At 71.6% G+C, this 47004-nt stretch carries 44 protein-coding genes and 1 pseudogene (1 of these 45 cut by a window edge); 17 read left to right on the top strand and 28 right to left on the bottom strand.

Annotated elements, in window-relative coordinates:
• From CITRI_RS0109230 to CITRI_RS20215, 4 genes are all read right to left on the bottom strand, one after another.
• A partial coding sequence (locus tag CITRI_RS0109230; protein ID WP_010144474.1) for a general stress protein occupies nucleotides 1-561 on the bottom strand: 561 nt, incomplete at its 3' end.
• Between the two features lie 96 nt (nucleotides 562-657).
• A complete protein-coding gene (locus CITRI_RS0109225; RefSeq protein WP_010144472.1) occupies nucleotides 658-1458 on the bottom strand; it encodes an ABC transporter permease in 801 nt (266 codons plus the stop codon).
• Between the two features lie 22 nt (nucleotides 1459-1480).
• A complete protein-coding gene (locus CITRI_RS0109220) occupies nucleotides 1481-2434 on the bottom strand; it encodes an ABC transporter ATP-binding protein (protein WP_010144471.1) in 954 nt (317 codons plus the stop codon).
• Nucleotides 2431-3579 (bottom strand): hypothetical protein, encoded by a 1149-nt coding sequence (locus tag CITRI_RS20215; protein WP_040386204.1) that lies wholly within the window; start codon nucleotides 3577-3579, stop codon nucleotides 2431-2433. Before CITRI_RS20215 ends, CITRI_RS0109220 begins: the two co-directional genes overlap by 4 nt.
• Before the next feature lie 147 nt (nucleotides 3580-3726).
• Here CITRI_RS20215 and CITRI_RS0109210 point away from each other — a divergent pair, with 147 nt between their 5' ends.
• The 3 genes from CITRI_RS0109210 to CITRI_RS0109200 are packed head-to-tail and all read left to right on the top strand — an operon-like array spanning nucleotide 3727 to nucleotide 6949.
• A complete protein-coding gene (locus CITRI_RS0109210; protein WP_010144469.1) occupies nucleotides 3727-5007 on the top strand; it encodes a magnesium transporter MgtE N-terminal domain-containing protein in 1281 nt (426 codons plus the stop codon).
• Nucleotides 5007-5765, top strand: a complete 759-nt coding sequence (locus CITRI_RS17115; protein ID WP_010144468.1) for a DUF1003 domain-containing protein — start codon at nucleotides 5007-5009, stop codon at nucleotides 5763-5765. Before CITRI_RS0109210 ends, CITRI_RS17115 begins: the two co-directional genes overlap by 1 nt.
• Complete coding sequence (locus CITRI_RS0109200; protein WP_010144467.1) at nucleotides 5762-6949, top strand: Mrp/NBP35 family ATP-binding protein; 1188 nt, start codon at nucleotides 5762-5764, stop codon at nucleotides 6947-6949. Before CITRI_RS17115 ends, CITRI_RS0109200 begins: the two co-directional genes overlap by 4 nt.
• 51 nt (nucleotides 6950-7000) lie before the next feature.
• Here CITRI_RS0109200 and CITRI_RS19795 read toward each other — a convergent pair whose 3' ends face one another.
• Nucleotides 7001-7624: a twin-arginine translocase TatA/TatE family subunit gene (locus CITRI_RS19795; protein ID WP_010144466.1), complete on the bottom strand. Its 624-nt coding sequence runs from the start codon at nucleotides 7622-7624 to the stop codon at nucleotides 7001-7003.
• A 55-nt stretch (nucleotides 7625-7679) separates the two neighbouring features.
• The gene (locus CITRI_RS0109190) at nucleotides 7680-8798 is read right to left on the bottom strand and encodes a zf-HC2 domain-containing protein (protein WP_010144465.1); all 1119 of its coding nucleotides are present in this window, start codon (nucleotides 8796-8798) and stop codon (nucleotides 7680-7682) included.
• Nucleotides 8799-9064: 266 nt separating this feature from the next.
• On the opposite strand from CITRI_RS0109190, the gene CITRI_RS0109185 reads away from it, so the two are divergent.
• The gene (locus CITRI_RS0109185) at nucleotides 9065-9715 is read left to right on the top strand and encodes an O-methyltransferase (protein ID WP_010144464.1); all 651 of its coding nucleotides are present in this window, start codon (nucleotides 9065-9067) and stop codon (nucleotides 9713-9715) included.
• 164 nt (nucleotides 9716-9879) lie between these two features.
• On the opposite strand, the gene CITRI_RS18960 is transcribed toward CITRI_RS0109185, so the two are convergent.
• From CITRI_RS18960 to CITRI_RS0109170, 3 genes are all read right to left on the bottom strand, one after another.
• Entirely contained in the window at nucleotides 9880-10050 is a 171-nt protein-coding gene (locus CITRI_RS18960) for a DUF3117 domain-containing protein (RefSeq protein WP_083843390.1), read from the bottom strand.
• A 107-nt stretch (nucleotides 10051-10157) separates the two neighbouring features.
• Nucleotides 10158-10511 carry a DivIVA domain-containing protein gene (locus CITRI_RS0109175; RefSeq protein ID WP_010144462.1) on the bottom strand — a complete coding sequence of 118 codons (354 nt, stop codon included), beginning with the start codon at nucleotides 10509-10511 and terminating at the stop codon, nucleotides 10158-10160.
• Nucleotides 10508-11401: a TIGR00730 family Rossman fold protein gene (locus CITRI_RS0109170; protein ID WP_010144461.1), complete on the bottom strand. Its 894-nt coding sequence runs from the start codon at nucleotides 11399-11401 to the stop codon at nucleotides 10508-10510. Before CITRI_RS0109170 ends, CITRI_RS0109175 begins: the two co-directional genes overlap by 4 nt.
• Before the next feature lie 149 nt (nucleotides 11402-11550).
• Here CITRI_RS0109170 and CITRI_RS0109165 point away from each other — a divergent pair, with 149 nt between their 5' ends.
• The 4 genes from CITRI_RS0109165 to CITRI_RS0109150 all read left to right on the top strand — a co-directional run bounded on the left by CITRI_RS0109165 (nucleotide 11551) and on the right by CITRI_RS0109150 (nucleotide 14972).
• Nucleotides 11551-12345 (top strand): amino acid ABC transporter ATP-binding protein, encoded by a 795-nt coding sequence (locus CITRI_RS0109165; protein WP_010144459.1) that lies wholly within the window; start codon nucleotides 11551-11553, stop codon nucleotides 12343-12345.
• Nucleotides 12346-12419: 74 nt separating this feature from the next.
• Nucleotides 12420-13298, top strand: a complete 879-nt coding sequence (locus tag CITRI_RS0109160) for a glutamate ABC transporter substrate-binding protein (protein ID WP_010144458.1) — start codon at nucleotides 12420-12422, stop codon at nucleotides 13296-13298.
• Nucleotides 13299-13413: 115 nt separating this feature from the next.
• Complete coding sequence (locus tag CITRI_RS0109155; RefSeq protein ID WP_010144457.1) at nucleotides 13414-14088, top strand: amino acid ABC transporter permease; 675 nt, start codon at nucleotides 13414-13416, stop codon at nucleotides 14086-14088.
• The gene (locus tag CITRI_RS0109150) at nucleotides 14085-14972 is read left to right on the top strand and encodes an amino acid ABC transporter permease (RefSeq protein ID WP_010144456.1); all 888 of its coding nucleotides are present in this window, start codon (nucleotides 14085-14087) and stop codon (nucleotides 14970-14972) included. The genes CITRI_RS0109155 and CITRI_RS0109150 overlap by 4 nt, the downstream gene beginning before the upstream one ends.
• A gap of 25 nt (nucleotides 14973-14997) precedes the next feature.
• Here the strand turns inward: CITRI_RS0109150 and dapE are convergent.
• A pseudogene (dapE, locus tag CITRI_RS17105) lies at nucleotides 14998-16193 on the bottom strand (succinyl-diaminopimelate desuccinylase).
• A 17-nt stretch (nucleotides 16194-16210) separates the two neighbouring features.
• Between dapE and dapD the strand changes: the two are divergent.
• Together dapD and CITRI_RS0109135 are read left to right on the top strand one after the other, a co-directional pair.
• Complete coding sequence (gene dapD / locus CITRI_RS0109140; protein WP_010144453.1) at nucleotides 16211-17188, top strand: 2,3,4,5-tetrahydropyridine-2,6-dicarboxylate N-succinyltransferase; 978 nt, start codon at nucleotides 16211-16213, stop codon at nucleotides 17186-17188.
• Between the two features lie 15 nt (nucleotides 17189-17203).
• Complete coding sequence (locus CITRI_RS0109135; protein ID WP_010144452.1) at nucleotides 17204-18058, top strand: hypothetical protein; 855 nt, start codon at nucleotides 17204-17206, stop codon at nucleotides 18056-18058.
• A 100-nt stretch (nucleotides 18059-18158) separates the two neighbouring features.
• Here the strand turns inward: CITRI_RS0109135 and CITRI_RS0109130 are convergent, their stop codons facing one another.
• From CITRI_RS0109130 to CITRI_RS0109070, 13 genes are all read right to left on the bottom strand, one after another.
• Nucleotides 18159-19442 (bottom strand): citrate synthase, encoded by a 1284-nt coding sequence (locus tag CITRI_RS0109130; protein ID WP_010144451.1) that lies wholly within the window; start codon nucleotides 19440-19442, stop codon nucleotides 18159-18161.
• A gap of 121 nt (nucleotides 19443-19563) precedes the next feature.
• Nucleotides 19564-20706: a succinyldiaminopimelate transaminase gene (gene dapC, locus CITRI_RS0109125; protein WP_010144449.1), complete on the bottom strand. Its 1143-nt coding sequence runs from the start codon at nucleotides 20704-20706 to the stop codon at nucleotides 19564-19566.
• Nucleotides 20706-21038, bottom strand: coding sequence for a ferredoxin (fdxA, locus tag CITRI_RS0109120; RefSeq protein ID WP_010144448.1), 333 nt, complete (start codon nucleotides 21036-21038; stop codon nucleotides 20706-20708). Before fdxA ends, dapC begins: the two co-directional genes overlap by 1 nt.
• An 84-nt stretch (nucleotides 21039-21122) precedes the next feature.
• Nucleotides 21123-21530: a hypothetical protein gene (locus CITRI_RS0109115; RefSeq protein WP_141566035.1), complete on the bottom strand. Its 408-nt coding sequence runs from the start codon at nucleotides 21528-21530 to the stop codon at nucleotides 21123-21125.
• Between the two features lie 67 nt (nucleotides 21531-21597).
• Nucleotides 21598-23505, bottom strand: coding sequence for a translational GTPase TypA (gene typA, locus CITRI_RS0109110; protein ID WP_010144446.1), 1908 nt, complete (start codon nucleotides 23503-23505; stop codon nucleotides 21598-21600).
• Nucleotides 23506-23615: 110 nt separating this feature from the next.
• On the bottom strand, nucleotides 23616-25436 hold the full coding sequence (locus tag CITRI_RS0109105; protein ID WP_010144445.1) for an ABC transporter ATP-binding protein: 1821 nt from the start codon (nucleotides 25434-25436) through the stop codon (nucleotides 23616-23618).
• A 14-nt stretch (nucleotides 25437-25450) separates the two neighbouring features.
• Nucleotides 25451-26833 (bottom strand): ABC transporter permease subunit, encoded by a 1383-nt coding sequence (locus tag CITRI_RS0109100; RefSeq protein WP_010144444.1) that lies wholly within the window; start codon nucleotides 26831-26833, stop codon nucleotides 25451-25453.
• Entirely contained in the window at nucleotides 26830-28347 is a 1518-nt protein-coding gene (locus tag CITRI_RS0109095; RefSeq protein ID WP_010144442.1) for an ABC transporter permease, read from the bottom strand. Before CITRI_RS0109095 ends, CITRI_RS0109100 begins: the two co-directional genes overlap by 4 nt.
• A gap of 188 nt (nucleotides 28348-28535) precedes the next feature.
• Complete coding sequence (locus CITRI_RS0109090; RefSeq protein ID WP_010144441.1) at nucleotides 28536-30374, bottom strand: ABC transporter family substrate-binding protein; 1839 nt, start codon at nucleotides 30372-30374, stop codon at nucleotides 28536-28538.
• Nucleotides 30375-30646: 272 nt separating this feature from the next.
• Nucleotides 30647-31531, bottom strand: coding sequence for a hypothetical protein (locus tag CITRI_RS0109085; protein ID WP_010144440.1), 885 nt, complete (start codon nucleotides 31529-31531; stop codon nucleotides 30647-30649).
• A complete protein-coding gene (locus CITRI_RS0109080) occupies nucleotides 31528-32295 on the bottom strand; it encodes a hypothetical protein (RefSeq protein ID WP_010144439.1) in 768 nt (255 codons plus the stop codon). Before CITRI_RS0109080 ends, CITRI_RS0109085 begins: the two co-directional genes overlap by 4 nt.
• Nucleotides 32292-33845, bottom strand: coding sequence for an NAD(P)/FAD-dependent oxidoreductase (locus tag CITRI_RS0109075; protein WP_010144438.1), 1554 nt, complete (start codon nucleotides 33843-33845; stop codon nucleotides 32292-32294). The genes CITRI_RS0109080 and CITRI_RS0109075 overlap by 4 nt, the downstream gene beginning before the upstream one ends.
• A 274-nt stretch (nucleotides 33846-34119) precedes the next feature.
• Nucleotides 34120-35220, bottom strand: coding sequence for a serine hydrolase (locus CITRI_RS0109070; protein WP_010144437.1), 1101 nt, complete (start codon nucleotides 35218-35220; stop codon nucleotides 34120-34122).
• A gap of 132 nt (nucleotides 35221-35352) precedes the next feature.
• Here CITRI_RS0109070 and zupT point away from each other — a divergent pair, with 132 nt between their 5' ends.
• Both zupT and CITRI_RS0109060 read left to right on the top strand, forming a co-directional pair.
• Complete coding sequence (gene zupT, locus CITRI_RS0109065) at nucleotides 35353-36156, top strand: zinc transporter ZupT (RefSeq protein WP_010144436.1); 804 nt, start codon at nucleotides 35353-35355, stop codon at nucleotides 36154-36156.
• A 45-nt stretch (nucleotides 36157-36201) separates the two neighbouring features.
• Nucleotides 36202-37518 carry an MFS transporter gene (locus tag CITRI_RS0109060; protein WP_010144435.1) on the top strand — a complete coding sequence of 439 codons (1317 nt, stop codon included), beginning with the start codon at nucleotides 36202-36204 and terminating at the stop codon, nucleotides 37516-37518.
• A 4-nt stretch (nucleotides 37519-37522) separates the two neighbouring features.
• On the opposite strand, the gene CITRI_RS17100 is transcribed toward CITRI_RS0109060, so the two are convergent.
• On the bottom strand, nucleotides 37523-38884 hold the full coding sequence (locus tag CITRI_RS17100) for a S1C family serine protease (protein WP_010144433.1): 1362 nt from the start codon (nucleotides 38882-38884) through the stop codon (nucleotides 37523-37525).
• Nucleotides 38885-38894: 10 nt separating this feature from the next.
• Nucleotides 38895-39395 carry a thiol peroxidase gene (gene tpx, locus CITRI_RS0109050; protein WP_010144431.1) on the bottom strand — a complete coding sequence of 167 codons (501 nt, stop codon included), beginning with the start codon at nucleotides 39393-39395 and terminating at the stop codon, nucleotides 38895-38897.
• 31 nt (nucleotides 39396-39426) lie between these two features.
• Between tpx and CITRI_RS0109045 the strand changes: the two genes are divergently transcribed.
• On the top strand, nucleotides 39427-40326 hold the full coding sequence (locus CITRI_RS0109045) for a patatin family protein (protein WP_010144430.1): 900 nt from the start codon (nucleotides 39427-39429) through the stop codon (nucleotides 40324-40326).
• 33 nt (nucleotides 40327-40359) lie between these two features.
• Here the strand turns inward: CITRI_RS0109045 and CITRI_RS0109040 are convergent, their stop codons facing one another.
• The gene (locus tag CITRI_RS0109040; protein WP_237709030.1) at nucleotides 40360-40944 is read right to left on the bottom strand and encodes a PACE efflux transporter; all 585 of its coding nucleotides are present in this window, start codon (nucleotides 40942-40944) and stop codon (nucleotides 40360-40362) included.
• 308 nt (nucleotides 40945-41252) lie between these two features.
• On the opposite strand from CITRI_RS0109040, the gene CITRI_RS0109035 reads away from it, so the two are divergent.
• Together CITRI_RS0109035 and CITRI_RS0109030 are read left to right on the top strand one after the other, a co-directional pair.
• On the top strand, nucleotides 41253-42212 hold the full coding sequence (locus tag CITRI_RS0109035) for a diaminopimelate dehydrogenase (protein WP_010144428.1): 960 nt from the start codon (nucleotides 41253-41255) through the stop codon (nucleotides 42210-42212).
• A 177-nt stretch (nucleotides 42213-42389) separates the two neighbouring features.
• Complete coding sequence (locus CITRI_RS0109030; RefSeq protein WP_010144427.1) at nucleotides 42390-43454, top strand: DUF808 domain-containing protein; 1065 nt, start codon at nucleotides 42390-42392, stop codon at nucleotides 43452-43454.
• Nucleotides 43455-43509: 55 nt separating this feature from the next.
• Here the strand turns inward: CITRI_RS0109030 and CITRI_RS0109025 are convergent, their stop codons facing one another.
• Nucleotides 43510-43944, bottom strand: coding sequence for a VOC family protein (locus tag CITRI_RS0109025; protein ID WP_040386218.1), 435 nt, complete (start codon nucleotides 43942-43944; stop codon nucleotides 43510-43512).
• A 167-nt stretch (nucleotides 43945-44111) separates the two neighbouring features.
• Between CITRI_RS0109025 and CITRI_RS0109020 the strand changes: the two genes are divergently transcribed.
• Together CITRI_RS0109020 and CITRI_RS0109015 are read left to right on the top strand one after the other, a co-directional pair.
• Nucleotides 44112-45020 carry a macrolide 2'-phosphotransferase gene (locus CITRI_RS0109020; protein WP_010144425.1) on the top strand — a complete coding sequence of 303 codons (909 nt, stop codon included), beginning with the start codon at nucleotides 44112-44114 and terminating at the stop codon, nucleotides 45018-45020.
• A 122-nt stretch (nucleotides 45021-45142) separates the two neighbouring features.
• Entirely contained in the window at nucleotides 45143-45982 is an 840-nt protein-coding gene (locus tag CITRI_RS0109015) for a patatin-like phospholipase family protein (RefSeq protein ID WP_237709029.1), read from the top strand.
• On the opposite strand, the gene CITRI_RS0109010 is transcribed toward CITRI_RS0109015, so the two are convergent.
• A protein-coding gene (locus CITRI_RS0109010; protein ID WP_010144422.1) for an SDR family oxidoreductase crosses the window boundary here: on the bottom strand, nucleotides 45937-47004 show its 3' portion. The gene runs 546 nt beyond the window's last position; 1068 of the gene's 1614 nt are visible here — the last part of the coding sequence; its start codon lies off the right edge, out of view; it ends in the stop codon at nucleotides 45937-45939. The two genes, CITRI_RS0109015 and CITRI_RS0109010, sit on opposite strands and share 46 nt — an antisense overlap.

Here is a 47004-nt window from a genome sequence, read left to right as displayed (position 1 = left end):
CGGCGCCGTCGGGCCGGACGGAGCGGGGCCCGGCGGCTGCTGGGCCGGCGCCGGTACGGCGGTGGGCGCCGGTGACGGCGCCGGGGCGCCCCCGAGGATCTGGCGGGCCGTGGCCGCCGAGGCGAACTCGCAGACCACGTCGAAGCGGGCGGGCACCAGCTGCTGGACGGAGTCGAAGCCCTTGCCCTTGCGGATCGAGTGGCCGATGACCCCGAACAGCACCCAGATCCCGACGCCGAGGCCCACGGTGTAGAGCATCTGCGGACCCGTGCCGGCAGGGTCGATCAGGCTCATCAGGATGCCGAGCATCAGCCCGAAGAACGCGCCCTGCAGGGCTGAGCGCAGGGCCACGGTGGCATAGGTCTGCCGGTGGCGGATCCGCTCGACCGTGCGCAGGTCGACGCCGACGATCGAGACGGTCCGGACGTCGAAGTCCTGCTCGGCCAGCCGGTCCACGACCTTCCGGGCGTCCGCGTAGGAGTCGTAGGTGCCCAGCACCTCGCCACGGGGCAGGCCGCTGGCTGCCGGGTCGGAGGACGCGGGACCGAAGAGCATCGACATGGGTCCATTCTGCCGCTGACGACCTGGGCGGTCACCACGGGGCGCCGGTTCTCAGCCACCGGCGTAAGCACCACGATGCCGGCCCCCGGCCCCCGGTCAGCTCAGCACGTCCTTCGTGGCGAACCTGCCGTAGGCCAGCGCCCCGAACACCAGCACGTAACCGGCCTGCAGCACCGCGTTGTCGACGAAGGAGTCCCAGAGCACCGGTTGGCGCAGCAGGTCCACGAAACCGGTCCAGTGCTCGGTGAACAGCCAGGGGTGCAGCCAGTCCAGCTGCGGCAGGGAACCGGCGATCTGGGCCGCCACCGCGAGCACGGCGATGGCCGCCATCACGCCCACCGGTACGTCCGAGAGCGTCGAGAGGAACAGCCCGATCGCCCCCAGCCCCAGCAGGGACACGGCCACGTGGGCGGCGATGAGGGCGATCCGCGCGTACGACGCCCCGAGGCCGAGGGTATCCCCGGAGAGCAGCACGGCCGGCTGCACCCCGAACAGGACCAGGCCGACCAGCACCCCGGTCCCCGCGAGCACCAGCACCGCAGCGGCGCAGAACACCACGATGACCGCGTACTTGACGAGCAGCAGGCCGGCCCGCGACACGGGTGCCGTCAGGAGGTAGCGCAGGGTGCCCTGGGAGGCCTCGCCGGCGATCGAGTCCCCGGCGACCACCGCGACGGTCAGCGGCAGGAACAGCGGCACGCTGACGAGCAGTCCGACCACCGCCAGGAAGACCCCGTTGCCGGCCACCTGGTCCAGGAACGCCGGCCCGCGGCCCCGCGGCGGGCCGGTGGAGACCCGCACGGCCAGCCCGATCAGGACCGGGACCGCGGCCAGCGCGGCGAACAGGGCCCAGGTGCGCCGGCGCCGGAACAGCAGGTGCAGCTCCGAGGCGAGCATCCCGCCGGCCCGCGCGGTCCGCTCAGGCAATGTCGAACCCCTCTCCCGTCAGCTGCACGAACCGCTCCTCCAGGCTCGTTCCCTCCACGCTGAACCCGCGCACGCCCACCCCGGAGGTGACCAGCGCGGAGACGATGTCCTCGGGTGGCGGCGTGTGCGGGCCCGTGGTTGCACGCACGGTCCCGGTCCCGTCGGGCATCGGGGACAGCCCCAGGCGGGCGAGCACCCGTCCGGCGGCCTCGGTGTCCCGGGTGTGCACCACCACCCGCCCGGCCGCGGTCCCGCGCAGTTCGTCCAGCGTCCCCTGCGCCACGAGCCTGCCGTTGCTCATGACCGCCGCGTGCGTGCACACCTGCTCGACCTCGCTGAGCAGGTGGCTGGAGACGAACACCGTCAGCCCGGCCCCGGCCAGGGAGGCCACCAGGTGCCGCACCTCCCGCGTCCCCTGCGGGTCCAGTCCGTTGGTGGGCTCGTCCAGCACCAGCAGTTCGCGCTCGGCGGCCAGGGCGCCGGCGATGCCGAGGCGCTGCTTCATGCCCAGGGAGTAGGCGTGCACGGCCAACCGGGCGGCGCGCGCGAGCCCCACCCGCTCCAGCGCCTCCTCCACCCGCCGCGCCCGCGTGCGCGGATCGGAGGTGCGGTCCGCGGCGTCGAGGCGGACCAGGTTGGCCCGCCCGGAGAGGTAGGGGTAGAAGGCCGGTCCCTCCACGAGCGCCCCGACGCGGGGCAGGACCCGCAGGGCTGCCTGCGGCATCGGCTCCCCGAGCAGGCTGATGGTGCCGGAGGTCGGCGTGGCCAGGCCCAGCAGCATCCGGATCGTCGTGGTCTTGCCGGAGCCGTTGGGCCCCAGGAACCCGAACACCGCGCCGCGCGGGACGGTCAGGTCCACCTCGCGGACGGCCTGACGCCTCCCGAACCGCTTGCTCAACCGGCGCGTGCGGATGACCGGGTCCGCGTCCGGGAATGCGCCGTTCACTCCTCGCCGGTTCCGGCGCCGGCGACCTCCAGCAGCCGGTGCTGCGGCACCGGTCCCGCGAGCACCCGTCCGTCGTCCGTCAGCAGGACGTTCAGCAACGGCGTGCCCAGCACGCGGCCACCCTCGACCTCCACGGCCAGTTCGTTCAGCAGCTCCGAGCCGGCCAGTTCCCCGGGGCCGGACCCAGCGGGCATCACCACGACGGTCTCCCAGCCGTCGCCGACGACCTCGCCCCGCGCTCGGTCGCCGGAGACCGGTCCCCGGTTCCCGTCCTCCCGGGCACCGGCGGCACCGGACCATGGCCCGCAGTCAGGGAGGGTCTGCTCCTCCACCGTGGCCCCGGCGGGCGGCTCGAAGTCGAACAGGCCGGCGTCGGGCGCACCCGGGGTGAACTCCGTGAAGGCGACGCTGACGGCCGGCTCGTCCTGTCCCACCGCGCGCACCTCGACGCCGAGCGGCATGCCGGTCTGGGCATCGACGTCGACCAGGACACTGTCCACGAGTGTCTCATCGGTGCGCGGGTCCAGGCGCACGGTGTAGGCGTCCCGGCCGGAGTCAGCGGTGCCCTCCTCGACCGTGACCGTGCTGTGCGCCTCGGCCCGGTCCAGCACGCGCTCGGCGATCCGCTCCGGGGTGGGCAGGGCCCCGTCACCCCGCCACGGGTCCGTGCTCTCACCGTGCCCCGCACCGCCCGCAGGCAGGGTGGCGTGGACGGCCCGGTCCTCGACGGAGTCGTAGAACCAGAGCTCGTCGTCGTTGCGGATGAGGTTCTTCTCCTCGGCCCCGTCCAGGAGCTGCAGGCGCGACCGGTCGTGTCCGTCGGCGAAGACCCGGGCCTCGTGCGTGCCCGGCACCAGCGCGAGCAGTTCGGCCAGTCGTGCGTCCACGGCGCCGGTGTCCTGGGCCTCGGCATCCCGGACGGCCTCCCCGGGCAACTGCGGCAGGCCCAGCTCGACGCTGGCCGCCAGGCGGCCGGAGAACCCCTCGACCTCGTGCGCGGCGACCATCTCGAGCACGTCCTGGGGTGTCCTGTCCGGCAGGTCCGTCCGCGCGCTGGCCGCGATGGAGCCACCCGCCGCGAGCGCCGCGATCGTCACGCTCACCGCCACGGCGGGAGTCCACTTCTTCCATGGGCCACGGTTCATAGCCACTCGTTCCCTGGGGCGGATATCCGTGCTCCTACGGTACGCCGCCCCGGCCGCCCTGACCATGGCCCCGGTGGGCGTGTCCCTGCCCTCACCGGGCCCGGCGGCCCCCCGGGCCGACCGGTCCGGGCCGACTAGGCTGGAGGGGTGAGTGCCCCCAAGATCTTCGTCGCCCGGATGCTGGGCCTTGACGTGTTCGACCCGCTGGGCGACCGGCTGGGACGGATGCGCGACGCCGTCGTGACCGATCGCGGGCCCGGCCTGCCGCCGGTCGCGGTCGGCCTGGTCATCGAGGTGCCGGGCAAGAAGCGGGTCTTCGTGCCGATGACCCGGGTGACCTCCATGGGCTCCGGCCAGATCATCACCACGGGGCTGATCAACCTGCGCCGCTTCGAACGCCGCGGGGCCGAGCTGATGGTCGCCGGGGACCTCTTCGACCGCAAGGTCACCCTGGCGGACGGGTCCGGGAACGCCATCCTGGAGGACCTGGGCCTGGAGCGGCAGCGCAACGGCGACTGGGTGGTCAGCGACCTCTACGTCCGCCGCGACGCCGGCCGCACCGCCTTCGGCCGGGCCCGCGGTGAGCACCTGCTCGTGGAATGGGGACAGGCCCGGTGGGCCGACCAGGCCGAGCCCCAGGGCGCCACCAGCTTCGTGGCCGCCCACGAGGACCTCAAGGCCGCCGACCTGGCGGACGTCCTGCACGAGATGACGGCCAAGCGCCGCGTGGAGGTCGCCACCGAGCTGCAGGACGAACGATTGGCGGACGTGCTCCAGGAGCTGCCGGACGACGACCAGGTCGAGATCATCTCCCACCTGGACATCGAGCGCGCGGCCGACGTGCTGGAGGAGATGGACCCGGACGATGCCGCCGACCTGCTGCACGAGCTCTCCGACTCCCAACAGGAGCTGCTGCTGGAGCTGATGGAACCCGAGGAGGCCGATGACGTCCGCCGCCTCATGGAGTACGAGGAGAACACGGCCGGCTCGGTGATGACGCCGGTGCCGGTGATCATGCCCCCGGAGGCGACCGTCGCCGATGCGCTGGCCAACATCCGCCAGCAGGAGTTCACCCCCGCGATGGCCTCCCTGGTGATCGTGGCCCGGCCCCCGCTGGAGACCCCCACCGGCCGCTACCTCGGCGTGGTGCACTTCCAGCGCCTGCTGCGCTACCCGCCGCCGGAACCCCTGGGCAACCTGCTGGACAAGGACCTGGAACCGGTCTCCGACCTGCTGCCGCTGCCGGCCGTGACGCGCGAGCTGGCCACCTACAACCTGACCTGCATCCCGGTGGTCAACGAGCACCACCGCGTGGTGGGGGCCGTGACCGTGGACGACGTGCTGGACCACATCCTGCCCGAGGACTGGCGCAGCATGGACGACTCCGAGACCGAGGACGCACCGGCGCCGAGAGAGGAGGCCAGCTGATGGCAGAGAAGTCGACCGACCAGGCCCAGCGCCGGACCGGCCTGGAGACCCCGATGGGCGCCCGGGAGCGGCGTTGGCCGCGGCTGAGCCCGAACCCGGACGCGTTCGGCGAGGCCACCGAGGGGTTCGCCCGGTTCATGGGCACCCCGCAGTTCCTCCTGGCCATGACGATCTTCTGTGCCATCTGGCTGGTCTGGAACACGTTCTCCCCGGAGGCGTGGCGGTTCGACTCCGCCGCCCTGGGCTTCACCGCGCTGACGCTGGTGCTGTCCCTGCAGGCCTCCTACGCCGCCCCGCTGCTGCTGCTGGCCCAGAACCGGCAGGACGACCGGGACAAGGTGTCCCTGCGCGAGGACCGTGCGCGGGCCGAGCGCAACCTCGCGGACACCGAGTACCTGACCCGTGAGCTCGCCGGCCTGCGGATCGCCCTGCAGGACGTGGCCACGCGCGACTTCGTGCGCTCCGAGATGCGCGATGCCGTCGCCGAGATCACCGAGGAGCTCAAGGACCAGATGCGCGAGCAGGTGCGCGCCGAACTGCTCGAGGAGTTGCGCCAGGGTCCCGACGACGGCGCCCCGTACCGGGGGTCCGGCACCGTGGCGCGGAAGAAGAAAAAGAAGAAGAACCGGCCGAGCCGGGAGGCCCGCGAGCGGATCGAGGGCGACGAGGACGGCGCGCAGACCACGACGCTGGCGATCATCGCCGCGGAGGAGGCCGCCGTGGACACCGAGACCAGCAAGGACGACACCACGGAATGACAGACACCCCCGAACTCACCACGCCACTGGAACGGGCCGCCTGGGAGCGCCTGGGCTCCGTCCTGGATCCCGAGCTGCGGCGCCCGGTCACCGAGCTGGGCATGGTCGCCTCCGTCACCGAGGGTGGTACCGGGCGTCCGGTCGAGGCACTCGCCACCAGCCCGCAGGCCGACTCCCCCGGGCACCTGACGATCGGCATCCGCCTGACCATCGCGGGTTGTCCGCTGCGGGACACCATCACCGGGGACGTCGAGCGGGCCCTGGACGGACTGCCGGGATGCTCGGGCTCCGAGGTCGTCATGACGGTGATGACGCCCGAGCAACGAGCCGCCCTCAAGGACCGGCTCACCGCCGGGCGACCGGCCAACCCCTTCGGCCAGTCCACCCTGACCCGCGTCTACGCGGTGGCCTCCGGCAAGGGCGGGGTGGGCAAGTCCACCGTCACCGCCAACCTGGCCACCGCGCTGGCCGCCCGCGGCCTGGCGGTGGGACTCGTGGACGCGGACATCCACGGCTTCTCCATCCCCGGGCTGCTGGGGACCGCGGAGCGCCCCACCCGCGTGGACGAGATGATCCTGCCCCCCGTCGCGCACGGCGTGAAGGTCATCTCCATCGGGATGTTCCTGGACACCGACCGCCCGGTCGCCTGGCGCGGACCCATGCTGCACCGGGCCCTGGAGCAGTTCGTGACGGACGTGTACTGGGGTGACCTCGACGTCCTGCTCGTGGACCTGCCCCCGGGCACCGGTGACATCGCCATCTCCGCCGCGCAGCTGATGCCCACCTCCGAGCTGCTCGTGGTGACCACCCCGCAGCAGGCGGCGGCCCAGGTGGCGGCGCGCTCGGGGGAACTGTCCGAGCAGACCGGCCAGCAGGTGGCCGGCGTGGTGGAGAACATGGCCGCGATGACCCTGCCGGACGGTACGGTGCTCGACCTGTTCGGCAGCGGTGGCGGGCGGCTCGTGGCCGACCGGCTCTCGGCCGCGCTGGGCCAGCCGGTCCCGTTGCTGGGTTCGGTCCCGCTGGACCCCGTCCTGCGCCAGGACGGCGACGGCGGCACCCCCGTGGTCCTGGCCCATCCCGGCTCGGCGGCCGGCACCGAGCTGCGGCGCATCGCCGACGCCCTGGCCGTCCGCCCGCGTGGACTCTCGGGAGTGCGGCTGCCGGTCAGCCCGCGGGACTGATCCGGGACCGCCCCCGGTGACCGCGCTCGATCCCGGTGCCCGGACGTGCGCTCAGGTCGCCTCGGTGTCGAAGGGTGCCGGGCGGGCCGCGGCGGGCGGGCCGGCCGGCTCGGCGTCGGCCTCGTCCGGCACGGTCTCATCCGCCCCGGTTCCGGCCGGCGTCGGGGCCTCGATCTCCGCCGCGTCCGGGGCCGATGACCCGGCGCCGCTCGGCGACGAGGTGGTGCGACGCGCGGTGGAGGAGCCGAAGAACAGTGCCCGGGGGTCCATCTCCTTCAGGTCCTCACGGAGGGCATCTCGTTCGGATCGGACGGCGCCGAGGTCGTTCCGCAGGGTCTCGCGGGTGTCGGACGGGGTCCTCGCCACGGTCGATCCGGTGCCCGGCCCGGAGCCCCGGCGGTCCGCCCCGGGATCGTCGACCGGGTCGGCCAGGGCCTCGCGGATGATGCGGCGGGGGTCGTACTGGCGGGGGTCGTAGCGGCGCCAGTCGATCTCGTCGAAGTCGGTCCCGGTCTCGTCCCTGAACTGGACCTTGGCCCCTTCGGCCATGCGCCGCAGAGTGCGGATCCACTCGGTGAGCTTGCGCGTGTACTCGGGCAGTTTCTCCGGGCCGAGCACCAGGACGGCCAGGATGATCAGGATGATCAGTTCTGCACCGTTGATTCCGAAGGTCACGGGACCCCAGACTACCCGAGCACCGGAGGCCGCCCGCGACTGCTTCGGCACGGCGTCACCGGCGTTGGGGCTCCGTCCCGTCCGTCCCGTCCGTCCACGGGAGGATGCGCTCGAAGCCCCGCGCCAGCCGGTCGCCCGGCGATTCCGGTGCGGCGCCGCCCTGCACGCGCGAGCGCTCCGAGATGACCACCATGGACATCACCCGCGGGGCACTCTCGACGGGCAGGTCCGAGTCCACGGTGTACCCCGCCTGGGAGGTGGCCAGGGCGGCGGTCCAGGAACCGTCGGCGTGCTCGCGCAATTGCATGTCCAGGCCGACCGGCAGCCGGACGACGTCGGCGCCCGTCCAGGACAGCGGACCGGTGACCGGCGTCGCGGCCCGTTCCACCGCGGGACCGCTGCGCAGGTCCCAGCCGACCGGGCAGGACGGTACCGGTTCTGCGTCCGGCAGCGTCCGGCACTCGTGGAACTCCAGGGTGTGACCGGCACCGGTCAGGGTCATCACCACCTCGGTGAATCCCTCCCCGCGCTGCCAGCCGGTCGACATGGCGGGCATCCCGAGCCCGTGGAACGTCGGCACGTTCCAGCCCGCCTGGCGCAGGTCGGTCACCATCGAGGGCGTCAGCGTGCCCGCCGTGTCCGGGGTGATCCCGGCCGCCGAGGACAGGATCGAGCCGGCAGGCGCGTGGTCCGGCACCGATGACACGGACGCGGCACCCGAGGATGCACCGGACATCGACGCGGCGGCCGGGCGGCCGGAGTCGGTCTCGGGGACCGCAGAGGAGTCCCCGGCGAAGGACAGGAACTGGAACTGGCCGGCCTGCGGGTCCCGGGCCTCCGGGTCACCGGCGACCCACGCCGACATCAGGACACCGGAGGTGAGCAGTCCCAGGGCTCCGAGACCGAGCACGACCTTCCAGCCGGCCACTCCGTCGCGGCGCTCCAGCACGGGAACGGACCGCTGCCCGGCACCCTCCGGACCGGACGGGTCAGACGACGGCCCGCGAACCGGTCCGAGGGATGACACGGCGCGGAGGATGCGTTCGCGCTGACCGACCTCGCGGCGGCAGTCGGCGCAGTCCGCCAGATGGGCGGAGACGCGTGCGCGGGAATAGGGGGTCAGGGCGCCCTCGATGAAGGAGTCCAGACGGCTCCGGGGATGCAGGGCGGCCATCAGCCCTCGTCCGTCCCTCCGGCGGGCATTCCCGGGGAGGAGATGGAGGCACTGGGGCCGGAAACGCGGGGGCCGGAACGGCTGTCAAGAGTGCTGGGAGGGGTGGTGCAGTCGGTGGGGATCACGGCCGACGACTCCTTTCCGTACCCGACCAGTGTGCCCCGGCTTTCTGGGAGGAGCCTGAGCACACGCCCAGGTCGCCGTAGACTGGGGTGCCGCGACTGACGACAGGACGCCGCAACCGACGACAGAATCGAGCCCGCCCCATGAAGGCCCTGAGCCCCCACCAGACGGACAAGCATGCCAGCTGGGCCTTCGCCGAGTCGCGTCCGGATGAGGACGAGGTCATGCTGCGGGCCCGCGAGCGCTCGGCAGACCTGGGCATCGTCCCGGTGAGCGAGGGCACCGCCGCCCTGCTGACCGTGCTGGCGGCCACCCGGTCCCCCGCCACCCTGGTGGAGATCGGCACCGGGGCCGGGGTGTCCGGTCTCGCCCTGATGCGCGGGCTCGCCCGCACCTCCATGCTGACCACGATCGACCCGGACGCCGAGGCGCTGCGGGCCGCCCGCGAGGCCTTCGCCGACGGCGGGTTCCCGGCCAACCGGACCCGGATGATCACCGGCCGGGCGCGCACCGTGGTGCCGCGGCTGACCAGCCGGTCCTACGACATGGTGTTCCTCGACGCGGACAAGGCGTCCCTCGTCTTCCACGTGGAGCAATCCGCGCGGCTGCTGCGCCCGGGCGGGCTGTTGGTGGTCAACGACGCACTGGACCAGGACCGCGTCCCCAAGCCCGCGGTGCGGGAGGCCTCCACCGTGGCCGCCCGGGAGGCCGGCAAGCTCCTGCGTGACGAGGAGCAGTGGTTCTCCGCCCTCGTCCCGACCGGTACCGGCGTGCTGGCGGCCGTCCGGCGCTGACCGCCGGATCGGCACTGACCGTCGGAGCAGCACCGCCCCGGTGCACCGGCACTCCCCGCGCGACCAACGCTCCCGGCGCTCGCCCTCATGCACGAGACCCCCGGACCCGCCGTGCGGCAGGGATCCGGGGGTCTCGTGCGATACCCGTGTCACGAGGCGGGACGTCAGCCCTCGGTGACCCCGACGAGGCACTCCTTGAGCGAGTTGGCCTCCTCGTTGTTGAGCTCGAGGACCAGTCGTCCGCCGCCGTCAATCGGCACGCGCATGATCAGGCTTCGTCCCTCCTTGGTCACTTCCATGGGACCATCCCCGGTACGAGGCTTCATGGCTGCCATCTGTGTTCCCTTCTCAACTGCGGGTCCCGTGTCACGCTGGGGCCGCACGGTAGTTCGTGCGACCGGCACCCGAGGGGAGCCGGTCGCAGAGCGCTTGACATCCCCTATTATTCCGGATTCGGCGCGGTGCCGCTAATCACACCCGCAGGACCGCCGATGTCAGGACCGTCCTGCGCCTGCCGCCGCAGCGCGGTGATCTGGGCGTCCCGGTCCGCCAGCGCCGACGCGAGCCGCTGCAGGGTCTCGTCCACCTGGTCCATCCGGTATCCCCGCAGGGCCGGTGAGAAGCGCAGGCGGTCGACGTCGGCCGCCTCCGGGTCCGCCGGCAGCAGCACCGGGGGCAGGGTCCGGACCGGCTCGGCCAGCGGCCGGGCGAAACCGGTGCGCCCGGCCAGGGCGAGGGCGATCAGGCCCACCACGACCACGGCCGCCACCAGGACCAGCACCACGGACACGGTCACTGCGGGTCTCCCCCGCCCGGGCCACCCTCGACCGGGTCACCACCGACCGGGCCGCCCTCGCCCAGGCCGTCGTCGGTCACGTCGCGCCCGGCCAGGCGGTCCGGCCAGCGGGACACGGGCACCGTGGTCAGCACCAGCTCCACGGCCTCCTCCGGGGTGTCCGCCACGCGCAGCAGGTCCACGTCGTCCTCCGCGATCATCCCGCGGGCGACCAGGGTGTCCCGGATCCACGCCACGAGCGGCGTCCAGTACTCCCGGTCCAGCAGGACCACGGGGAACGCGGTGACCTTGCCGGTCTGGACCAGGGTGAGCGCCTCGAAGAGCTCGTCCAGGGTGCCCATGCCGCCGGGTGCCACCACGAAGCCCTGGGAGAACTTCACGAACATGACCTTGCGGACGAAGAAGTAGCGGAAGTCGATGCCCAGGTCCACCCAGTCGTTCAGCCCCTGCTCGTGGGGCAGCTCGATGCCCAGCCCCACGGAGTGCCCGCCGCCCTCCTTGGCCCCACGGTTGGCGGCCTCCATCACTCCGGGCCCGCCACCGGTGATGACCGTGAAACCGGCCTCGGCCAGCCGTCGGCCGACCTCCCGGGACTGCTCGTAGTCCGCCTCGCCGGGCCGGGACCTGGCCGAGCCGAACACGGAGATGGCCGGGCCCAGGGTCGCCAGCGAGCCGAAGCCCTCCACGAGCTCGCCCTGCATGCGCATCACCCGCCAGGTGTCCCGGGCGATCGACTCGGTGCTCCGCCGTCCGGAGGAACCGGCCTGGCGCTGGCGGGAGTCCAGCAGCATCTGGTCGAACGTCGGTCCCGAGGCGTCGGCGCCACGCAGCGTCTGGGGGCCGCGCCGGACCTCCGGTCGGGGCCGCCGGTCGTCGGAGTTCTGTGACATGGGACCACCCTAGTGGGCAGGGCCTCCGGACCCGGCCGCCGCCCCCGGACGGGAAACAGATGTTTCAGTTCCGCAACGATGGCGTCAAACCCTCGTGAACCATCCACGTCGCCTGACGGGGGGCGTCGTTCTCCGCTAGTCTCGTCGCCATGACGCAGACCACACCGCCCCCAGCGGATCCCCCCGCGGCGGACAGCACCGGCACCCGGATCCTGGTCGAACTGGAGAACGTCAACAAGCACTTCGGGTCGTTCCAGGCGCTCACGGACATCAACCTGACCATCCCGGAACGGCAGGTGGCGATCGTGCTGGGCCCGTCCGGGTCGGGCAAGTCCACCCTGTGCCGCACCATCAACCGCCTGGAGACCATCGACCCGGGCGGGACGATCCGGATCGACGGCAAGCCCCTGCCCGATGAGGGCAAGGCGCTGGCGCGGTTGCGTGCCGACGTCGGGATGGTGTTCCAGTCATTCAACCTCTTCGCCCACAAGTCGATCCTGGAGAACGTCACCCTGGGCCCGATCAAGGTCAAGGGCGTGAAGAAGGCCCAGGCGGAGAAGGACGCGATGGGGCTGCTCGAACGCGTCGGGGTGGCCCAGCAGGCCCGGAAGATGCCGGCCCAGCTCTCCGGCGGCCAGCAGCAGCGCGTGGCCATCGCCCGTGCCCTGGCCATGAAGCCCAAGGTCCTGCTCTTCGACGAGCCGACCTCGGCCCTGGACCCGGAGATGGTCCAGGAGGTGCTCGACGTCATGGTCCAGCTGGCCCGCGAGGGGATGACCATGGTGGTGGTGACCCACGAGATGGGCTTCGCGCGCAAGGCCGGGGACCGGGTGCTGTTCATGGACGAGGGCAAGGTCCTGGAGGACACCGACCCCGAGTCCTTCTTCACCCGCCCCCAGCACCCCCGCGCCAAGGACTTCCTCGGCAAGATCCTCACCCACTGAACCCGGGCGAACGCACCGCTCGCCCGCCCCAGACCACCCGTCGCACCGACATCATCACCGTCCCTGGAGGAACCATGCGCAAGAAGTACATCTCCGTCGCCGCCCTGGCCGCGTCGGCCGCCCTCGCCCTGTCCGCCTGCTCGCCGTCCTCCACGGACGGCGGCGGCGGCGGCGAGACCGGCGGCGGCGAGACCCAGGGCGGTGGCGAGACGGTCCGCATCGGCATCAAGTTCGACCAGCCCGGCCTCGGCTTCCGCGAGGGCTCCGGCGACCCGACCGGCTTCGACGTGGACGTCGCCAAGTACGTGGCCGGGGAGCTCGGCTACGCCGAGGGGGACATCGAGTGGATCCAGACCCCCTCGGCCAACCGGGAGAACGCCCTGGAGGGCGGCGAGGTCGACATGATCTTCGCCACCTACTCCATCACCGACGAGCGCGCCGAGCGCGTGGGTTTCGCGGGCCCGTACTTCGTGGCCGGCCAGGACCTGCTGGTGCGCCAGGACGACACCGAGATCACCGGCCCGGAGGCGCTGAACGGCAAGAACCTGTGCTCCGTCACCGGGTCCACCTCGGCCCAGCGGATCAAGGACGAGTACGCCGAGGGCGTGAACCTGGTCGAGCAGGGCGGGTACGCCGAGTGCGTGACCTACCTGGAGTCCGGCCAGGTGGACGCCGTCACCACGGACGACATCATCCTCGCCGGCCTGGCCGCCACCCCCGAGAACGCCGGCAAGTTCAAGGTGGTCGGCAACGCCTTCACCACCGAACGCTACGGCGTGGGCATCCCCAAGGGCTCGGACCAGTGCCAGGCCATCAACGACGCGATCACCAAGATGAAGGACGAGGGCGCCTGGGAGGAGGCCCTGACCGCGAACACCGAGGGGACGGGCTACACCCCCGACGAGACGCTGAACAACGGCCCCGACGCCGAGCTGGTGTCCTGCGAGGCCTGAGCCGCCGCGCCGCGCGACTGAACCGCGGCACTGAGACGGCGGCGGCACGGCCCTCGGGCCGTCCCGTCGCCGTCGTCGGCCCCACCCCTCCGTCCGCTCCAGGGACAGGAACCCCATGAACGGCTTTCTTGAACTCTTCGCCGAGTACGACATCATCGGCGCCTTCTGGATGAACATCCGGCTGACCATCCTCGCGGCCATCGGCTCGTTCGCGCTGGGCACCGTGCTGGCCGTGTTCCGGATCTCCCCCGTGGGCTCGCTGCGGGCCATCGGCACCTCGTACGTGAACGTGGTGCGCAACACCCCGCTGACGATCATCATGGTGCTCGGCGTGCTGGCCGTGTGGGGCCAGCTGAAGATCACGTTCTCCTCGGACTTCGAGCTCAACTTCTTCGTCTACGCCGTCATCGCGCTGTCGATCTACCACGCGGCCTTCGTGTGCGAGGCCATCCGCTCGGGGGTCAACACGGTCCCCCAGGGCCAGGCCGAGGCCGCCCGCGCCATTGGCCTGAGCTTCCTGCCCGCCGCGCGGGTGGTCGTGCTCCCCCAGGCCCTGCGCGGGGCCATCACCCCCCTGGGCAACACCCTGATCGCCCTGACCAAGAACACCACGGTGGCCGCGGCCGCCTCCGTGGCGGAGGCCTCCGGACTGATGAAGACCATGATCGAGTTCAATCCCAACCTGATGGTCTCCATCTTCCTGACCATCGCGATCGGGTTCTGCATCATCGTGATCCCGATGGGCCTGCTGACCACCTGGCTCTCCGACAAGCTGGCGGTGGCCCGATGAGAACCCAGGCCACCGTCCTCTTCGACGCCCCCGGCCCCAAGGCCCGGCGCAACATCCTGCTCTCCAACGCCGCGGCCCTGGTGGTCGTACTGGTCATCGTGGTGCTGGTGCTGATCCAGCTCAACGAACAGGACCAGCTGGCCCCGGAGAAGTGGGCCAACGCCCTGAACGCCAACGCCTGGGCCAACTACTACCTGCCCGGGCTGAAGTTCACCCTGCAGGCCTCCGGGATCGCCGTGGTCACCGCCATGGTCTTCGGGCTCATCTTCGGCTTCCTGCGCCTGGCCCCGTTCGGCCCGATCCGCTGGTTCGCCGGCGTGGTGGTCGAGTTCTTCCGCGCCGTGCCGGTGCTGGTGATGATGTTCTTCCTGTACTTCTTCTTCTCCCGCATCGTGGCCCCCACCGGACTGATCGCCTCCGCGGACGCCGCGTACTACGGGGTCATCGTCGGGCTCACCGTCTACAACGGCGCCGTGATCGCCGAACTGGTCCGCTCCGGGGTGAAGTCCCTGCCCAAGGGACAGCGCGAGGCCGCCGCCGCCGTGGGGATGACCAACAACCAGTCCCTGCGCCTGGTCGAGGTCCCCCAGGCCCTGACCGCGATGCTGCCCTCACTGCTGAGCCAGTTCGTGGTCATCATCAAGGACTCAGCCCTGGGCTACCTGATCGGCTTCTACGAACTGCTGCAGTACTCCCGCCAGCTCGGCTCGGGCTACTCCAACATCCTGCAGACCCTCGTGGTGGCCGCCCTGATCTTCATCGTCATCAACTTCATCCTCACCTGGCTGGCCTCCAAGCTCGCCGGACGGCTCTCCTCCCGCACCGGCGGGGACACCGCACCGGTCACCTCCACCACCATGGGCCCCGCCCTCCCGGTCAGGTAGTCCGGGCGGGCGGCGGTCCGGGGCGTCAGCGGACGTCGGACTCCGGCACGAGCCAGCGACGCAGCGCCCCCAGGCACGCACGCACCGCGCCGGCGGTGACGTGCTCGTCGTCGGCGTGGGCCAGCAGGGCGTCCCCCGGCCCGAAGTTCACGGCCGGCACGCCCAGCTCGGAGAACCGGGCCACGTCCGTCCAGCCGTACTTGGGCATCGGTTCCCCGCCGACGGCGGCCACGAAGGCCGCCGCCGCGGGGTGGTCCAGGCCCGGGCGGGCCGCGGGCGAGGCGTCCGTGACCTCGATGGCCTCCGGGGAGATGCCGGCGCGGGCCAGGACCGAGTACACGTGCTCGTGCGCCTGCTCGACGGTCTTGTCCGGGGCGAACCGGTAGTTGACCTCCACGGCGCAGGAGTCGGGGACGACGTTGCCCGCGGTGCCGCCGTGGATCCGCACCGCGTTCAGTCCCTCCCGGTAGTCCAGGCCCTCGACCGTGACCGTGGCCGGCTCGTAGGCGGCCAGCACCGCCAGCAGGGGGGCGGTCGCGTGGATGGCGTTGACCCCGCGCCAGGACCGGCCCGTGTGGGCGGCGACGCCCGGCACCGCCACGAGGTACCGGCTGGTGCCGTTGCACCCTCCCTCCACCACGCCGTCGGTGGGTTCCAGCAGCACCGCGAAGTCCGCCTCCAGCAGCGCGGGCGCCTGCCGGGCGATGCGGCCCAGGCCGGACCGCGCCGCCTCGACCTCCTCGTGGTCGTAGAACACCCAGGTGACGTCCCGCGCGGGACGGGGCCGGCGTCGCGCCCCAGCAGCCCGGCCAGTGCCAGCTGGACCGCCACTCCGCCCTTCATGTCCGTGGCGCCGCGTCCGTAGAGCACGTCCCCGTCGGCCGGCACGGCAGCCACGGTCCCGACACCGGTCGCCGGCTCCCAGCGCGAGGGCACCGTGCCCCGGGCACCGGGGACGGTGGGCAGCGGGACGGTGTCCAGGTGACCGGCCAGCACCACCCGGGAGTCCAGCCCGAACTCGGTGCGTGCCACCACCGCGTCCCCGATGCGCTGCACGCGCAGGGCCGGCAGGGCCCGCAGCGCCTCCTCGACGGCGTCGGCCAACGGGGTCTCGTGGTCGGACACGGAATGGATGTCCAGCAGCTCGGCGGTCAGCAGGGCCACGTCGAGGTCGAGAGGGGGCAGGACGGGCGCGGTGGTGACCGGGAGGGAAGAATCCATGCCAGTAGGATATTCCCATGGACTCCACCCCCTCCCAGCCCGGCGCCCCCCTGACGACCTCCCGGACGGCCTCCGGCCTCGGACTGGCGACCTTCGCCGCGGACGGCACCGTCCTGGACGCCTGGTTCCCGGCCCCCGCGCTGGGCCCGGCGGCCGACGTGGACAGCTCGATGACCGGGGCCCTGGAGTCCCTCGCCCGCCCCGACGCCGACCGGGGCACCACCCAGCGGGCCGTGACCGTGGAGTCGGACCTGGACTCCGCGCCGGTCGACGCCCTGGACTCCTGGCTGCGACTGCACCTGCTGTCCCACCGCCTGGCGGCCCCCAACACGCTCAACCTGGACGGGATCTTCGGCACCCTGGCCAACGTGGTGTGGACCAGCGCCGGCCCCTGCTCGTCCGACGGCTTCGAGGCGACCCGGCTCAAGCTGCGCGCCCGCGGGCCCGTGGCGGTGTACGGCGTGGACAAGTTCCCGCGGATGACGGACTACGTGCTCCCCTCCGGGGTCCGGATCGCCGACGCCGACCGGGTGCGGCTCGGAGCCCACCTGGCCGCGGGCACGACCGTCATGCACGAGGGCTTCGTGAACTTCAACGCCGGCACGCTCGGCGCCTCCATGGTGGAGGGCCGGATCTCGGCCGGCGTGGTGGTCGGTGACGGCTCCGACGTCGGCGGCGGGGCCTCCATCATGGGCACCCTCTCCGGCGGTGGCACGCAGCGCATCGTCATCGGTGAACGCGTGCTGCTGGGCGCCAACGCCGGCGTGGGCATCTCCGTGGGCGACGACTGCGTGGTGGAGGCCGGACTGTACGTGACGGCCGGGACCCGCGTGACCGTGAAGCAGGACTCGGGGACCGAGTCCGTGGTCAAGGCGCTGGACCTGTCCGGGGTCCCGAACCTGCTGTTCCGCCGCGACTCCTCCACCGGCCAGGTCCAGGCCCTGCCCCGGGCCGGGCAGACCGTCGTGCTCAATGACGCGCTGCACGCCAACTGACGCCCGGGCGGACCGATGAGCCCCCGCCGGACGCGGCGCCGGCGCGCCCTCGGGGTGCTCGTGGTCTGCGCGCTGCTCGTGGCAGGCGGGTTCTGGGCCGCCTCCCGGTTCATCGACTCCTCCGAGGTCCTGGTGCGGGAGCGGTGCACCGCCGTGGTCGGCACGGAGTCCTTCGGCCTCGCCCCGGACCAGGCGGCCAACGCCGCCCTGATCGCGGCCGTGGCCATGGACCGTGGGCTGCCCGCGCGGGCGGCCTCGATCGGCATCGCCACCGCCGTGCAGGAGTCCAAGCTGCGCAACATCGACTACGGGGACGAGGCCGGTCCGGACTCCCGCGGGCTGTTCCAGCAGCGGCCCTCTCAGGGCTGGGGGTCCGAGGCGCAGGTCATGGACCCGGTGTACGCCACGAACCGCTTCTACCAGGAGCTCGAGCTGCTGGTCCCGGACTTCGAGGACCTGGACATCACCGTGGCCGCCCAGACCGTCCAGCGCTCGGCGTACCCCGACGCCTATGCCGACCACGAACCGGAGGGCCGGGCCTACGCCTCCGCCCTGACCGGGCACTCCCCCGCCGGGCTGAACTGCGTGCTGCGCTCACCCGAGGGCCCCGGGGACGCCCGGGCCCTGGTGGCCGCCCTGACGGACCAGCTCTCGGACGTGGATCCCGCGGTCTCCGGGGACGGGCACACCGTGACCATCCCGGCCACCGGCGCGCGCGGCTGGGCCCTGGTGCAGTGGGCCGTGGCCAACGCCCGGCAGTACGGCGTCACGGCGGCGTCCTTCGGCGGCCAGGGCTGGGTCCGCGCGGACCACGGCTGGTCACCGGCGACGGGGACCGACGGCGCGGTCACCATCACCCTCGCCGGTTGAACGGTCCCCAGACGCACGAATCCCGGTCATCCCGACCACGCCCGCCGGGACGGGCGGGGTGTCGTCGGGATGACCGGGAGACGCGGACGGGTGCCGGGGCTCAGCGGCCCGGGTAGTCCCGCAGGTCGTAGCCGGTGTAGACCTGGCGCGGCCGGCCGATCTTGGTGGACGGATCCTGCATCAGCTCGCGCCACTGGGCGATCCAGCCGGGCAGGCGGCCCAGGGCGAACAGCACGGTGAACATCTTCTCCGGGAAGCCCATGGCCTTGTAGATCACGCCGGTGTAGAAGTCGACGTTCGGGTACAGGCGGCGCTCCACGAAGTAGTCGTCGGCCAGGGCCTTCTCCTCGAGCCGCTGGGCGATCTCGAGCAGTTCGTCATGGCCGCCGAGCTTGCCCAGGATGTCCTCGGCGGTCTTCTTGATGATCTTGGCGCGCGGGTCGTAGTTCTTGTAGACCCGGTGGCCGAAGCCCATCAGCTTGATGCCGGCCTCCTTGTTCTTCACCTTCTCCATGAAGTCCTCGGGGCTGACACCCTCGTCCTTGATGCGGTGCAGCATGTTCAGCACCGCCTCGTTCGCCCCGCCGTGCAGCGGACCGTAGAGGGCGTTGATGCCGGCGGAGACGGAGGCGAACATGTTGGCCTGCGAGGAACCCACGAGGCGCACGGTGGAGGTGGAGCAGTTCTGCTCGTGGTCGGCGTGCAGCATCAGCAGCATGTCCAGGGCCTTGACCATGTCCGGGTCCAGCTCGTAGGGCTCGGCCGGGACGCCGAAGCACTGGCGCAGGAAGTTCTCCACCAGGTTCAGCGAGTTGTCCGGGTACAGCATCGGCTGGCCCAGCGACTTCTTGAACGCGTAGGAGGCGATGACCGGCAGCTTGGCCATCAGCCGGATGGTGGAGATGTGGACCTGCTCCTCGTCGAACGGGTCCAGGGAGTCCGGGTAGAACGTGGACAGCGCGGACACCGCGGAGGACAGGACCGGCATCGGGTGGGCGTCCCGCGGGAAACCGCCGAAGAAGCCCTTGAGGTCCTCGTGGAGCATGGTGTGGCGACGGATGTTCTCGTCCCAGGCTCCCAGCTGGTCACCGGTCGGCAGGTCGCCGTAGATCAGCAGGTAGGCCACCTCCAGGAAGGAGGAGTTCTCGGCCAGCTGCTCGATGGGGTAGCCGCGGTAGCGCAGCACACCCTCGTCCCCGTCGATGAAGGTGATGGCCGACTTGGTGTTGGCCGTGTTCATGAAGCCCGGGTCGTAGGTGACCAGACCGGTGTTCTTCAGCAGGGGCCCGATGTTCAGACCGTCGTTTCCGGCGGTCGCCTGCTCGCGGGGTAGGTCGACGCTCGTGCCGTCGACGGACAGCGCTGCCGAAGTGTTCTCGGTCATGGGTACTCCCTCATGAGTTCGTCGGTGACGCGGACCACGGCACCGAAGGGTGGGGGTCGCGATGATTCAATCCTCGTCAACGCTACCAAGCACCGGGCTGATGCACGGAATCGGTGACGACCTAACGCCAGGCGCGAAGCCGTTCCGCGGCCCGGGCGACGGCGTCGTCGGTGGCCGTGATCGCGACCCGGACGTAGCCGTTGCCGGCCGTGCCGTAGAACGTGCCCGGGCCCACCAGGATGCCCCGTTCCGCGAGCTGTCCGACCAGCGCCCAGCTGTCCGCCTCGCTCGGCGCACCGTCCCGGGCGCCGTCCCGGGTCCAGAGGTAGAGCCCCGCCTCGGAGTGGTCCACGACCAGGCCGGCCGAGGTCAGGGCGTCCTTCAGCAGCGACCGTCGGGCGCGGTACCGGTCCTTCTGGGCGGCCACGTGGGCGTCATCGCCCAGCGCGACCGTCATGGCGGCCTGCACCGGCGCCGGGACGATCATCCCGGCGTGCTTGCGGCTGTTGACGAGGTTCGTCACCAGGCCCGGGTCCCCCGCCGCGAACGCGGCCCGGTAACCGGCCAGGTTGGACTGCTTGGAGAGCGAGTACACGCTGAGCAGGCCCGTGTGGTCCCCGCCGGAGACCTCCTCGGAGAGGATGCAGGGCGTGCCGGCCGCGGAGTCGTCCCACTGGTCCCAGCCCAGCTCGGCATAGCACTCGTCCCCGGCCACCACGGCGCCGAGCTGGCGCGCCTGGGCGACGACGGCGCTCAGCCGGTCGGCGGAGGCCACCTGCCCGGTGGGGTTGGCCGGGGAGTTGGTCCAGACCAGTCTCACGCGGTCGCGGGTCGCGGCGTCGAGGTCGTCGAGGGAGTCCGCGGCGACGGCCTCGGCACCCACCAACAGGGCGCCGATGTCGTAGGTGGGGTAGGCGACGGTCGGGCGGACCACGACGTCCCCGGGGCCGATGCCGAGCAGCAGCGGCAGCCAGGCGATGAACTCCTTGGAGCCCACGGTGGGGATCACGGCCTGCGGGTCCAACCCGGGCACGCCGCGACGGCGGGCGTACCAGGCGGCGATGGCCTCGCGCAGTTCGGTCGTGCCGTGTGTGGTCGGATACCCGTGGGCGTTCGCCGCCGCGGCCAGCGCACGCTGGATCAGTTCCGGGGTGTCGTCCACGGGCGTGCCGATGGACAGGTCGCTGATCCCGCCGGGATGGCCCTGTGCGGTGCGCCGGTAGGGCGCCAGGGACTCCCAGGGGTACTCGGGCAGTGTGAGCACTACAGGTCGGCCGGCTGCGGCTGCGGGGGCAGCGCGGCGACGAGCGGGTGGTCCTTGTTGATCAGGCCCATCTTGGCCGCACCGCCCGGCGAGCCGAGGTCGTCGAAGAACTCCACGTTGGCCTTGTAGTAATCGGCCCACTCCTCGGGCGTGTCGTCCTCGTAGTAGATCGCCTCGACGGGGCACACCGGTTCGCAGGCGCCACAGTCCACGCACTCGTCGGGGTGGATGTACAGCATCCGCTCCCCCTCGTAGATGCAGTCCACCGGGCATTCATCGATGCAGGCCTTGTCCTTCAGGTCCACACACGGCAGGGCGATGACGTACGTCACTTCAGACCGTCCACCTTCCAGCGATTCGTCGGTTCGGGTCCGGGCACCACGCGGCGTGCCGGACGAGAGGTTTCTGCGGACAGTCTAGTCCCGTGACGCGGGCACCCGCAGGAGCGGCTGGGCCATGAGCATCGTGAGCACGGCCACCACGGGCAGGCCCCACAGCCAGACGGCCCCGGAGATCGCCGGGCCCGGGACCACGCGCAGCGTGTACTCGGTCAGGGCCACCGCGAAGGTGTCCAGCCCCGGCCAGGCGGACAGCCCCAGGGCGGTGGTGAAGGCCACGATGGCACTCACGCCACCGGCCCACGCGACCGAGCAGCGCAGCGTCCACCACAGCTGCGCGGACGCGGCCAGCGCCAGCGCGAGGACTGCTCCCCACGGCAGGACGGCCTCGCCCAGCCAGGCGAAGTGGGTGTGCAGCACGGTGCCCAGGACCCCGACGCCGGCCCCGACCAGGACCGCACCCAGCGCGGCGCGCCAGGGGGTCATGGTCGGGGACGGGGCGTCGTGGTGCCGGCCGGGGCCGGCCGGTGTCGGGACCCGGGATCCGGGCGCCTCAGGCGCGGGCACGGGCGCGGTTGGCCTTGTTCCGCTCGTTGGCGTCCAGGATCACCTTGCGGATCCGGATGTCCTCGGGGGTGATCTCCACGCACTCGTCCTCGCGCGCGAACTCGAGCGACTCCTCGAGGGTCAGCCGGCGCGGCGGGGTCAGCCCCTCGAAGGAGTCCGAGGAGGCCGCACGCATGTTCGTGAGCTTCTTCTCCTTGGTGATGTTCACGTCCATGTCATCGGCGCGCGAGTTCTCGCCGACGATCATGCCCTCGTACACCTCGGAACCGGGCTGGATGAAGAACGTGCCGCGTTCCTGCAGGTTGATCATCGCGAACGGGGTGGCGGTGCCGGCGCGGTCGGCCACCAGCGAGCCGTTGGTGCGGTACTCGATCGGGCCGGCCCACGGCTCGTAGCCGTTGGCGATGGAGGAGGCGATGCCGGCACCGCGGGTGTCCGTGAGGAACTGGGTGCGGAAGCCGATCAGGCCGCGGGCGGGGACGTTGAACTCCATCCGGATCCAGCCGGTGCCGTGGTTGGACATCTCCGTCATCCGGCCCTTGCGGGCGGCCATCAGCTGGGTGATGGCCCCCATGAACTCCTCCGGGGTGTCGATGGTCATCAGTTCCATCGGCTCGTGGACCTTGCCGTCGATGGTCTTGGTGACCACCTGGGGCTTGCCCACGGTCAGCTCGAAGCCCTCGCGGCGCATCTGCTCCACCAGGATGGCCAGCGCCAGCTCACCGCGGCCCTGGACCTCCCAGGCGTCGGGACGCTCGGTGGGCAGGACCTTGAGCGAGACGTTGCCGACCAGCTCGGCGTCGAGGCGGTCCTTGACCTGACGGGCGGTGACCTTGGCGTTCTTCACCCTGCCCGCCAGGGGGGAGGTGTTGATGCCGACGGTCATGGAGATCGCTGGGTCGTCCACCGTGATCAGCGGCAGCGGCTTCGGGTTCTCCGGGTCGGTGAGGGTCTCGCCGATCATGATGTCCTCGATCCCGGCGACGGCCACGATCTCACCGGGGCCCGCCGACTCGATCGGCTCGCGCGACAGCCCCTTGGTGCCGAGCAGCTCGGTGATCTTCACGGTCTTCAACTGCCCGTCCTGGCGGGCCCAGGCCACCTGCTGGCCCTTCTTCAGGGTGCCGTTGAAGATGCGCAGCAGGGCCAGGCGGCCCAGGAACGGGGAGGCGTCCAGGTTCGTGACGTGGGCCTGCAGCACCTCACCGGGCGTGTAGGTCGGGGCCGGGATGTGCTCCAGGATGGTCGCGAACAGCGGCTCCAGGTCCTCGCTGTCCGGCAGCTGGCCGTCCGCCGGCTGCTCGAGGGAGGCCTTGCCGGCCTTGCCGGAGGCGTAGACGATCGGCAGGTTCAGCACGGAGTCCAGGTCCAGGTCCTCGACCTCGTCGGCCAGGTCGGAGGCCAGGCCCAGCAGCAGGTCCATGGAGTCGGAGACGACGCCGTCGATGCGTGCGTCCGGGCGGTCGGTCTTGTTGACCACGAGGATCACGGGCAGCTTGGCGGCCAGGGCCTTGCGGAGCACGAAGCGGGTCTGGGGCAGCGGCCCCTCGGAGGAGTCCACCAGGAGCACGACGCCGTCCACCATGGACAGCCCGCGCTCGACCTCGCCGCCGAAGTCGGCGTGGCCGGGGGTGTCGATGACGTTGAGGGTCACCATCTCGCCCTTGGCCGCGGGACCGGAGTAGAACACGGTGGTGTTCTTGGCCAGGATGGTGATGCCCTTCTCGCGTTCGAGCTCACCGGAGTCCATCACCCGGTCCTCCACCTCACCGTGGCTGGAGAAGGCGCCGGCCTGGCGCAGCATCGCATCCACCATGGTGGTCTTGCCGTGGTCGACGTGGGCCACGATGGCGACGTTGCGGAGATCGGTGCGCTGGGTGAGGGTTTCAGTCATAGAGGTGCCTGTTCATCGAGGACGGCGGAAGGGACGGGGCTGCCGGCAAAGCCGTCTACAGGCCCCGTCCGATTGTACGGGACGCCGGCAAGCCCTCCCGCCCGCCGTCCTCAGTAGGGGGTCTCGCCCAGGGACTGCAACAACTGGCGCCGTTCTGTCCGCTTGGCCAACTGCTCGTCCGGGTCCGGGGCCGGGGCGGCCGCCAGCAGGCGCTTCGTGTAGTCCTGGGCCGGGTGGTGCAGCACCTCGGCGGTGGGGCCCTGTTCCACCTGGCGGCCGTCCTTGAGGACGAGCACCCGGTGGGCGAGCATGTCCACCACGGCCAGGTCGTGGGAGACGAACAGGCAGGCGAACTCGTACCGGGACTGCAGCTCGGCGAACATGTCGAGCACGGCGGCCTGCACGGACACGTCCAGGGCCGAGGTCGGCTCGTCCGCGATGAGCACCTCGGGGTCCAGGGTGAGTGCCCGGGCGATGGAGATGCGCTGGCGCTGACCACCGGAGAGCTCGTGCGGGTACCGGTTGACCACCGAGCGCGGGAGCTTGACGGCGTCCAGCAGCTCGTAGGCCCGCTGCATCTGCGACGACCGGTTGCCCACCTTGTGGATGACCATCGGTTCGGTGATGACGTCACCGATCGGGAAGCGCGGGTCCAGGGAGGCCGCCGGGTCCTGGAAGACCACCCCGATGCGCTTGCGCATCCGGCGGGCCTCGCCACCGGCCATCCGGGTCAGGTCCTCCCCACGGATCCTCAACGAGCCCTGGGCCACGGGCAGCAGGCCCAGGACGGCCTTGGCGATCGTGGACTTGCCCGAACCGGACTCCCCCACCAGCCCGAGGATCTCCCCCGGGGACACCGTGAAGTCGATGTCGTGCACCACGCGGTTCTTCTTGCCGCGGTGGTCGTACTCGATGCACATCCCCTGGGCCTCGATGGCGTAGCTGACCCTCGACTGGGTCTCGGTGACCGGTTCCGGTTCGGCGACCTCCAGCTCGGCACCGAGCCGCGGCACGGACGCGAGCAACCGTTGCGTGTACGGGTGCTGGGGGTTCTGCATGACCTGGTGGACCTCACCGGACTCCACCAGCTCGCCGCGCAGCATCACGCAGACGCGGTCGGCCATGTCCGCCACCACGCCCATGTTGTGCGTGATGAGCAGGATGCCGGTGTTCAGCTGGTCCTTGAGCGAGCGCAACAGCTCGAGGATCTCGGCCTGGACCGTGACGTCGAGTGCGGTGGTCGGCTCGTCGGCGATGATCACCTCGGGCGAGCAGCTGATCGCCATGGCGATGACGATGCGCTGGCGCTGGCCGCCGGAGAACTGGTGCGGGTACTGCCGCAACCGGTTCCTGGCGTCCTGGATCCCGACCATCTCCAGCAGTTCCGCGGCCCGGCGGTCCGCCTCGGTGCCGAAGGCGATCCCGTGCAGGTTCAGCGCCTCGGTGAGCTGGTCGCCCACGGTCAGCACGGGGTTCAGGGCGGTCATCGGCTCCTGGAAGACCATGGCGGCGTGGCGGCCACGGATCCGGCGCAGTCCGGAGGCGTCCAGTGCGGTGACGTCGCGGTCGCCCAGCATCACCGTGCCGGAGACGTTCGCGTTGTTCGGCAACAGGCCCATGGCGGTGGCCGAGGTGACCGACTTGCCCGAGCCCGACTCGCCGACCAGGGCGACGACCTCACCCGGCTTGATGTCGAAGCTGACCCCCTTGACCGCCTCGACCTGGCCGAACTCCGTGTCGAAGGTCACCGAGACGTCCTGGAAGGACAGGATCGGCCTGCCGTCGCGGTCCGGGTGGCGCTGGACCACCCCCAGCGAGCCGGTGGCCGGGGATGAGCCCGACGTCGGCCGGGCCGCGTGCGAGCCCGCCCCGGGAGCCTCGTCCACCGCGTCGGCGGTCCCTTCACGGTTCTTGCGTCCGAAGATGCCCATGGCCTCTCCCCTCCTCAGTCTCTCGGTTCCTGGTCGTCACGGCGGTCCTCGTCCGGGCGGTCTCCGTCCGGGCGGTTCCTGCCCTTCCGGTGGTCCCCGTGCCGGCGGGGTCCCCCGTGCCGCTCATCGTCCGAGTGGATCTCGTCGCGCAGTTCCGCGGAGGTCGTCGTGGGCCTCAGCGCCGCGGTGGCGGGCACGTCCCGGCCGCCGGCTCCGGCACTGGTCTCCGTGGCGGCCCGGTCGAGGGCCTTGTCCCGACCGGAGATGCCGAAGGTGCCCAGGCGGCGGTTCCTCCGCGCCGTGCGCGCGCCCTGTCGGGGGTCGAACGCGTCTCGCAGGCCGTCGCCCAGGAAGTTCACGGACAGGGCGATGGCCAGGATGAGCATGCCGGGCCACCAGAACAGCCACGGACGGGTGGTGAAGGCGTTCTGGTACTGGCTGATCAGCAGGCCCAGCGAGGACTCGGGAGCCTGGACGCCGAAGCCCAGGAAGGACAGCGAGGTCTCCAGCAGGATGGCCGAGGCGATCGCGAAGGTGGCGTTGACGACGATCACACCGATGGTGTTCGGGAGCAGGTGCCGGCCGATCACGCGGGCCGGGTGGGCTCCCATGGCCACCGAGGCCGCCACGAACTCCTTCTCGCGCAGGGACAGCACCTCTCCGCGGACCAACCGGGCCAGGGAGGTCCAGGTGACCAGGCCCAGCACGACCGCCAGGGGGATGATGCCCGCATCGAGGCTGGAGGTCATCCGGCCCAGCACGGCCGCCAGCACCAGCAGCGGGATCACGATGATCAGGTCGGTCAGGCGCATCAGCAGGGAGTCGATCCACCCGCGGAAGTACCCGGCGATGGCACCGATGGTCGCACCGATCACGGTGGAGACCAGGCCGACCACCAGCGCGATGATCAGGGACTGCTGGGTGCCGCGCATGACCAGGGCGAAGTAGTCCTTGCCCGTGTTGTCCTGGCCGAACGGGTGCTCGCCCCAGCGGATGCCCTCCCCGCCCAGCCACTGCGGGACCAGGGACAGGGTGGGGGCGCCGCCGTCGACCACCGTGGACGAGGTCAGGTAGCTCTTGTCCCACCAGCCGGGGATCCCGGCCCAGCCGATCGAGCTGAACGCGAGGATGAAGATCAGGACCAGGAACACCGCCGAGGGCATGGCGGCCTTGTGGTTCCGGAACTTGCGCAGGACCATCTGGCCCTGGCTGTAGGACTTGCCGGTCTTCTGCCGCAGCTTCGCGTCCTCGACCTCGGCGAGATTCGCCATGTCGACGGCCTGCTGGGACGGCCCGGTGCCGTCCCGCATGGTCGTGGCGGTTCGTGACGGGTTCTCGTCCATGGTCTTCGGGTCCTGCTCGTCGCGGGGGTCGATGTCGTTGTGCATGCCGCTCACACCCGGATCCGGGGGTCGAGGACCGCGTAGAGGATGTCGGCCAGCAGGTTGAACAACACTGCGGCCGTGCCGGTGACCAGGAAGAACGCCATCACCGGCGCGGGGTCCACCTGGTCCAGGCCGGTGGCGAACATCTCACCCATGCCCTTCCAGCCGAAGACCCGTTCCGTGATGACGGCACCGCCGATCAGGGCCGCGAAGTCGAAGGCCATGATCGTGGTGATCGGGATCAGCGAGTTGCGGAAGGCGTGCTTGAGGATGACCTGACGCTCGCCGAGCCCCTTGGCGCGGGCGGTGCGGATGTAGTCCTGCTGGCTGACCTCGAGCATGGACGCGCGGGTGTAGCGCGAGTAGGTCGCCAGGGAGATCAGTGCCAGCAGGATGGTGGGCAGCAGCAGCTGGGTCCCCTTGTCCAGGAAGTCCTCCCAGAAGGTGCCGGAGAAGTTCGGGGTCTGCGAGCCGATGGTGGAGATCGGCCGCCCCACGATCTCGAGGTATCCCGGCCAGGCGCGGAAGAGGTGCTCCACGAGGATCAGCAGGCCCATGACCCCGGCCGTGAAGAGGGACACGATGGTGGCCGCGCCCTTGGAGAACCCGCCCATCAGGCGCCCCACGGCGACCGCCACGATCACCAGCACGACCGCCAGGACGAGCAGGATCGTCCAGGTCGGGTCCCACAACAGGGTGTAGGTGGCGTAATAGGACACGACGCCCAGGGCGGCGGTCACCAGCCCCGCGTACAGCACGCGGCGGTTCTGCAGGCCGGCGCCCAGCGCGGTGGCCCCGACGGCGGCCGCGGCCCCGACGAGCGCGATGACGACCGGGCCCAGCTGCGGGTACTGGGCGAAGTTGAGCCAGTCCAAGTACGGGATGGCCAGGACGGTGAAGAGGAAGGCGCCCAGGAAGGTGAAGAGGCGGCGCCGGGGCGGACCGGCCAGTACGGCCTGCAGGACCACCCCGAGCAGCAGCCCGGCGACGATCGCCGCCGGCCAGGTGAAGCCCGGGTCCGCCATCCAGTCGTTGAACCCGATCGCCAGGTACTCCTTGAGCAGCACGGCAGCCCAGAAGACCGGCAGCGAGAAGAACAGGAACGTCAGGAAGGTGACCGCGTAGTCCATGCCGGAGTACTGGCGGATGGCGGTCAGGATGCCGATGACGATGCCGAAGACCATGGCGATCACGGTGGCCAGCACGACCAGGCGCAGGGTCGAGGCGGCGGCCAGCCCGAGCAGGTCGACGACCTCCTGGCCCTGGCGGTTGGTGCCGAGCTCACACCGGCCGATGAAGCACTGGCCCACGCCGGTGAGCCAGGTCCAGTACCGCTGGTACCAGGGCATGTCCAGGTTCATGAACTGGGTGCGCTGCTGCATGAGGTAGTCGCGGTTCTCCGCGTTGGACTCGCGCAGGTCGGCCAGGGGATCGCCGGAGTTGATGGTGAGCACGTAGAGCAGCACCGAGGCTCCGAGGAGCACCAGGAACGAGCTGCCGAAGCGCCTGAGGATGAATTTCAGCACAACTGAACGTTGCCTTCCGTACCAAGGGTGTCGTGGACGTGGTCATGATCACACCACGGGTCGCTCCCCATGATCGGCCGGACCCGCCGGGTCCGGCCGATCGTGGGGAGCACGGCTGAGGCCCGGCCGGATGATGGCCGGGCCTCAGCGGTGGTCATGGGTCATCCCCGCGGGGGGTCAGCCGAGGGTCACTCGGCGCGGACCCACTGCTGGGCGTTCCAGACGGCCCCGGACTGGGTGGCGGTGTCGCGGACGTTGGCCACGTCCGCCGAGTGCGCCACGACGCCCGGGTGGGCGTACAGCGGGATGCCGAACAGGTTGTCCCACAGGCCCTTCTCGATGACCTTCACCTGCTCGGCGTGCACGGCGGGGTCGACGGATCCGGCCAGGGTGTCCCAGGCGGCGTCGACCTCCTTGTTGGAGAACTTGCCGTAGTTCTGCTGACCGGTGGTGTGGTAGATGTTGCGGCCCGAGGCGATCTGGCCGGAGCCGGCCCACGCGAACAGCGCGACCTCGTAGTCACCCTGCGGCATGGTCTTGTCGAAGAAGTCGGCGGAGCCCACGTCCTCGATCACGAAGCCGGCCTCGTCACAGGAGGACTTGATGGCGGCCACCGTATCGGAGCGGCGCGGGTTCGGGGCCGAGTAGCCGATGCGGACCTTGGTGCCCTCGGCGCCCTCGGCCTCGACGATCTTCTTCGCGCCCTCGACGTCGACCTCGTCGTAGCTACCGTCATAGGCGGCGTCAACGACCTCCTGGTAGGTGTCCTGGAACGGGAAGACCTCGCGGGCGTTCATGACCACGGCCTCGGGATCGACCGGTTTGATCAGGTTGTCCACGATCTGCTGGCGCGGCACGCACAGGGCGAAGGCCTTGCGCAGTTCGAGGTTGTCCGCGAACGGCGAGCCGTCCATGAAGTTGAAGTCCAGGTGCTCCCAGGTCAGGGAGGCGCCGGTCTGGATGACGATCTGGTCGCCCAGGTCCTCCAGCTGGGACAGGGTGTCCACGGTGGCCTGCGGCTCGATGACGTTCAGGTCGCCGTTGGCGAGGGCCTGGACGTGGGTGTCGGCGGCAGCGAAGCGGATGACCAGTTCCTTCGTGGCCGGCGGGGTGCCCCAGTAGTTCTCGTTGGCCGTCAGGGTGATGGACTGGCCCGGCTCCCAGCTCTTGAACGTGTAGGGGCCGTTCGAGGGGGCGATCGACTCGTCCGGAAGGGTGCCCGGAGAGGTGTTCCAGCCGGTGTTCCAGAACTCGGCGGCGGGGGCCAGGGCCTTCGCGTCCTCGTTGCGGACGGCCTCGAGCATGGCGTCCATGCCCATGCCGGACTCCTCGGCGACGACGTGGGCCGGCAGGGCGGTGTCCACGAGGATCGGCCAGTCGGCGTAGGGCTCCTTGAAGGTGATGGTGAATTCCTTGCCGGCGGGATCACCCTCCGGCGCCTCGCTGACGTACTCGCCGAAGGACTGGGAGATGGCGTTGAACAGCGGCGCCGCATCCTCGCCCGAACCGGTGGTGATGCGCGGGTTCTCGACACCCCACTTCAGGATGTAGTCCGCGGCGGTGACGGGGGTCCCGTCCGACCACACGGCCTCCTCGTTGATGGTGTACTTCACCGTCAGCGGGTCGTCGGAGACCTTCTCGTAGGTGCCGTACTCCTCGTTCTGGTAGATCTCCCCGTCGGTGCCGAAGTAGGCGAAGGTGGAGATGAGCCGCTCGGTGACCGCCGAATTGTAGGTCGAGTAGGTCTCCGGCGTCATGGAGTTGTAGGAGATGAACTCATCCTCGCCCACCGAGTAGGCGATGGAGCCGTCCTGGGTCTCGATCTCCCCGAGGTCCGCCAGTCCGGAGTCGGCGGGCTCGACGGTGTACTTCTCCCCGAAGTCGCCGGTGATGACGTCGCCGTTGCCCTCGGGGGCGGCGGAGCCGGTGTCAGAGTTCTCGGCCGGGCCGCCCGGCGCGCAGGCGGACAGGACGAGCGCGGAGCCGGCCAGGAGGGCGGCTGCGGCAGAAAGCTTTGTGTACTTCATCAAAGCGTCTCCATTCAGACAGGTGCGAGGCGTGCTGTGCTCCCGATCCGACCCGTCTGGGGTGGAGGGCCGGCCTCCGGCCGAAATCCGGTTTCCCCTCCCCGGCCGGTAGTGAGCAACACCACAAGATGTGAAAGACATTAGCCCCGCAACATGTAAAAGCACCATTGAATAGTCGGCCACCGGCCGGATCGTTACCATCCCGTAACTTGGCGGCCACCAGCGGAAACATGCTGTTTTCAAGAGTTCATCGGCGGTTCACAAGTGGGCCCTCACCGGGGCATTTGGGGCCCCGCCGGGAAATACGGCAGGTAGGAGATCCCGGAGACGTTGTACTTGAACCTGATGCCCATGACGATCCGGATCCCCACGTGCATGCCCCACGCCCCGAGGGCGAACGCCTGGCCGAGCCTGCGGTGCACCAGCGACAGCGGCGCCCCGAGCTCCACGGCCAGGGAGACGACGGCGAGAAGGGTGAACAGTCCCTTCTGCCGGTACAGCGCGGAACCGGCGTCGGTCCTGGCGGAGCCGAAGAGGTCCTTGCGCAGTCCGTCCACGGCGATCTGGCCGCGCAGCACGTCGCCCTGTGCCCACCTCATCCCGAGGGGACCCCGGACCTTCGCCACGCCGGAGATGAAGTACACGGCGCAGGTCGCGATGTTCAGCACGGTCGGGACCGCGCCGTAGGCCCGGTCGAAGCGTTGCGGGAGCAGGGTGCGGTCACGGACCAGGGCGTCGACGCTCAGGGCGTCGGCGGAGCGGGTGGTTCCCAGGACCATCTGGTGCATCGTCATCATGTTGTCGCTGTGCAGCAGCATCGTCCAGGAATTGCGGTAGGTGATGGTCCACAACTGCAGCGCCGCGTTCAGCGGACCGGTCACCCGGTGGCCGATCCCCAGCGTCGCCGCGATGTTGACCGCCTGCGCGGCGTCGAAGAGGGCGTCCGCCACCGTCGGCGGCAACGGCCTCCTCAGCACCCTGACCACCCCGACGGGCGTGAACTGGGTCTCGTCCTGGCGGTGGAGCCTGCGGAACATGTCACGCCGGCGGATGTTGTGCACCGCGGAGAACGTGCCGGTGGCCAGGCGCAGCACGGCCGGGCGCACGGGCTGGGCCGCCGGGCGGAGGTGGTCGACGAGGGTCTGGACGAGGGTCATCGGGTGCTCTCCTGCGCGGGGGTCCGCACGGTGCGCGGTGCGGCCTGGACGGTGTGCTCGGTGCGGTAGTCGGCGGGCGTGTTCCGCTGGCCGATAGGGGCGGGGGGCGTGTTGCCGAGCCCGGAGCGGGCCATCGGCCCGGTGGGCGGTCCCTGGGGGTCCTGGGCGGGGTCGGTACGGGTCTCCGCGACCTCGACGGCGGTGCCGCCGACGTCCGCGCGGGCGTGGACGGTCTCGACCTGCGGGGTGGTGTTGCCCGCGTAGTAGGTGTCGAAGAAGTACCGCGAGCGCACGACCTCGACGCGGACGATCCCGGCCTCGCGACGGCGACGGACGGCACCGGGGCCCCCGCCGCGCGGCACGGGCCGCTCACGCCGGGCGGCCAGGGCGTCGGCGTAGCGCTGGGCGACCTCCGCCGCGCGGCCCTGGCGGACCATGCGGGTGACCTGTTTGCGGACCTGGTTCAGCCCGCCGGCACCGAAGTGGCTGTAGTGCGGGACGATCCGCTCACCCTCGGCGGTGAATCCGGCCACGTGCGGGATGCGGGCCCGGTCCTTCCGGTGGTCCGAGAACATCGGATAGGTCGAGAGCGGGAAGGAGTCCTCCTCGCCCTTGTCCCTGCCGTTGAAGTAGTGGCGCACCGGGGAGAGCAGCACGGCGGCCAGGGCGGTTCCCGCGACCAGGGCCCAGAGGTCCCGGTCCGTCACCGCGGGGGCGGACAGCACCCCCGGCAGCGACGTCGGGTGGGCGGGGTTGTCTGTCATGGTCTGTCCTCTCGAGGGGTGCGGGTGTGCGTGTGCCGCCGGGTGCGGCCCCGTGCCGCGTCGGCCAGGGCGGCCCGGGCCGCGTGCAGTCCGGCCATCCCGTGCACCCCGCCTCCGGGCGGGGTGGACGAGGAGGCCAGGTACAGTCCCGGCGTGCCGGTGCGGTGCGGGCTGAGCACGGGGGCCGGTCGCAGCACCTGCTGCAGCCCGCCCATGGATCCGCCGGCCACGTCCCCGCCGATGAGGTTGGGGTTCCAGGACTGGAGGGCCGAGGGGGTGGTGGCCACCCGGTGGACGATCCGGTCCCGGAAACCCGGGGCGAAGCGTTCGATCTGTTCGGCGATCAGGTTCTCGACCGGGGCGTCGTACCCACCGGGGACGTGGGCGTAGGTCCACACCACCGTCTTCCCGGCGGCCGGACCGGTGGCCCGGGACGGGTCCCCCGCCTGCTGCTGGCAGACCATGACGAAGGGCCTGTCCGGCATCCGGCCGGCCTTCGCCTCTCGCTCGGCGTGCTCCAGCTCGGCCAGCGTGCCGGTCACGTGGACGGTACCGGCGCCGGCCACCCGGGAGTCGGTCCACGGGATCGGCCCGTCGAGCAGGTAGTCCACCTTCGAGACCCCTGTCCCGTACCGCCAGCGCCTCAGGTGCGCGGCATAGCGGTCGCTGAGGTCCGCCCCGTCGAGGGCGAGCAGCTGCCGGGGCGTGAGGTCGAGCAGGATCGCGTCCGCGTCCGGGAATTCGCGCAGGTCGGTGACCTCGTGGTCCAGGTGGATGCGTCCACCGTGGGCAGCCAGGACGGAGGCAAGGGCCGCGGTGATGGCACCGGAGCCGCCCTTGGCCACGGGCCACCCGCGGGTCATGCCCAGGGCACCGAAGATCAGGCCGAACGCGGCCGTGAACAGGTGGGTGGGCGGCAGGATGGCGTGGATCGAGGAACTCGCGAACAGGGACCTGGCGGTCTCGTCCCGGAAGATGGCCCGTCCGACGGCACCCGCGGGCCAGAGGGCCCGGATCCCGAAGCGGGCCATGCTGACCGGATGCCGCGGCACGCGCACCAGTGACGGGCCGAGGATGTTCTCCAGGTGCGCGTCGATGTCCTCCACCAGCGGGGCGTGCAGCCGGGTCCACGCCGTGCCGTCCTGACCGAGTCCGGCGGCCGTGGCCTCGAGGGTTCGGTGCAGGATCGCCGCCGGACGGCCCTCCAGGGGGTGTGCCATCGGGAAGTCACTGTGCAGCCATTCGACGCCGTGCGCGCCGAGGTCCAGGTCCCGGAACACGGGGCTGGCGACACCGAAGGGATGGCCCGCCGCCCCGAGGTCCACGATGGTCCCCGGGCCGAGCACGTCGGCGGAGGCGGAGGCACCGCCCGGGGCCGTGTGCCGCTCGTAGACGTCGACCTCCCAGCCCGCGCGGGCCAGCACCGCGGCGGCGGTCAGCCCGTTGGGTCCGGAGCCGACGACGACGGCGCGCCGCCCGTGCGTGGATCGACTGGATCGACCGGAGGGTCGGGGAGTGTGCAGCTGCTGCGCCGGCTCCTGGTGCGTCATCGCGTCTGTTCCTGTCCTTGGAAGATCCTGTGAATATCCTGCGGGACCGGGATGAGACGGGGATGAGTCGACGATGAGACGACGATGAGGGCCCCGGCCGGGTCGGCGATCCCGTCCTGCCGAACCTAGCGGATGGGCCGGGTCCTGGGGATGGACCCGGCCCTGGGGGGCCCGGTCCTGGGGGCCTGTGTCTCGGGACGGCCTCCGGGCCACGGGCCGGACGGTACTGGAGGGCCGGACGGTACTGGAGGGCCGGTCCGTCCTGGAACGCCGGTCAGTGCCGGCGGGCGGTAGCGCGGACCGCGTCCGAGACCCGCACGAGCAGCCTCTTGTCCGCGGGGTGGCCGCTGGCCCGGTCGGTGACGAGGCCGACCGCGAGGTCCAGGTCGGGATCCGCCCAGCCCAGGCACACGTCCGAACCGTTGTGCCCGAAGGTCCGCACGCTGCTGGTGGCCCCCAGCGGGCACCATGCACCGGTGCCGCCGAGCTGGAGGCCGGTCCCCCACCGGGTGGGCAACCGGGTCCAGGCGTCTCGGCCGCCGTCCGAACTGGGTGCGCACAGTGCCTCCCGTTCCGGGGCGCCGAGCAGGTGGCGGTAGAACAGGGCGAGCTGGCGGGCCGTCGTCGAGATCCCCGCCGCCGGGATCCGTGCCTGGCGCACGGACCGCCGGTTGACGATGGCCGCGACGACCGGCCCGCCCGGCAGGGCCCGGCGCGAGCCGTCGAAGGGCAGGCACCGGTGCAGCTGGTCGTCCGGTACCCCGGGGTGGACGTCCCGCAGTCCGGCGGGGCCCAGCACCAGTTCGTGCAGCAGCTGCGGCCACGGACGGCCGGTGGCCCGGCGGGCCACCTCGGCCAGGATGTACCCGAAGTCCAGTGGCTGGTAGGCGGACGGGCCCGGATAGCGGCGGTCCCGGCGTCGGCCGCGGGCCACCCGCTCGAGCGAGGCCTCGAGGCGGTGCATGGCCAGCACCGCCACCGGGTACGGCCCCGCCGTGGGGGCGGCCGTGCGGTGGGTGAGCACGTCCCGGACGGTCGTGCCGGCCTTGGAGCCGTCCCCACCGGTCCCGAACTCGGGCCAGTACTCCCCCACCGCGGCATCCAGGTCCAGCACGCCCCGGCCCGCCAGCCGGTGGACCAGCAGGGACGTGAAGGGCTTGGAGGCCGAGAACAACCACCCCAGGGCGTCCGGGTGGCAGCGGACCGCCCCGTCCAGGACGACGACCCCGCGGTGGATCACGCACAGCTGCACGCAGGCCCCGCGCGAAGCGGCCAGGGCCAGGACGTCCCGCCAGCCGGCGTCGGACACCGGACCGGCGCCCGGCGGCGGACCGGCGCCGGCGGGACCACCTGCCGGGACCGGCGTCGTCATCATGGGGACAGCGTACTGAGGCCCGTTCCGCCGCCCCTACACTCGGTGCATCCCCCGGCACCGTGGCACCCGGCGGACGCCGGGGTGCACGGGGGGCACGACCCTGCAGGACACGGACGCAAGGAACGGCTCGGCGTGGAGAACTTCTGGCTGGCACTGGGGCTCACCGTGCTCGCCGGGTTGTGCACGGGCATCGGCGGGCTCATCTCGGTGGTGCCGCGGCGCACCAGCGGCCCGTTCCTGTCCGTGGCCCTGGGCTTCTCGGCGGGCGTGATGCTCTACGTGTCCTTCCTGGAGATCATGCCCAAGGCGCTGACCTCGCTCACCGCCGCCACGGACCCGGCGGGGGGCCACTGGGCGGCCGTGGCCGCGTTCTTCGGCGGCATCCTGGTGATCGGGGTGATCGACCGCCTCGTCCCCGAGCCCATCAACCCGCACGAGCCCGGCCAGGTCCGCGATCCGGCCACGGCCGCCCGGCGCCGGCGGATGATGAGGACCGGCACGGTGACCGCGCTGGCGATCAGCCTGCACAACTTCCCGGAGGGCTTCGCCACCTTCGTGGCGGGACTGACGGACCTGTCGATCGCCCTGCCCGTGGCCCTGGCGATCGCGCTGCACAACGTCCCGGAGGGCGTGGCCGTGGCGGTGCCGGTCCGGGAGGCCACCGGGTCCCGCCGCAAGGCCGTGCAGTGGTCCTTCGTCTCGGGGCTGGCCGAGCCGGCCGGTGCGCTGATCGGCTTCGCGTTGCTGATGCCGTTCCTGGACGACGTCCTGCTGGGCATCACCTTCGCGGTGGTGGCCGGGATCATGGTGTTCATCTCCCTGGACGAGCTGCTGCCCACGGCCCGGGAGTACGGCAAGCACCACCTGGCGATGTACGGATTGGTGGGCGGCATGGCCGTGATGGCGGTGTCCCTGCTGCTGTTCGCCACGGTCTGAGGCCCCCGCACGGACCCGCGGCGACGAACGGTGTAGAACTGGTCCATGACCAGTAGTGACCCCGGCGCCGACGCACGCACCGCCCCCGAGCTCCCGGCCGACGAGGGGCGGGCTCCGCAGCCGGCACCGGCGGTGGGCGCGGGTCGGCCTGCGCGTCAGGGGACCGTCGGCATCGTCCTGGCGGTGCTGGCCGTGCTGTTCATCGCGGCCAACCTGCGCCCGGGCGCCACCTCCCTGGGGCCGGTCCTGGCCGAGGTCTCGGCGTCCTTGGGGATCGACGGCGGCGTCGCCGGGGTGCTGACCGCGCTGCCCGGGCTGATGTTCGGGGTGGTGGGACTGCTCGCCGTGCGGATGGGCCGGCGCGCGGGGCTGTCCCTGACCATCGCCCTGGGCCTGGTGCTCGTGGTCGCGGGGCTGTTGCTGCGCCCGGCCTCCGGCTCGGTCTGGGCGTTCGTGCCACTGACCGCGCTGGCCCTGGCCGGGATGGCCGTCGGCAACGTCCTGGTCCCGGCGTGGGTCAAGCGGCACGGCCGCCGGCACACGGTGGTCCTGATGACGCTCTACAGCATGTTCCTGACCGTGGGAGGCTCGGCGGGCTCGGGGCTGGCGGCACCGATGGCCGGTCTCGCGGGCGCCCTGGGCGACCCCGCGGACGGCTGGCGCTACTCCCTCGGGTTCTGGGGACTGATGGCCCTCGTCCCGTTGGTGCTGTGGCTGGTCGTCGCCCGCCGCACCGGGCACGACTTCCCCACGGCCCCGCCCCGCGAGCACCCGGACCGGAGCCTGACCTCGTCGCCGACCGCCGTCGCCCTGATGGTGCTGTTCGGCGTGCAGGCGATGAACGCCTACGTGCAGTTCGGCTGGATGCCCCAGGTCTACCGGGACGCAGGCCTGGATGCGAACCTCGCCGGTTCCCTGACGGCGGTCATCGCCGGGATGGGCATCATCGGCGGGCTGGTCATGCCCACGGTGATCGAGCGCTCCCGCACGCTCGCACCGTGGATGCTGGGCTTCGGACTGCTCACGGCGGCCGGGTACATCGGCCTGCTGGTCGCACCCGTGGCCGGTGCCTGGCTGTGGTCGGTGCTGCTGGGCGCCGGCGGTTTCGCGTTCCCGACGGCGATCTCGCTCATCCCCGCCCGCAGCCGCGATCCCCACGTGACCGCCCGGCTCTCCGGATTCGTCCAGCCCTTCGGCTACATCCTGGCGGCGTTGGGGCCCCTGGCCGTCGGCTTCCTCCACGCCGGACTCGAGGACTGGACGCTGGTCCTGGTCCTGCTGGCCGCCTCCGGCGTGGTGATGGCGGTGGCGGGGCTGCGCGTCTCCGGCCGGGTCTTCGTGGACGACGAGCTGGCCGGCTGAGCGGTCAGTACACCACGGCCGCCTGCAGGTCGATCTCACCGGCGCGCTCCTGGCCGTCCACGGTGGTCCACTGCACGGAGACGATGTCTCCGACGTTGTGGTCGTTGACGATCTCGGACAGTTCGGCCGCCGAGACCACCGAGTGCCCGTCGACGGCGTGCACCGTGTCCCCGACCCGCAGGCCGAGCCGTTCCGCGGAGGATCCCGGGGACACCTCCCTGACCACCGCGGCCCCGCCCTCGGTCTGCACGGTGATCCCCAGGGCCCCGTCCACGCCGATGCTGACGGTGTCCGTCTCCTCCCCGGACAGGACCTGGGCCACGATCTCCAGCGCGGTGGCCACCGGGATGGCGTAGCCGTCCACGGCCTCCGCGTCCTCCCCCTGGGAGGCGGCGGTGGTGATGCCGACCACCTGGCCGGCACCGTCCACCAGCGGCCCGCCCGAGTACCCCGGCACGACGTCGGCGCTGGTCTCGATCAGGCCCGTCAGCCGGGAGTAGTCGTCCGGCACGCCGGAGGAGGCGACGATGGACTCGCCCAGGGCGGTCACCTCGCCGGTCACCGCCGTGAGGAACCGCTGTCCTCCGCCGTTGCCGACGGCCGCGGACCGGTCCCCCAGTCGCGGCACCTCCGGGTCGATCGACGCCGTGGGCAGGTCCGGGGCGTCCTCGATCTGGAGGACGGCGACGTCGTGCAGGGAGTCGCGCCCGAGCACGGCGGCGTCGTAGGTCTCACCGGTGTCCGCCACGGTCACGGTGACCTCCGAGGCGTCCTCGACCACGTGGTAGTTCGTGATGGCCAGTCCCTCCCCGCTGAGCACGATCCCGGTGCCGGTGCCGATGCCGGACATGAGCCGGGTGTCCACCATCAGCACGCCCGGCGCCTCGGTGACCTTGCGGCCCACGTCCAGGCCGGCCTCGTCGAGGTTCGGGCCGGCCGCCCAGTCCACCCGGATGCCGTCGTGGGCGTGCCGCAGCGTCTCCCCCAGGGACTCCCCCTCCGCGGCGGGCCGGGCCGTCTCCCCCTCCTGGACCGCGACGATGTCCCGGATCTCCTGGACGGTCAGCACGGTGACCCCGCCCGCGAGGATGAGGGCCCCCGTGACCCCGGTGGCGATGATCAGGCGGTACGCGCCGCGGCGGGGGCGGCGGGGCGGCCGGCCGGAGGGGAACTGGTGGTGCGGGTACTGCCCGTACGGGACGTGCTGGTGGGCACCGGCGTGGTGCCCGTGCGGCCGGTGTGCCCCCCGGGCCGGGTACTGCCCGGGCACGGGGAAGACCGGCCCGACGGCGGGGGGCCGGCCTGGATAGGGCGGGACCCCGGCCGCGTCGCGACCGGGATCCCGGGGGTCGGAGGGGTCGTTCACCGTGCTCCGGTCAGGCGCGGGCGGCGGCGATCGCTGCGTCGTAGTCCGGCTCGGTGGTGATCTCCGGGACCACCTCGGTGTACGCCACGGTGCCCTGGGGGTCGATCACGATGACCGCACGGGCCAGCAGCCCGGCCATGGGCCCATCGGCCTGGGTCACGCCGTAGTCCTGGCCGAAGCTCGAGCGGAACACGGAACCGGTGACGACGTTGTCGATGCCCTCGGCGGAGCAGAACCGGCCCGCGGCGAACGGCAGGTCGGCCGAGACGGCCACCACGGTGGTGTCCTGGAGCCCGGCGGCCAGTTCGTTGAACTTCCGGACGGAGGCGGCGCACACGCCGGTGTCCAGCGAGGGGAAGACGTTCAGGATGACGGTGCGGCCGGCCAGCGACTCGAGCGAGACGGGCGACAGGTCGGAACCGGTGAGCTCGAAGGCGGGGGCGGAGGACCCGACGGCGGGGAGTTCGCCGACGGTGCTGACGGGGGTGGACTTGAATGCTGTGGTTGCCATGCGTTCAAACCTAGCCGTTTAGGCTGTCGACGTGGAACTGCACAGCAACGTCACCGACACCGCGCTGCTCTTCGAGGGCGGCGGCATGAGGGCCTCCTACACCTCGGCCATGGTGGTGGCCCTGCTGGAGGCCGGGATCCACCTGGACTTCGTGGCCGGGATCTCGGCGGGGTCCTCCAACACCGCGAATTACCTCGCGCGGGACGCCTGGCGGGCACGGCACTCCTTCGTCGACTTCGCGGCCGACCCGAAGTTCGGCAACTGGAGGACGTTCGTGCGGGGCGACGGGCTGTTCAACGCGAAGTACATCTATGAGGAGACCGGGCTGCCGGACCAGGCCCTGCCGTACGACTGGGAGACCTACTGCGCGAACCCGGCCACGGTCCGCATCGGGGCCTTCGACGCCGAGTCCGGCGAGCAGGTGTGGTGGGGGCGCCAGGACACCCCGGCGATCCAGGACCTCATGGTGCGCGTCCGCGCGTCCTCCACCATGCCCGTGCTCATGCCCCCGGTGCACCTGGACGGCCGGACCTACGTGGACGGCGCGCTGGGACCGGACGGCGGCATCCCGGTGTCGGCGGCCGAGGAGGCCGGGCACCAGCGATTCCTGGCGGTGCTCACCCGCGAGCGGGACTACGTGAAGGGGCCCGAACGCTTCCCCCGGTTCTACCTGCGCTACTTCCGCAGGCACCCCGCGATCGCCGAGGCGCTGCTCACGCGATGGACGCGGTACAACCAGACCCGGGAGCGGCTCTTCGACCTCGAGCGCCAGGGCAAGGCCTACCTCTTCGTCCCGGAGCGGATGCCGGTCTCGAACGGGGAGCGGAACGTGGCCAGGCTGCGCGCCTCCCACGAGGCGGGGCTGGCCCAGGCACGCCGCGAGATCCCCGCGATCCGGGACTTCCTGGGCCTGCCGGCCGTCGACGCTTGAGATGGCCGCGGCAGCCCGGTGCCCCGCACCGGGCTACTGCGCGGAGTCGGGCAGGCCGAAGACGCGGTCGAAGCACCAGGCGTAGACGGCGTTGTAGATCAGGAAGAAGATGATCAGCGCCAGTTCGTAGAGGAACGCCTCCCAGAGGCCGACCTGCAGGATCAGCGCCACCGCCGGCACGAGGACCACCACGAGCCCGGCCTCGAACAGGAACGTGTGCAGCAGGCGCATCCACAGGGGCCTGCCGGTGTGCCCCGAGCGCCGCTCCCACCACTCGAACAGGGTGTTGAACAACATGTTCCACAGCAGGGCGACGACCGAGGACACCACCCCGACGACGGCGCTGGAACCGGCGGGGTTGCCCAGGGCGGCCAGGATCAGGGTGGTGAACACGATCGCCAGGGCCTCGAAGACCACGGCATAGGCCACCCGGCGCCGCATCGGCGACGAGAAGACGCGCCGGCCGACGAGGGCGGGACGGCCGCCCGGGGCCGCGGGCACCTCGCCGGTGTGCCGGCGGGCCCGGCCACCGGGCGTCTCGGCGGGTGCGGCGCCGGGTGCGTCACCGGGCGCCTCGGCGGCGTCGACAGGCATATCGGGGCGTGGGCTCGCGGGCATGGGTACTCCTCCATGGTTCTGTCCATGGGAAGTCCTCTGCCGGTTTCGCGTCCATGGAATCGGATGCTCGGCGCACAGGTCCCGTCCCCGGTCGACGGGGGACACCCCCGACCCGGACGGCCTCGACGGCGCCGTGGCCCCAGTCTAGCAAGGCCCCGTCACGCGAGACGACGAGACGGTCCCTCGCCCGCGGCGGCGTCACCCGCGGCCTAGGATGTCGGGGATCGCCGGCGCCGCGGTCCCCGGCCGGGTCGGTCGGAACGGACGCAGCACCGCAACCGCAGCACATCGTGGAAAGAGGACAGCACATGACCATCAGGGCCGCCATCGTCGGGTACGGCAACCTCGGCCGGAGCGTGGAGAAGCTCGTGCGGCTCCAGCCGGACATGGACCTGGTCGGGATCTTCTCCCGGCGCAGCGGCCTGGACACGGACACCCCGGTCCTGCCGGCGGCCAGTGCCGCCGAGCACGCGGACGCGGTCGACGTGCTGTTCCTGTGCCTGGGCAGCGCCACGGACATCCCCGAGCAGGCCACCGCTTACGCACGGCACTTCACCACGGTGGACACCTATGACAACCACAAGCTCGTCCCGGACCACTACCGGGCCATGGACGCCGCCTCCCGCGCGGGCGGTCACGTGGCGATGGTCTCCACGGGCTGGGATCCCGGACTGTTCTCGCTGAACCGGACCCTGGCCGATGCGCTGTTCCCGGACGCCCAGCAGAACACCTTCTGGGGCAAGGGACTGTCCCAGGGCCATTCGGACGCCGTCCGGCGCGTGCCCGGCGTCCAGCGCGCGGTGCAGTACACGATCCCCAGCCAGGAGGCGATCGAGGAGGCCAAGGCCGGCCGGGGCGCCGAGATCACCGGCGCCTCCGCGCACGTACGGGAGTGCTACGTGGTGGCCGACGAGGCCGACCACGCGGCGATCACCGAGGCCATCACCACCATGCCGGACTACTTCGCCCCGTACCGGACCACCGTGAACTTCATCACCGAGGAGGAGTTCGAGCGCGACCACCGGGGCATGCCGCACGGCGGGCACGTCATCACCTCCGGGGACCTCGGCGGGTCCCGCAGCTCGATCGAGTTCGCCCTCGAGCTCGGCAGCAACCCCGACTTCACCGCCGCCTCCCAGGTGGCCTACGGGCGGGCCGCCGCCCGCCTGCGGGCCGAGGGCAGGACCGGTGCGTTCACCGTGCTCGAGGTCGCGCCCTACCTGCTCTCCCCCACCCCGCTGGAGGAGCTCATCCGCCGCGACGTCTGAGCCGCTCCGGCCGTGGGGGCCGGCCGCGCCCGGCGGGAGGACCGGACCCGGCGGGGGGATCACCGTTCCGCACCCGCCTGGACGGCCGCCGTCGTATGCTCGGGACATGCCGATCACGAGCGAGACCCGTGTCCATGACCGCCGGCCCGGCCAGTCCTCACAGGACGGGGGCACCCGGTGAGCGGGGGCCTCGTCGCCCTGCTGGACGACGTCGCGGCACTGGCCCGCATCGCGGCCGCCTCCCTGGACGACGTCGCGGCCGGCGCCGCCAAGGCCGGCACGAAGGCCGCGGGCGTCGTGATCGACGACGCCGCGGTCACCCCGCAGTACGTCTCCGGGGCGGACCCGTCCCGCGAGCTGCCCATGATCAAGAAGATCTTCTGGGGCTCGCTGCGCAACAAGCTGCTGGTCATCCTGCCCGCCCTGCTGCTGATCAGTGCCTTCATCCCCTGGCTCATCCCGTTCATCCTCATGCTGGGCGGGACCTACCTCTGCTACGAGGGCGCGGAGAAGGTCTGGCACAAGGTGCGCGGTCACCACGGCCCCGAGGAGACCCCGGCCGTCGAGCGGGGGCCCGCGGCCGAGGACAAGGTGATCAAGGGTGCCATCACCACCGACTTCATCCTGTCCTGCGAGATCATGGTCATCTCCATGAACGAGGTGGCCGACGAGTCCCTGTGGGTCCGCGCCCTGATCCTGGTGGTCGTGGCGATCGCCATCACCGTGATCGTCTACGGCGCGGTGGGGCTGATCGTCAAGATGGACGACATCGGCCTGCACCTGACCACCAAGGACTCTGCCGGCACCCAGCGGTTCGGGAGGTTGCTGGTCCAGGGCATGCCGGCCGTCCTCGGTTTCATCACCTTCATCGGCACCATCGCCATGCTCTGGGTCGGTGGCCACATCATGCTCCAGGGCGCCTACGACCTCGGCTGGCACGCACCCTACGACCTGGTCCACGTGCTGGAGTCCCCGTTCGCGGGCCTTCCCGCGGTCGGCGGGTTCCTGGCCTGGCTGGTGAACACGATCTGCTCGGCCATCCTCGGCCTGGCCTGGGGCCTGGTGGTCATGGCGATCCTGCACCCGCTGCTCAAGGTCCTGCCCTTCGGCAAGGGCACCGCCACCGGCGAGGGCACGGTCGACCACGAGGAGGGTGACCTCCGTGCCGCGCTCGCCGGCCACCGTCCCGCCGACCGGGACCCGCGACCCGGCGCCGGAGGGGCCGACGGTCCCTCGCACTGAGGCCAGTCCGGACTCTCGCACTGAGGACGGGACGGCCCCGGGACCCGTGATGGGTTCAGGCCTGGGGCGTCTCACCGTCCACGCTGAACGCCCACATCACCCCGTAGCGGTCGAAGACCTGTCCGTACCAGCCACCCCACGGGGCCGGTTCGAAGGGCATGCCCACCGAGCCGCCGCCGTCCACGAGCCGCTCGATGACCGACTCGGCCTCCTGGGTGCTCTCCAGCGTGTAGAGCAGTGAGTACGCGGTGTCCCGCAGCGGGTACTCCTTCTCGTCCATGACGTCACCGCCGGCGAGCTCGCCACCGGGCAGGCTCAGGGTGACGTGCGCCACGGACTGCGGGTCCGGCGTGAAGGGCATGCCCTCCATGGCCGGCATGTCCCCGTAGCGCATGATCTCCAGCTCGCCCCCGAAGACCTCGTGCCAGTGCTCGAAGGCCTCCGCGGTGGTCCCAGGCAGCGAGATGTAGGTGGCCAGGTTCTTGCTCATGATCATGCTCCTGTGCTCGGCGGGTGCCGGTCGGGGCCGGGCCGGTTCTGGGTGGACCGCCGCGTCAGCCCTCGGAATGGGTGGCTCCAGCTTCCCTGCCGCCGGCCCGGCGGCGCATCTCCGATCCTGCGCAGCACGACGGAGGAGGATGGTCCTAGACTGTGCCGATGGCCACCGATGACCCCTCGGAGATGACCGGGACCGCGATCCGTACCCTGGCGGCCTCGGCCGGGCTGACCCTCGACGACGGCCCGATCCGGGTCAACGAGATGGGCCTCGACTTCCGCGTGGCGATCGCCCGGGACACCGCCGGCCAGGACTGGGTGTTGCGGATCCCCCGCCGCCCGGACGCCACCGCCCGGGCCCGGGACGAGGCCCTGACCCTGCGCCTGGTGGCCCCTCACCTGACCCCGGCCGTCCCGGACTGGCGGATCAGCAGACCGGACCTGATCGCCTATCCGCTGCTGAGCGGCGAGCCCGGGCTGACCCTCGACGACGACGGCACCCCGGTCTGGCACCTGGACACGGCCTCGTTGCGCTACGCCCGGTCCCTCGGGGACTTCCTGGCCGAACTGCACGGCATCGACCCGGCCGAGGCCGCCGGCGCCGGGGTGCGGACCCGGAGCCCGGCCGAGGTGCGCCAGGCGTGGCGGACGGACATCGACCGGGTCGTCGCCGAGTTCGAGGTGGCACCGGGCCTCCGGGACCGGTGGGGCGCCTGGCTGGGCGAGGACAGCTACTGGCCGCAGTGGTCGGTCCTCACCCACGGGGAGGTCTACCCCGCGCACACGCTCGTGGTGGACGAGCGCATCACGGCGGTCCTGGACTGGACGACGGCGGCCGTGGACGACCCCGCCCGGGACTTCGCCTTCCATCACGCCTCGGCCCCACCGCAGGCCTTCGCCGTGACGCTCCAGCGCTACACGGAACGCGGTGGCCGGGTGTGGCCGCGGCTGGCCGAGCACTGCGCCGAGCTGATCTCCGCCAGCCCCGTCGCCTACGGCGTCTTCGCCCTGGACACCGGCACTGAGGAGCACCGCCAGGCCGCCGCGGCACAGTTGAACCCCGCGGGCTGACCCGGCAGGGCGGACCCTGGCCACGGACCGCCCGGTCGGCCCGGCACGGGCCGTTCACCCCGTGGACGCCGTCCAGCCACCAACGGTGACGCCGCCTCGCGTGGGCGGTCTACCATGGCGGCGTGGAGACCAACAGACCGGTGACGGCCTTCGTGCTGGCCGGCGGTGGCGTACGCGGTGCCGTGCACGTGGGACAGCTGCGGGCCCTGCTGGAGCGGGACATCACCCCGGACATGATCGTGGGGACCTCGGTCGGGGCCCTCAACGGCGCCGTCGTCGCCCGCAACCCCCACCCCGACGTGGCGCACGAACTCCTCGAGATGTGGCAGACCGACGAGGCGCGCGCCATCTACGGCCAGTCCTGGCTCAGCCAGGCCGGACGGGTGCTGCGGGGCCGGACCCACACCCTCTCCGCGCAGCCGCTCTGGGACCTGGTCAGCATGCACTTCCCCAACGACGCCCGGATCGAGCACCTCGAGCTGCCCTTCATCACGGTCGCCACCTCGATCGAACGCGCCTGCGAGCAGGCGTTCCACTCCGGCCTGCTGGTGCCGGCCGTCGTCGCCTCCTCCACGGTGCCCGGCCTCCTGCCTCCCACGCAGATCGCCGGTGAGCACTACCTCGACGGCGGCCTGGTCGCCTCGGTGCCCCTCGGCCAGGCGGTGCGCCGCGGCGCCACCACCATCTACGTGCTGCAGGCGGGCCAGCTGGACCGGGAGCTCACCGTCCCGACGTCGATGCTCGACACCCTGCGGGTCTCCCTGGCCATCTCCCGCCGCCACAGCTTCACGCACGCGCTGGAGCACGTCCCGGACGGCGTCACCGTCCACGTCCTGCCCACCGGCGGCCGCCCGAACGTGCGCGGGCTGAAGTCCATGGTCTCCCTCGAGCACACCGTGGAGCGGGCCGAGCTGGCCTACGCGGCCACCTCGACCGCCCTGGACCGCGGCGTCATGCTCTGATCGTCCATCTCCTGGGCGGCGGCCAGGATGTTCCTCGCCATGGCCGGGAAGACGAGCGCGTGGAACGGCAGGATGGCCCGCCAGTAGAGCCGTCCCAGGATCCCCTGCGGGATGAACACGGCGCGCTGGCGGTACCTCGACCCACCGCTCTCCCGCGCCTCGACGCCCAGCTGCAGCCAGGCCCGTCCACCCGTCTTCATCTCGGCCCGCAGCGTCAGCAGCCGGCCCGGCTCGATCGCCTCCACGCGCCACCAGTCCACGTGGTCGTTGACCTTCAGCTGGCCCGGGTCCCGCCGGCCGCGGGCCATCCCGTAGCCGCCCAGCACCTGGTCCATCACCCCGCGGATCCGCCACAGCACGGGCGTCGAGTACCACCCGGTGGTCCCCCCGATCGCCTCGATGGCGCGCCAGACCGCGTGGGGTGAGGCCTCGCCGTCGCGCTGGCGGACATCGGTGAACACCGTGTGGCCGGCCCACTCCGGATCGGAGGGCAGCGGTTCGGCGGGGTCCCGCACGGCCAGGACGTCGTCGTCCCACGTGGCCGGGACGTCCCCGGCGAGCTGGCGGGCGATGGCGCGCCGGCAGGCCTCGCGGTAGGGCGTGAGACCGCCGGGCGGGTCGGGGATCAGGGCCGCGATGTCGTGCTCCTCGGTGACCGCGTCCTCCGCCATGGACGCTGCCAGGGGCATCGCGATGCCCCGCGGGATGGGGGTGACCATGCCGATCCAGAACCCGGAGAGCCGCGGCGCCGGCAGCCGCGTGGCGAAGATGGTGCGCTTGGACAGCCCGGCCACCTCCGCGTAGTCGGACATCATCGTCTTGAACGGCTGGCTCGTCCCGCAGCCGATGTCGAAGGCGCGATTGACCGGCGCGGTCAGGGCGCAGGCGTGGGCGAGGTAGTAGAGCACGTCCCGGATGGCGATCGGCTCGATCCGGTTGTCCAGCCACTTCGGGCCGGGCATCACCGGCAGCCGCTCCGTGAGGTGGCGGATCATCTCGAAGGACACGGACCCGGAGCCGAT

Source organism: Citricoccus sp. CH26A (assembly GCF_000224415.1).
In the GTDB taxonomy this organism is placed as follows: Bacteria; Actinomycetota; Actinomycetes; order Actinomycetales; family Micrococcaceae; genus Citricoccus.
The sequence above is the reverse complement of the archived record's forward strand: the minus strand, read 5'-3'. Positions and strand labels throughout refer to the sequence as shown.

What these genes read in the sequence shown, in the direction of transcription:
- CITRI_RS0109225 (WP_010144472.1), bottom strand. Translation starts at nt 1,458, where the DNA reads ATGCTCGCCTCGGAGCTGCACCTGCTGTTCCGGCGCCGGCGCACCTGG.
- CITRI_RS20215 (WP_040386204.1), bottom strand. Translation starts at nt 3,579, where the DNA reads ATGAACCGTGGCCCATGGAAGAAGTGGACTCCCGCCGTGGCGGTGAGC.
- CITRI_RS17115 (WP_010144468.1), top strand. Translation starts at nt 5,007, where the DNA reads ATGGCAGAGAAGTCGACCGACCAGGCCCAGCGCCGGACCGGCCTGGAG.
- CITRI_RS0109200 (WP_010144467.1), top strand. Translation starts at nt 5,762, where the DNA reads ATGACAGACACCCCCGAACTCACCACGCCACTGGAACGGGCCGCCTGG.
- CITRI_RS0109190 (WP_010144465.1), bottom strand. Translation starts at nt 8,798, where the DNA reads ATGGCCGCCCTGCATCCCCGGAGCCGTCTGGACTCCTTCATCGAGGGC.
- CITRI_RS0109185 (WP_010144464.1), top strand. Translation starts at nt 9,065, where the DNA reads ATGAAGGCCCTGAGCCCCCACCAGACGGACAAGCATGCCAGCTGGGCC.
- CITRI_RS18960 (WP_083843390.1), bottom strand. Translation starts at nt 10,050, where the DNA reads ATGGCAGCCATGAAGCCTCGTACCGGGGATGGTCCCATGGAAGTGACC.
- CITRI_RS0109170 (WP_010144461.1), bottom strand. Translation starts at nt 11,401, where the DNA reads ATGTCACAGAACTCCGACGACCGGCGGCCCCGACCGGAGGTCCGGCGC.
- CITRI_RS0109165 (WP_010144459.1), top strand. Translation starts at nt 11,551, where the DNA reads ATGACGCAGACCACACCGCCCCCAGCGGATCCCCCCGCGGCGGACAGC.
- CITRI_RS0109160 (WP_010144458.1), top strand. Translation starts at nt 12,420, where the DNA reads ATGCGCAAGAAGTACATCTCCGTCGCCGCCCTGGCCGCGTCGGCCGCC.
- CITRI_RS0109155 (WP_010144457.1), top strand. Translation starts at nt 13,414, where the DNA reads ATGAACGGCTTTCTTGAACTCTTCGCCGAGTACGACATCATCGGCGCC.
- CITRI_RS0109150 (WP_010144456.1), top strand. Translation starts at nt 14,085, where the DNA reads ATGAGAACCCAGGCCACCGTCCTCTTCGACGCCCCCGGCCCCAAGGCC.
- dapD (WP_010144453.1), top strand. Translation starts at nt 16,211, where the DNA reads ATGGACTCCACCCCCTCCCAGCCCGGCGCCCCCCTGACGACCTCCCGG.
- CITRI_RS0109135 (WP_010144452.1), top strand. Translation starts at nt 17,204, where the DNA reads ATGAGCCCCCGCCGGACGCGGCGCCGGCGCGCCCTCGGGGTGCTCGTG.
- CITRI_RS0109130 (WP_010144451.1), bottom strand. Translation starts at nt 19,442, where the DNA reads ATGACCGAGAACACTTCGGCAGCGCTGTCCGTCGACGGCACGAGCGTC.
- CITRI_RS0109115 (WP_141566035.1), bottom strand. Translation starts at nt 21,530, where the DNA reads ATGACCCCCTGGCGCGCCGCGCTGGGTGCGGTCCTGGTCGGGGCCGGC.
- typA (WP_010144446.1), bottom strand. Translation starts at nt 23,505, where the DNA reads ATGACTGAAACCCTCACCCAGCGCACCGATCTCCGCAACGTCGCCATC.
- CITRI_RS0109105 (WP_010144445.1), bottom strand. Translation starts at nt 25,436, where the DNA reads ATGGGCATCTTCGGACGCAAGAACCGTGAAGGGACCGCCGACGCGGTG.
- CITRI_RS0109090 (WP_010144441.1), bottom strand. Translation starts at nt 30,374, where the DNA reads ATGAAGTACACAAAGCTTTCTGCCGCAGCCGCCCTCCTGGCCGGCTCC.
- CITRI_RS0109085 (WP_010144440.1), bottom strand. Translation starts at nt 31,531, where the DNA reads ATGACCCTCGTCCAGACCCTCGTCGACCACCTCCGCCCGGCGGCCCAG.
- CITRI_RS0109080 (WP_010144439.1), bottom strand. Translation starts at nt 32,295, where the DNA reads ATGACAGACAACCCCGCCCACCCGACGTCGCTGCCGGGGGTGCTGTCC.
- CITRI_RS0109075 (WP_010144438.1), bottom strand. Translation starts at nt 33,845, where the DNA reads ATGACGCACCAGGAGCCGGCGCAGCAGCTGCACACTCCCCGACCCTCC.
- CITRI_RS0109070 (WP_010144437.1), bottom strand. Translation starts at nt 35,220, where the DNA reads ATGATGACGACGCCGGTCCCGGCAGGTGGTCCCGCCGGCGCCGGTCCG.
- CITRI_RS0109060 (WP_010144435.1), top strand. Translation starts at nt 36,202, where the DNA reads ATGACCAGTAGTGACCCCGGCGCCGACGCACGCACCGCCCCCGAGCTC.
- tpx (WP_010144431.1), bottom strand. Translation starts at nt 39,395, where the DNA reads ATGGCAACCACAGCATTCAAGTCCACCCCCGTCAGCACCGTCGGCGAA.
- CITRI_RS0109040 (WP_237709030.1), bottom strand. Translation starts at nt 40,944, where the DNA reads ATGCCCGCGAGCCCACGCCCCGATATGCCTGTCGACGCCGCCGAGGCG.
- CITRI_RS0109035 (WP_010144428.1), top strand. Translation starts at nt 41,253, where the DNA reads ATGACCATCAGGGCCGCCATCGTCGGGTACGGCAACCTCGGCCGGAGC.
- CITRI_RS0109025 (WP_040386218.1), bottom strand. Translation starts at nt 43,944, where the DNA reads ATGAGCAAGAACCTGGCCACCTACATCTCGCTGCCTGGGACCACCGCG.
- CITRI_RS0109020 (WP_010144425.1), top strand. Translation starts at nt 44,112, where the DNA reads ATGGCCACCGATGACCCCTCGGAGATGACCGGGACCGCGATCCGTACC.